The organism is Kineococcus lubricus, from assembly GCF_050871965.1.
Classification (GTDB): Bacteria; Actinomycetota; Actinomycetes; order Actinomycetales; family Kineococcaceae; genus Kineococcus.
This window is the reverse complement of sequence record NZ_JBJLSK010000015.1, coordinates 55908-113178: the sequence shown is the minus strand read 5'-3', so window position 1 is coordinate 113178 and position 57271 is coordinate 55908. Positions and strand designations below refer to the sequence as shown.

Sequence of the window (57271 nt, the reverse complement as noted above, 5' to 3'; positions counted from 1 at the left end):
TCGATCGCGCGGGCGGCCCGCTCGACGACGGCCCGGGCGTCGGCGTTCTCGTAGGGGTCGATGTCGCTGGAGTTCTCCGGCCACAGCACCAGGTCGGGCTGCTGGGCGGTGCCGGCGGCGACCTGCGCGGCCAGCCCCTCGGTGGCGCCGGCGTGGTTGTCCAGCACGGCGCGGCGCTCGGCGTTGAACTCCAGCCCCGCGGCGGGGGTGTTGCCCTGCACGGCGGCGACGTGGCGGGTGCCGTCCTCGGCCGCCGTCGGGCGCGGCACCAGGGCCCCGGACCAGGTGACGGCCGCGGCGGCCACGAGCAGCACCGCGGCCGGCCGCAGCCGCGGGACCGCGCGGGCGGCGCCGGCCGGGGCCGGCAGCCGCAGCAGGGCCAGGACGGCCGAGGCGGCCAGCGCACCGGCCAGGGCCACCCCGAACGTCACGGCCGGGGACCCGCCGAGGGCGGCCAGACCCAGGGTGGGGGCGTCGGCCTGGGAGAAGGCCAGCCGGCCCCACGGGAACCCCTCGAAGGGCACCCGGGCGCGGGCGGCCTCCAGCGCCACCCAGCCGGTCGCCACGGCCAGCGGCGCCAGCCGCCACCGGGCGCGCTGCAGCCGCGGCAGGCAGGCGCCCAGGACGGCGTAGAAGGCGCTGCACACGACGGTCAGCGCGCTCCACGGCAGCAGCCCCACGAACGTCCCGCTCCAGGACAGGTGGGGGAACATGAACGCGAAGCCGAACCCGAACCCGGCCAGGGCGCCGGTGCGGGCCCGCACCCCGTGGGTGGCCACGGCGAGCAGCGCCACGGCGGCGATCGCGGTGGGCCACCAGCCGGCGGGCGAGACGGCCCCGGGGAACGCGGCCCAGGCCGCCACCCCGCCCAGCACCGACAGCAGCAGGCTGACCGGCAGCGGCACGGGAGCGGGGTCGGCCGGGCGGGAGCGCATCACGTGAGGGTAACCGCCGGGACTCGCCCGCTGGTTCCCCGGCGGGCGTGCCGGGACCCAGTCGAGTTCGCGTACCCCTCGCGCCGTCGCGCACCCCGTCGGCCACGAGGTGCGTGCCGTTATCTAAGGGCACGCGAACCCGACCTCGTCCACTCCGACCGGGCGCGCGATCCAGGCGTCGTCGCAGGTGGCACGACTACACCGACGCAGGCGCGTCGTACTCGGTCGGTCTTCCTCCTCGTGGACTGCGAACTCGAAGCTACTCAGCCGTTGACGGCTGTCAACCGGCCGGTGACCTGCGCGAACGTGCATCGCCGCTGGTCATGGGCCGGTCACGGTCTGTGATCCAGCGGTGCGGACCGGCGTGTCGCCCGGCGTGTCGTCCCGGCGTGTCGCGCGAGCCCCACGCACCCCTCGCGTCGCGCCGGCCCCGCCGCCGGCTCACAGGTCGTCGTGCACCACGACGCCGTCGACCACGGTCCGCCGGCACACCGGCTCCGGGGCCCCCGGGGAGAGGTCCGGCAGCCCCGGCGTGCCCGAGCGGGCGTCGGTGCTCCACCCCGACAGCCGCCGGTCCGGGGCCTGCACCACCAGGTCCTGCACGTCCCACACGGCGTAGGTGGCCGGGGCTCCCGGTCGCAGCACCCCCGGGTGGCCCTGCCCGGCGAGGCGGTGACCACCGCGGGTGTGCGCCAGGAACGCCGCCCGCACCGAGACCGCCTGCTCGGGCCGGGCCGGGAACCCGGCGGCCCGCACCGCCGCCCACGGCGCGAACGGGGTCACCGGGGTGTCCGAGCCGAAGGCCATCGGGACCCCGGCGGCCGCGAACGCCGCCAGCGGGTGCGTGCCGGCGCTGCGCTCCCCCAGCCGCCGCGCGTACACCCCGCCCGGACCGCCCCAGGTGGCCTCGAACGCCGGCTGCACGCTGACCGCCGTCCCGTACCGCGCGAACGCCTCCACCACCGCCGCGTCGGCCACCACCGCGTGCTCCACGCGGTGACCGGCCGAGGCCAGCGCCGGGACGCCCAGGTCGGCCGCGACCTCCCCCAGCGCCTGCACCACCACGTCCAGGGCGGCGTCGCCGACGGCGTGGAAGGCGGCCTGCACCCCGGCCACCGTGCAGGCGTGCAGGTGGTCGCGCACCGCCGCCGCGTCCAGGTGCAGCGTCCCGCGCCGGCCCGGGGCGTCGGCGTAGTCGGCGCGCAGCGCCGCCGTGCGCGAACCCAGCGCACCGTCGACCGCGAGGTCGCCGCCCAGCCCGGCCAGCACCGCACCGCTGCCGGCCACGACCTCCCGCGCCCGCTGCGGGGTGCGCACCGCCTCGGCCAGGTACCCCACGACGTTCGGCAGCGGTTCGGCCGCCGCCAGCTCCTGCAGGGCCCGCAGGTCCTCCGGCGGCGCCAGCCGGCACCCGGACATCTCGTGCACCGTGCCGATGCCCACGGCGGCCGCGGCCCGCAGCGCCGCCCGCCGCGCCTCCTGCGCCGCCTGCGGGCTCAGCGCGGCCCACCGGGCGTCCAGGGCCGCGTGGAAGGCGGGTCCGCGCACCCAGCCGTCCTCGTCCCACCCCTGCAGTTCGCGCAGCCCGGCGGCCTGCGCCAGCGCCGAGCTGACCAGCGCGCTGTGGCCGTCGACGCGGGACAGCACCACCGGCGCCCCGCCCGCAGCGCGGTCCAGCTCGGCGCGCGTGGGCACCGCGGTCCCGGCGGCCCAGGTCGACTCGTCCCACCCGAACCCGGCCAGCAGCTGCCCGGGCACCGCCCGCGCCGCGACCGCCGCCAGCAGCCCGTCGCGGCCGGGGACGTCCCGCGCGTCCAGGCCGGTGCGCCGCAGGCCCGTCTCGGTCAGGTGGGTGTGGGCGTCGACGAACGCCGGGGTGATCAGCCGGCCCTCGAGCTCGACGACCTCGTCGCCGTCGCGGGTCCAGGCCGCGGCCGCCTCCTGCGGCCCCACCCACGCCACCGTCGCGCCCTCCACGAGCATCGCGGTGGCGAAGGGGTCGGCCGGTGAGTACACCGACCCGCCCCGGTACAGCCGGCGGGTGGGGGCCCCTGACGCGAAACGGTCCACGCCGGGCAGCGTAGGAGCCGCCCCGCGTGGACCGTCGGTCAGGGCCGGTGGTCCGCCCCCGGGTGGGGTCAGGCGCCGGCCGCGGCCGGGGCCGGGGTCTCGGTGCCGGCCTGGGCGCCCGGGCCGGGCATCTCGGTGACCGTCGCCGGGTCCGGCGCGGCCACGTCCACGTCGGTACCCCAGTCGAAGAAGTCCATCTGGACGTTCATCGTCGAGCCCTCGAGGCTGAGCGTCTGGCTCATCCGGACCGGGCGGTCCTGGTCGTCGACGTACAGCTCGAACGGGATCGGCCCCAGCTTCGCCGCGGCCTCCTGCGCCTCGGCGGTCCGCTGCTCGGCCGGGAGCTGCTCCAGCGCCTTCACCGGGTCGATGGTCCCGGCGTAGCCCTTGGCCTGGACGCCGCGGACGTCCTGCGCGGGCAGCTCGCGCACGTCGTCGGCCACGCCCTGCAGCTGCTCGAGCTGCTTGGACGGGTCCATCGCGGTGGTGTCCAGCCCGGTGGCGCCCATGGCGTCCAGCGGCATCTTCACCCACTGGCCCTCGGCGGTCAGCGGCGCGCCGCTGACGTACACGACGTCGTCGACGAAGCGCAGCGTGACCTTCGTCCCGCCCGCCTGGGCCGGCAGCGCCATCGTCATCTCGAAGGCACCGGCGGCGGAGTCGAAGGACCCGTCGGCGGTGATCTGCCCCACGGCCGCGGCCTCACCGGTGCCGGTGGTGGTCAGCGAGAACTTCGCGCTGCCGGCGTCCTTGGAGTTCTGCGCCGACGCCTTGACCGCCTCGAAGGCCGTCAGCTGGGTGGCCGGCGAGGACGTCGCCACACCCGCGGACGGTGCGGCGGCGTCGTCCCCGCCGCCGCACGCGCTGAGGCCGAGGGCGAGGGCGAGGGCCCCGCCGGCCGCCAGCGCGCCGATCCGGCGGCGGCGCCGGGAAGTCGGCCGGGTCATCGTGGTCATGGGAATTCCCCCCTGGTCGGGCTGTGCCGTGGACGTGCATCCGGGAACTACCCTCACAGCATGCGCCGCGACCGGCGATCGCGGGTCACCCGTCCGGAGCCTTCACCCGATCCGTCCGGATGACCCCCGCACCTGCGAGGATCCCCCGCATGCCGCCCCCTCCCGGTCGTCTGGTGCTGCTGGACTCGGCGTCGCTGTACTTCCGCGCCTTCCACGGCGTGCCGGAGTCGGTCACCGCCCCCGACGGCACCCCCGTCAACGCCGTCCGCGGGTTCCTGGACTCCGTGGCCTTCCTCGTCACCACCTACCGGCCCACCCGCCTGGTGGCCTGCTGGGACGACGACTGGCGGCCCGCCTTCCGGGTGCGGGCGCTGCCGACGTACAAGGCGCACCGGGTCGGCGCCGACGGCGGGGAGGACGCCCCGCCCGCGCTGGGCCCGCAGGTCGACGTCATCGTCGAGGTGCTGGCCGCCCTCGGGATCGCCCGCGTCGGCGCTCCCGGCTACGAGGCCGACGACGTCGTGGCGACGCTGGCCGCCCGCGAGGCGACCGGCGGCGGTGACCCCGTCGACGTCGTCACCGGCGACCGGGACCTGTTCCAGCTCGTCGACGACGCCACCGGCGTGCGCGTCCTGTACTGCGGCAAGGGCGTGCGCAAGGCCGAGACCGTCACCCAGGACTGGCTGCACGGGAAGTACGCGGTGGCCACCGGCGCGGCGTACGCCGACATGGCCGTGCTGCGCGGGGACCCCTCCGACGGGCTGCCCGGGGTCGCCGGCATCGGGGAGAAGACCGCCGCCGCCCTCATCACCCGCCACGGCGACCTGGCCGGGCTGCTGGCCGCCGCCCAGGACCCCGCCTCGAACCTGTCGCCGGGGCAGCGCCGCAAGCTGCTGGACGCGCGCGACTACCTGGCGGCCGCGCCCGTGGTCGTCCAGACCGCGCGGGACGTGCCGCTGCCGGCGGTCCACGACGCGCTGCCCGTCGCCCCGGCCGACCCCGACCGCCTCGCGCGGCTCGTGGACCGGTGGGGCCTGGCCTCCAGCGTCGAACGCGTCCTGACGGCCCTGGCCGGGGTACGGGCGGGCTGAGCGGGCCCAGCCGGTCCGGCCGCCCGCCTACCCCTCGGTGAGGGAGGTGTGCGCGACGACGCCGCGGCGGATGGCCTCCACGGCCTCGCGCGCGGCGCGGCGGACCCCGGGGTCGGTGGAGGCCGAGGCGATCTGGTCGAGCAGGTCCACCAGCTGCTTGCAGCGGCGCACGAAGTCGCCCGCGGCCAGGTCGGCCTCGCGCAGCACCTCGTCGAGCCGGTGCCCACCGGCCCACCGGTGCACCGCCCACGCCAGCCCCGGGTCCGGTTCCCGGGTCATCGGCACCTTGTGGTGGTCCTCCCGGTCGGTCAGGTCGCTCCACAGCCGGTGAGTCGCGGCGATCGCGGCCTCGGTGCGGCGCGGGACGCGGTCGGGGCGCCCACCCTCGTCGCGGCGGGACTCGTGCACCAGCGTGGAGACCGCCGCGGCCAGGTCCGCGGCCGGCAACCCGTCCCACGCCCCGTGCCGCAGGCACTGCGCCACCAGCAGGTCGGTCTCGGCGTTGATGCGCCGCAGGGTGCGCCCGGCGTCGGTGACGGCCTGCCCGTCGGCGGTGAGGTACCCCAGCTCGGCCAGCAGGTCGCAGACCCGGTCGAAGGTCCGGGCGATGGTGCCGGTGCGGCCCTCGATCTTGCGCTGCAGGCCCTGGGTGTCGCGGCGCAGCTTCTCCTCCCGCACCGCCCAGCGGGCGTGCTCCTCGCGCTCGGCGCACCCGTGGCAGGGGTGGGCGCGCAGCTGCTCGCGCAGCCGCGCCAGCTGCGCGTCCTCGGCCGCGCCGCTGGAGGCCCGGCGCCGGAACGGCACCTCCCCGCCGCCGACCTCGGCCAGCGCGTTGCGCAGCGAGGAGGCCAGGTCCCGGCGTTCCTGCGGGGACCGCCAGTTGAAGGCCTTCGGCACCCGCACCCGGGTGACCGCCTCCACGGGCCCGCTGAAGTCGTCCGCGTCGATGGTGCGCACCTGCCGGTCCTGGGACAGGATCCGCGGCGACGGCCCGGCGAACCCCTTGCCCGGCACCAGGTCCAGCACCACCCCGAAGGTCGCGCGCCGCCCCCCGGGCAGCCGCACCACGTCCCCGCGGGACAGGCCCTCGATGGTGCTGCGCGCCTCGGCGCGCCGGGTCGCGGCCCCGGCCCGGGACAGCTCCCGCTCGCGGTCGGTGATGGCCTGCCGCAGCGCGAAGTACTCCCGGAAGTCCCCCAGGTGGCACGACATCGCCTCGGCGTACCCGCCCAGGGCCTCGGTCTGCTTCTTGATCTGCTGGGCCTGCCCCACGACGGCCCGGTCGGCCTGGAACTGCGCGAACGACGTCTCCAGGATGTCGCGGGCGCGGTCGCGCCCGACCTGCTCGACGAGGTTCACGGCCATGTTGTAGGTGGGGCGGAAGCTGGAGCGCAGCGGCCAGGTGCGGCGCGAGGCGAGCCCGGCGACGGCCTCGGGGTCGGTCGTGCCCGACCACAGCACCACCGCGTGACCCTCCACGTCGATGCCGCGCCGGCCCGCGCGGCCGGTCAGCTGGGTGTACTCCCCCGGCGTGACGTCGACGTGGGTCTGCCCGTTCCACTTCACCAGCCGTTCCAGCACCACCGAACGGGCCGGCATGTTCACCCCCAGCGCCAGCGTCTCGGTCGCGAACACCGCCTTGACCAGCCCGCGGGCGAACAGGTGCTCGACGGTCTCCTTGAACACGGGCAGCATCCCGGCGTGGTGGGCGGCCAGGCCCCGCTCCAGGCCTTCCAGCCAGCTCCAGTACCCCAGGACCGCCAGGTCGGAGCTGGGGATCTCCGCGCAGCGCTCCTCGGCGACCGCGCGGATCTCCTTGCCCTCCTCCGGCGTCGTCAGCCGCAACCCCCACGCCACGCACTGCTCCACGGCCGCGTCGCACCCGGCCCGGGAGAAGATGAACGTGATCGCCGGCAGCAGCCCCGCCTGGTCGAGGGTGTCGAGGATCTGCGCGCGCGAGGCCGGGCGCGGCGCCGACGGCGGCCGGCCCCCGCGCTGGGCCGGTCCGCGGCGGCGACCCCGCCCGGCCCCGGCGAGCCGGTCGGTGCGGATCTGCTGGCGGGACATCGCCACGAGCTCGGGGTTGACGATCGCCCCCGGCACCAGGGACCCCTCGTCACCCTCCAGCGGGTCGCCGTCGGGGTCGGTGAACAGGTCGTACAGGCGCGTGCCCACGGCCAGGTGCTGCCACAGCGGGACCGGCCGGTGCTCGGAGACGACGACCTCGGTGTCCCCGCGGACGGTGTCCAGCCACGCCCCGAACTCCTCGGCGTTGCTGACCGTCGCCGACAGCGACACCACCAGCACGTCGGAGGGCAGGTGGATGATCACCTCCTCCCACACCGCCCCCCGGGAGCGGTCGGCCAGGTAGTGCACCTCGTCCATCACGACGTAGCCCAGGCCGTCCAGCAGCGGGGACCCCGCGTACAGCATGTTGCGCAGCACCTCGGTCGTCATGACCACGACCGGCGCTTCGCCGTTGACGGAGTTGTCCCCCGTCAGCAGGCCCACCGCGCCCGGTCCGTGCCGCTCGACGAGCTCGGCGTACTTCTGGTTCGACAGCGCCTTGATGGGCGTGGTGTAGAACGCCTTGCGGCGCGTCGTCAGCGCCAGGTGGGCGGCGAACTCCCCCACGACGGTCTTGCCCGCGCCGGTGGGGGCCGCGACCAGCACGCCACGGCCCGCTTCGAGGGCCTGGCACGCCTGCAGCTGGAAACCGTCGAGCTCGAAGCCGAGCGTGCTCGCGAACTGCGCGAGCTCGGTGCGCGACTCCTCTGTCCGGCGGCGCGCTGCCGCGTAGCGTTCCGCGGGGCTTGCCATGGGGGTGACAGTACGTCAGCGCGGCCCGCTGCGCGGTCTCGACCCGTCCCGTCCGCGACCCGGCAGGCCCCCGGTCAGGCCGCGAGCCGTCGCAGCGACGCCGCGGCGGCCACCAGATCGGTGTCCAGACCGGCGTCCAGACCGGCGTCCAGACCGGCGTCCGAACCGGTGTCCAGACCCGGCGACGGCTCACCGGAGCTCGTGAGCGTCAGCAGCGCGATCCACACGCTGCCCGGCAGCGGGACCGCCACCTGCTGCGACCGCAGGTGACCGGCACGGGCGTGCGAGTCCTGCACGACGGCGGCGTGCGGCCCCACCCGGGTCCGGCGCCCGCGGGCCAGCACCACCGTCGCGGAGAACTCGTCGGCCAGGGCCGGCGCCGTGCGGATCCACGTCAGGGTCAGCACCCGCGGCGCGAGCAGCGGCTCGTCCGCCGCCCGCACCCAGCTCGCCAGCACCCCGGCGCGGTCGTGGGCGCCCAGCGCCGCCTCGGCCAGCAGCCGCAGGCCGTCGCGGACCTCCTCGTCACCGTCGCGCCACGCCGGGGTCGCGGTGAACGCGGCCAGGACCTCCTCGTCGCGGCCGGTGTCGATCCGCAACGGCCGCCACCCCGCTGGAGCAGTGAGGGAGAAGCCGAACGGGGGACGTTGCGGGGCACCGGCCCCGACGGCGGTCTGCACGGGTGGTCCTCCTGCTTCAGTGGCCCGGACGGCGGCCGTCACCGGCCCGCTCCCACGCTAGGCGCGCCGGGCGCCGCCGCGCCGCGCCCGACCCACGAACGGAGGAACGAGCGATGGACGTGCAGACCGCGGACGCCCGCGTGCAGGAGCTGACCGCGCTGCTGCGCCAGGTCCGGCACGCCCGCGCCGAGGTCCCCACCCTCGCCCGCCCCCTGCGCGCGATCGGCCAGCGGGGCACCTGGACCGGCGCGGCGGCCGACCGGCTGCGGCACGACCACCTCGACCCACTGGACCGGCGGCTGCGCAGCGGCTTCGACCGGCTGGAGGCCGAGCTGCAGGAGGACCTGCAGCACGCCGTGCGGACCGCCACCGCCGCCCGGGACGCCGAGGCCTCAGCCGCGACCGAGGCCGCGACCGAGGCCGCACGCCGGGCGGCGGCCCCGTGAGCGGGCGCGTCGTCGAGATCAACGCCGAGTCCGTGCGGGGCCTGCGGACCGACGTCGCCGCCACCCGCGGCGGCCTCCAGGACCACCTGGCGCCCCTGCGCGGCCGGGCCGGCGCGCTCGGCGTCGGCACCCGCCCCTTCGACGACCTGCTGGGCGTCGCCGACGAGCTGACCACCGACGTCCTGCCCGTCCTGGAACACCACCTCGCCCTGGCGGAAGACCTCAACCGCCGCTCCTACGGCGGCCGGTTCGGCGACACGATCCCGCTGCTCGACCCCGCGGCGGCCCCCGGACCGGTGGCGGCCGCCCCGGTCCAGCCGGTCCTGAGCGAGGACGGGACCCTCAGCGTCTGGTCCGCCACCACGCCCCGGGAGGTCGCGCACGACGAGGCGGTGACCTCCTCCGCCCGCAGCCTCGGGCACGCGATCGCCGACTGGTTCGACGACACCGTCGAGGACGTCGGGGACGCCGTCGGCCGGGTCCGGGACCGGTGGGACGGCTGGACCGGCGACGTCGGCGACTGGCTCGACGAGCACGCCACCGGCGTCAAGACGTTCCTCGGCGAGCACGCCGACTCCCTGCGCAGCGCCGGTGACGTCATCAGCACCGCCGGCTGGATCACGACCGCCGCCGGTGGCGTGGTGGCCCTCGCCGGCGCCGTCGTCGGCGGGATCGGCGGCGGGATCGCCGGGGCCGCGGCCGGCGGTGTGGGCGCGATCCCCGGCGCGCTCGCCGGCGCCACCGTCGGGGCCGAGCCCGGGATGCTCCTGGCCGGCGCCGGGATGACGGTGGTCTCCCTCGGCGACCTGCTGCACGTCGCCGCCGACTGGGGCGACGGCACCACCACCGGTCAGCAGATGGTGTCCCGCGCCGCCGGTGGGGTCGTGCTCACCGCGCTGAGCCTGGGAACGTTCAAGATCGTCGGCAAGCTCGGGCCGACGGTCTTCCGGCACCTGCCGCCCGGCACGGCCACGGCGGTGGAGGGGTTCCTCGACCGGCTCACCGCCACGGGGTACGGCCAGCCGCGCCTGGCCCACGCCGACCGCCTCGCCGACGACGCCCGCCCGCCCGCCGCGGCCAACCCGGCGATCCCCGGGGCCGACGCGGAGCACTGGATGGGCGTCAACCCCGAGACGGGGAAGGCGTTCACCAGCGAGGAGGAGTGGGCGAAGCACTACACCTACGCCGACGGCACACCCCGCTACCCCCCGAACCGGGGTGCCGTCCCCGGGTCGCTGCGGACGTTCTACGACGCCGACCTGTTCACCGCCACCCACGGCAGGCACCTCGACCGCATCGGCGAGGAGACGGGGACGTTCCTGGGGGTGCCCCCGGGCACTCCGTGGCCCCAGCGGGCGATGGCGCCGGGGAACGTGGGAGACGCCCTCCACCGGTACGATCTGACCGACCGACCGCTGCCTGCCGGCATGAAGATCGAGGTGGCGACGATCGCCCCCGGTTTCGGCCAACCCGGTGGAGGCACGCAGGTGCAGTTCATCCAGGAGGTGAACGGTGAGTTCGCCTCCGTCTGGTCGATGGAGGACCTGGTCGACCTGGGTGTGCTCACGAGGGTGTCCAAGCAGTGACGGGATCCGGCAGAGGGGTGCGGGACGTGCGGTTCGACCCGGTCGTGGAGGAGTTCCTCACCGCCGCCGGCTGCCGGGTCACCGAACCCGGCGCCGGTTCGGTGGGCTGGACCAGGGGCGAGGTCGAGCACACCGTGCGGCGCGACCCGGCGGGGTTCGCGTTCTCCCGGCTCGAACGCCGCCAGCAGCTCAGCCGCGACGAGACCGCCACCTCGTGGGACCTCGCGCAACGCGTCGTCCTGGTCAAGGAGGGACGCAGCTGGCGTTCGCGCCAGGACCTGCCGGACCTCCCGCGGGACCTGGACGTGCGGGGGACGGGGGTCACCGTCACCGAGCACCCCCCGTTCGCCCGGCTGGAGGTGACCCGGGCCGACGGGACCAGGGACGTCGCGACCGGCCTGGTCCTCGCGCAGGCGCTGCGCCTGGCGCGGACCGTGGACCAGCCCCTGAGTGCCGTCGTCGACTCCCTGCGCGCCGTCGACGGGGGCCCGCTGTTCAGCCCGTGAGGGGGCGCCCGCGGTGGGGCGCCCGTCGAGCCGGCGCCGGGAGCGTTCGTCGTCGACAGCGGGTACCGGGTCGGCGAGCCCGACCCCGACTGCGTCGCCTGGGGTGACGGGCGGGTCCGGCACGTCGTCCGGCGCACCCCGGGAGAGCGCGACGTCGTGGGACCCGGCTGCTGATCGCGCTCACCGCGGGCGAACCGTGGCGGTCCGAGCAGCGCCTGCCCCGACTGAGCACCGCCCCCCTCACCCGCCGCCGGCACCGGTGCCCCGGCCTTCACCTGGGCGTCCGTGACGGCCGGGCTCAGGCCAGCACCCGCAACGCGCCGGGCACCACCTCGCACGTCACCGGCAGGTCCCCCAGCGGTTCGCCGTCGGCGTGCGGGCGCGGGCGCGGACCGTCCCCGACGTGCGTCAGCGCGACCGCCCGCGCCCGGTGCACGTGGACGGCGGGCACGTCCAGGTGCCGCCCGCGGCGGACCGTCGGCAGCAGCCGCAGCGCCCGCAGCGGGGGCAGGGCGTCGACGACGACGACGTCGAGCCAGCCGTCGCAGGGGTCGGCGTGCGGGGCCATGAGCATCCCGCCGCCGTAGCAGCGGGTGTTGGCGACGGCGACGAGCAGGCAGTCCCGCTCGAACGTCTCGCGCCGGTCCCCGAGGTCGAGGTCGACGCGCACGCCCACCCCGCGCACCACGGCCAGCTCCCGCAGCGCGGCCAGGGTGTAACGGGCCGGGCCGTGCGGCCACCGCCAGGAGTTGGCGCGCTCGTTGACGAGGGCGTCCACCCCCGAGGCCAGGATGCTGGCGTACCAGCCCGTGCCGGCGGCGTGGGTGACGCGCACCGCGTCGACGTCGCGGTACCGGCCCGCGTGCAGGGCCCGGGCGACGGACTCGGCCGCGCCCACCGGGTCACCCAGCGGCAGGTCCAGCCCGCGGGCGATGTCGTTGCCCGTCCCGGCCGGGACGATGCCCAGTGCGGTGCCGGTGCCCGCGACCGCCTCCACGCCGGCGTGGACGATGCCGTCACCGCCCACGACGACCAGGGCCTCGAAGTGGCCGGCGCGCTCGCGGGCCTCACGGGTGACCGCGGCCAGGTCGGGGCCGGACAGGTCGGTGACCTCGTGCCCCAGGGAGCGCAGGGTCTGCAGGACGCGGGTGCCCGCGGCGCGGCCGTCCCCGCGACCCGCCGTCGGGTTCACGAGGAGGCCGACCCGCCCCCGGTGGCTCACCGGGTCAGATGGTGCTGGCCTCGTCGTCGGACAGCTGCGCGTAGTCCGGCTCCGAGGAGTTCTTGCCGCGACGACGGTCGTTCGCGAGGCAGATGAGCGTGGCGATCGCGAAGAGCAGCAGGAGCGGGCAGGCCAGCAGCAGCATCGTCGTGATGTCCGACGTCGGCGTGACCAGGGCCGAGAACAAGAAGCTCATGAAGACGCTGATGCGCCACTGCTTCAAGATGGCCTTGCCCGACAGCAGGTGCGCGAAGTTCAGGCCGACCAGGACGACCGGCATGAGGAACCCCAGCCCGAACGCCATGATGATCCGCATCACGAACGACAGGTAGATGTCCGCGCCGATGAAGTTGGCCGCGTCCACCGGCGTGAAGTCGATGAGGAAGCGCATCGCGTTCGGCAGGACGAGGTACGCGATGGCGGCACCCGCGAGGAAGAGGGGCACGGCCGCGGCGATGAAGCCGATGGCGTAGCGACGTTCCTTCTTCGTCAGTCCCGGCGTGATGAACGCCCAGAGCTGGTAGATCCACGCGGGGCTGGAAGCGATCACACCGCACCAGATGGCCCCCTTGACCGCGAGGTCGAAGGCCTGGCCGACCTGGGTGAAGTTCAGCGCGACGTTGGAGTAGCCCTTGGCCGCCGCGAAGTCCAGCAAGGGCTGCTGGAGGTACTGGAAGACACCCTCGAACGAACCCCAGCCGGCCTTCCACCCGCGCCACAGGAACCAGCCGGCGATGCTGCCGATGAGCAGGAAGATCGCAGCCTTGAAGACTCGGTTGCGCAGCTCCTTGAGGTGCGCCATGAGGGGCATGCGCCCCTCCGGGTCCTTGGGCGCTCGTCGGCGAACGGTGGTCACGGCCATGGCTGCGGCGGTTCCTCAGTCGGTGCGGCGGCTCAGGAAGCGCGGGACTGGTGCTCGGCGTCCTTGCGCTCGGCGTCCTCGGCGGCCAGCTTGGCCTCGAGCGCCGTGGGCTGCGAGTCCTTGGCCGCGGTCGCGGGCGAAGCGGCGGCGGCGGGCTTCTTCTCGTCCTCCTTGCCGTCGTTCTTCATCTCCTTCACCTCGGACTTGAAGATGCGCATCGAACGGCCCAGACCCCGCGCCGCGTCAGGCAGTCGCTTGCTGCCGAACAGCGCGATGATCAGCACGACGAGGATGACGAGCACCCACGGGTGGTCGACGAGGTTGCGGAACATCAGTCCTCCAGGGTTGGACGTAGCGCGGCCATCGTACGTCTCCGACGCCCGCCTGTGGGACAAGCATGCGCGTCGAGTCGTCGTGATCGTGACCGATCACCGTCCGCCGGGCAGATCCCGGGCGAACTCCCAGGTGACTCCCCGGGAAGCACGAGAGCCGCCCGCGGGCGCCTGAGCGTCCGCCGAGCGGCTCCCCGAGAGGTGTGCGCGGTGAGTGTGCAGTGCGCCTCAGCGCACGGTGCGCAGGCCGCGGGCGGCCAGCGAGGCGAGGTCGTCGCAGGAGTCCAGCACCAGGGCGAAGTCCAGGACGTCGTCCCAGGCGATGGTGGAGCCGCTGTGGACCTCCATGGCCTCGGCCGGGATCGTCCAGCGCTCGACGGCGACACCGCCGGAGACCAGCAGCGCGACGACGTCCTCGCCGGCGGGCTTGCGGACCTCGTCCTTGCACTTGGGGCAGCCGAACGCGTAGAAGGAGCGCTCCTTGGCCGAGCACACCACGAGGCGGACCTGCTTGGGGGTGAGCTCGACGTCGCCGCAGCAGGGGCAGGAAGCCTTGATGGTGGTCATGTCGTGCACCTCTCGTCGTGGTGTGTGCGTCTCCGGCGGCGATCCCGCCGTCCGACAACCACTGCTTCGGCACGGACCGGCGATCCCTTGAACCCTCTTCCCGCAGCGACCTTGACACACCGCGCGCGGCTGTGCGTGACGTTCACCCGACCCGGTGACACCGGCCCGGTCCGCGCCCGCGACCGGACCCCTCAGGCGTAGCGTCCCAGCGCGGCCAGCGCCGCCTCGCGCACCTGCACCGCCAGCTCCGGCGGGTCCACCACCCGCGCCCCGGCCCCCAGCCGCAGCAGCAGCCGGCGCACCCAGTGCGTGTCCGCCGTCCGCAGCCGCACCCGCAGCGACGCCTCCTCCCACGCGTCCTCGGGGGCGTCCTGCACCGACTCCACCGGGTAGTAGTCCACGACCCACGCCGCCTGCGGCGCCAGGTCGATCGTCACCACCAGGTCGTCCGGGCTGGGCCGGAACAGGTCGGCGGCCACGTCCCGCGACCGCGCCCACGCCGGCGGCGTCCCGTCCACGTCCAGCACCTGCGCGCTCTCGATCCGGTCCACCCGGAACAACCGCACCCCCTCGGCGCGGTGGCACCACGCCTCCAGGTACCAGCGGCCCTCCACGTTGACCAGCCGCATCGGGTCCACGTCCCGCTCGGTGCGCTCGTCCCGGCTGGGCACCAGGTAGCTCAGGTGCAGCCGCCGGTGCGACCGCAGCGCCTCCCGGGCGTTCTCCAGCACCACCGCGCTGGAGGCGTCGCTGACGTCCACCGCCACCGCGTCCGCCGCCCCGGCGGCCTCCCCCGTGGCCTCCGACAGCTTCGCCATCGCCCCCTCCAGCGCCGCCCGGTCGTGCAGGCCCGGCACCTCGGCCAGCGTGCGCAACCCCACCAGCAGCGCCACCGCCTCGTCGACCGCCAGCCGCGACGGGCGCGCGATCGGGTCCGCGTTCGACAGGTACACGTGCCCGGACTCCCAGCGGGCGTCGATGAGGTCGTCGGGCAGGTGCCCCGGGGTGCCGCACACGAACAGCAGCTCCAGGTCGGCCACCAGCTCGTCCTCGGTGATGCCGAAGTGCTCGGCGGCCTCAGGCACCGGGATGCCCTGGTGGCGCAGCAGGTACGGCACCATCGCCAGCAACCGCGACAGCCGCTCGGTCGAGGCCGTGCTCACGCGCCCACCCCCGCCGCGCCCCGCAACCGGCGCAGGACCGCCTCGCGCAGGTCCTCCGGCTCCAGGACCACCACGTCGGCCCCGTACGCGGCCAGCTCGTCGGCGCTGGACTCCACGTCGCTGACGTCCACCACCACCACGTCCTCCCCCGGGCGCCCCTCGGCCTCCTGCACGCTGCGCGCCCGGCGCCGCACCGCCAGCCCCGCCCCCGAGCGGACCAGCAGCCGCGCCCGGCGGGTCTGCACCGCCCCCACCGTGCCCGCCACGACCTCGCGCGGGTCGATGCCCTCGGGGACCCGGTACGAACCCGGCCGCCCGATCCGCTTGACCGCCGAGGCCACCCGCGACAACCGGAACACCCGCGAGGCCCCCCGGTCCCGGTCGTGCCCCACCAGGTACCAGCGCCCGTGCCAGGACACGATCGCCCACGGCTCCACGTGCCGGACCGCCGGCTCACCCCCGGCGCGCCGGTACGTGAACGACACCGGCGTCCGGTCCCGCGTCGCGGCGTACAGCGGCTCGAACGCCGGCTCGGCCGTCCGCACCCGCGGCTCGACGCCCACCAGCGAGCTCTCGTCCGGCTCCACGCCCAGGCTGCGCAGCTTCACCAGCGCCCGCGTCGCCGGCCCCGCCAGGCTCGCCTGCTGCCACACCCGGCTGGCCAGCGACAGCACCGCCAGCTCCCCCGGCGTGAACCGGATCTCCGGCAGCGCGTACGCCTCCCGGTCGATCCGGTACCCCGCCTCGTCCTCGAACAGCGGGTCCTCACCACCGGTCTCCAGCGGGACCCCCAGCTCCCGCAGGTCCTCCTTGTCCCGCTCGAACATCCGCTCGAAGGCGACCGTGGTGGCGCAGTCGGCGTACTGGGGCACCGCCGCCCGGATCTGCTCCTTCGTCAGCCACCGGCGCGTGGCGGCCAGCGCGATGACGAGGTTCAGCAGTCGCTCGGTCCGGCGGGCACCGCGCGCAGCGGCGGCGGCCCCACCCGGCACACCGGCGGGGACGGGCGGCGTGGTCGTCATGGTGTGCTGGACGCTACCGGAATCGCGCGCCACCGCAGCCTGCGTACGCTCGGAGCGTGACGATCAAGTGGCGTTCTGCAACAGTCAACCGGCTCGGGGCGACCTGGGCCGGCTCCGTCGAGCTCTACGCCACCCTCACCCACGGCCCCGAGACCGGCACCGAGGTCAAAGCCCTCGCCCACCCCGACCTCGTCGGCACCCCCGCCCCCGGCGACCGCGTCCTGCTCAACGTCTCCGCCCTGGCCCGCGGCCTGGGCACCGGCGGCTACGCCCTGGTCGTGGCCCTGCCCGACCGCCTCCCCCAGGACCCGCCCCCCGGCCCCGGCCACCTCGTCAAGGCCCGCTACACCCCCCTGCAGACCATGGTCCTAGGCGCCGACGACCCCGAGTCCGGCCACCACGACACCCTCGCCGACGCCGACGACCTGCACGGCACCCCCGTCGTGGTCGCCGACCTGCACTCCGCGCTGCCCGCCGTCCTGGCCGGCGTGCGCGCCGACCGCCCCGACGCCCGCGTCGCCTACGTCATGACCGACGGCGGCGCCCTGCCCGCGGCGTTCTCCCGCGCCGTCGCCGGGCTGCGCGAGGCCGGCTGGCTGCACACCTGCATCACCACCGGCCAGGCCTTCGGCGGCGACCTGGAGACCGCCACCGTCCACACCGGCCTGCTCACCGCCGCCCTGGTCACCGGCGCCGACGTCGTCGTCGTCGCCCAGGGGCCGGGCAACCTCGGCACCGGCTCGCGCTGGGGCTTCTCCGGCGTCGCCGCCGGTGAGGCCCTCAACGCCGCCGCCGTCCTGCACGGGCGCCCCGTCGCCGCCCTGCGCGTCTCCGAGGCCGACCCCCGCCCCCGCCACCGCGGCGTGTCCCACCACACCCGCACCGCCGTCGGCCGCGTCGCCCTCGCCCCGGCCGACGTGCCCGTCCCCACCACCCCCGGCGCCTTCTACGACGACGTCCGCGCCCAGGCGCGCGGCCTGTGCGGGCGCCACCGCTACGTCGAGGTCGACGACACCGGCCTGGACGCGGCGCTCGCGGCCAGCCCGGTGCGGCTGTCCACGATGGGCCGGGGCCTGGACGCCGACCGCGCCAGCTTCCTGGTGGCCGCCGCCGCGGGCCGGCACGCCGCCGCCCTGCTGCCCTGAAACGCGAAACCCCCGCGATCGAGGACTCGTACGTCCTTGATCACGGGGGGGTGAGCAGGCGGTCAGCTCACTTCACGTCGACGAGGTCGACGACGAAGATCAGGGTCTCGCCGCCCTTGATGGCGCCGCCGGCGCCCCGGTCGCCGTACCCCAGGTGCGGGGGGATGACCAGCTTGCGCCGGCCGCCGACCTTCATGCCCAGCAGGCCCTGGTCCCAGCCCTGGATGACCATGCCGGCCCCCACGGGGAAGTCCAACGGGGTGCCGCGGTTCCAGGAGGAGTCGAACTCCTCGCCGGTGCTGAACGCGACGCCGACGTAGTGGGCGCTGACGGTCCGGCCGGCGGTCGCCTCGGTGCCGTCACCGACGATCTCGTCGACGATCACCAGCTCGGTGGGCGGTTCGCCCTCGGGGAAGTCGATCTCGGGCTTGGTGCGTTCGCTCATGGCCCTGACCCTATCGGCGCGCCGGCCCGGCACCCGGGCCAGCACCCCGCTCAGTACCGGCTCAGTACCCGTCGAGGATGTCGACGACGAACACGAGGGCACCGGCGGGCTGGCCGCTGGACGGCTGGTCGCCGTAGGCCTTCGCGGCCGGGATGACCAGCAGCACCCGGCTGCCGACGGTCTGGCCGATCAGGCCCTCGTCCCAGCCGACGATGAGCCCGCCGACGCCGATCTGCGTCTCGAACGGCTGCGCCGTCCACGACGACTCGAACACCTTGCCGTCGGCCAGGGTCGCCCCGACGTACTGCATCTTGACGTTCATGCCCGGCGTCAGCGCCGGCCCGGTGCCCTTGACGAGCGGCTGCACGACCGTGTCGGCCGGCGGGGTCGGGTTCGAGACGGTGAAACCGGTCGGCACGCCCTGGTCGTCGTAGGTGACGACCGGCAGGTCCGCCGGCGGGGTCACGGCCTCGCCCTCGGCCTTCGTGGGGACGACCTTCACGACGTCGGCGACGACGACGACGGTGGTGGTGGCGTCCACGCCCTCCTTGTCGAAGTTCGCGATGGCCTCCCCGAACCCGTCGTCGGGGGCGATCGCGATGACGAGGCGGTCCCCGACGTGGGCACCGACGAAGCCCCGGGCCAGGCCCATGGTGATGTTCCCCAGCTCGAAGCGCGCCGCGGTCGCGCCGTAGTTGCTGTCCAGCTCCTCACCGGTGGACCCGGCGTACAGCGTGTAGGCGAACGCGATGTCGTCGTCGGCGGTGATCTCGGGCCCGGTGCCGGCGGAGACGACCTTGCGGGAGGTCTCGGTGACCGCCAGCGGCGGCGTGAACGTCACGGTCGGCTTGACGGCCGGGTCGACCGGGCCGGTGACCTCCACGGCGAGCTGGTCGTCGGTGACGGCCGGGGTGACGGTGTTCGCCGACTGCGACGCGGCGGCCGTGGGGTCCACCGCGGGGGTGTCGGCCTCGGAGGCGCACGCGCCCAGCAGCAACGACACCACCAGGGCGGTGGAGGCGGACAGGACTGCGGTACGGCGGCGCACGGAGGTCCTCACTCATCGGTCGGGGCGAACCCGACCACCCTAACCGCGGACCCTGTGCGCCCGCCGACCATCCCTCACATGCTGTCGATGAGCCGTTCCACCCTGTCGTCGACGGCCTTGAACGGGTCCTTGCACAGCACCGTCCGCTGCGCCTGGTCGTTCAGCTTCAGGTGCACCCAGTCCACGGTGAAGTCGCGCCGCTTGTCCTGCGCGGCGCGCACGAAGTCGCCCCGCAGCTTGGCCCGCGTCGTCTGCGGCGGCACGCTGAGGGCCTCGAACACCTCGATGTCGGAGCAGACGCGCTCGGCCATGCCCCGCTCGGCGAGCAGGTAGTGCAGCCCCCGCCGGCGGTGGATGTCGTGGTACGCCAGGTCCAGGCGGGCGATGCGCGCCGACGTCAGCGGCAGGTCGTGCTTGGCCATGTACCGGTCCAGCAGCTTCTTCTTGATGACCCAGTCGACCTCCCGGTCGACCAGGGAGAAGTCCTGCGTCTCCACCGCCCGCAGCGCCCGCTCCCACAGGTCCAGGACCCGCTTCACGGTGGGCGTCTGCAACCCGCGGTGCTCGACGAACTCCTTGGCCTTCTCCAGGTACTCGCCCTGGATCTCCAGCGCGCTGGCCTCCCGGCCGTTGGCCAGGCGGACCGGTTTGCGGCCGGTGAGGTCGTGGGAGATCTCCCGGATCGCCCGGATCGGGTTCTCCATCGTCATCTCGCGCAGGACCACGCCCTCCTCGACCATCCGCAGGACGAGGTCGGTGGCCCCCAGCTTCAGCATCGTCGTCGTCTCGGACATGTTCGAGTCGCCCACGATGACGTGCAGGCGCCGGTACCGCTCGGCGTCGGCGTGCGGCTCGTCCCGGGTGTTGATGATGGGCCGGCTGCGGGTCGTCGCGCTGGACACGCCCTCCCAGATGTGGTCGGCGCGCTGGGACAGCGAGTACACCGCCCCCCGGGGGGTCTGCACGACCTTGCCGGCCCCCACGATCAGCTGCCGCGACACCAGGAACGGGATGAGCACGTCCGACAGCCGCCCGAACTCCCCGTGCCGGGACACCAGGTAGTTCTCGTGGCAGCCGTAGGAGTTGCCCGCCGAGTCGGTGTTGTTCTTGAACAGGAACACCTCCCCGGCGATGCCCTCGTCCTCCAGCCGGCGCTCGGCGTCGACCAGCAGCCCCTCGAGGGTGCGTTCACCGGCGCGGTCGTGCACGACGAGCTGACGCACGTCGTCGCACTCGGGCGAGGCGTACTCGGGGTGCGAGCCCACGTCCAGGTACAGACGGGCCCCGTTCTTGAGGAACACGTTGCTCGAACGGCCCCACGACACGACCTTGCGGAACAAGTACCGGGCCACCTCGTCCGGGGACAGCTTGCGCTGTCCCTCGAAGGCGCAGGTGACGCCGAACTCGGTTTCCAGCCCGAAGATCCGGCGATCCATTCCCCCACCTTAGGCACTCGGGCGCCGTGCGGCGCTGTGGAACGCGGCGATTCACTCCCCGGCGGGGACGGGACCGCCCAGCAGCGCCGACAGCGTCGGGGCGGTCAGGCGGCGGAACGTGCGCCGGTCGCGGGTGCGGTCCAGGACGGCGACCTCGAGGTGGTCGGCGGCGATGGGCCGCGGCCCGGACCCGGCGGCCTCGGCCGCGGCGTCCGAGCCCAGGGCCTCCACGGCCAGCGTCAGCGCCTCGCCCAGGGACAGCCCGGCGCGCCAGCGCTCGGCGAGCCGGGCCCCGATCTGCTCGGCCGAGCCGCCCATCGCGACGAACCCGTGCTCGTCGGCGACGGACCCGTCGTAGGTGAGGCGGTAGATCTGGTCGGTCTCGGGGGTCCGGCCGACCTCGGCGACCACGATCTCCACCTCGTACGGCTTGGACTCGGTGGTGAAGATGGCGCCGAGGGTCTGGGCGTAGGCGTTGGCCAGGCCGCGGGCGGTGACGTCGGAGCGGTCGTAGGAGTAGCCGCGCACGTCGGCGTACCGGACCCCGGCCACCCGCAGGTTCTCGAACTCGTTGTACTTGCCGACCGCGGCGAAGGCGACGCGGTCGTAGATCTCGGAGATCTTGTGCAGCGCCCGGGAGGCGTTCTCGGAGGCGAAGACGATCCCGTCGGCGAAGGCCACGACGACGACGGCGCGGCCGCGGGCGATGCCCTTGCGCGCGTAGTCGGCCTTGTCCTTCATCAACTGCTCGGGCGACACGTAGAACGGCACGCTCACGGCTCAGGCCTCTCCACCGGTGATGGCGGGGTTGCCCCCGGGGTTGCCCCGCCGGCCGGCCACGACGGCCTCCACGACGGGTTCGAGCTCGGCGTCGGGGACCTGGCGGAACCCGGCGGCGGTGACGACGCCCACGACGGGCCAGATCTTGCGCAGCAGGTCCGGGCCGCCGGTCGCGGAGTCGTCGTCGGCGGCGTCCCACAGCGCCTCGATCGCGACGCGGACGGTCTCGGCCTCGCTCATCGCGGGCCGGTACAGCTTCTTCAGCGCCCCGCGGGCGAAGATGGAGCCCGACCCCACGGTGTGGTGGTCCTTCTCCTCCGAGCGGCCGCCGGTGACGTCGTAGCCGACGATGCGGCCGCGGCCGGCGTCGAGGTCGTACCCGGCGAACAGCGGGACGACGGCCAGGCCCTGCATGGCCAGGCCCAGGTTGCCGCGGATCATCGTGGACAGGCGGTTGGCCTTGCCCTCGAAGGACATCAGAGTCCCCTCGAGCTTCTCGAAGTGCTCCAGCTCCACCTGGAACAGGCGGATCATCTCCACGGCCAGCCCGGCGACGCCGGCGATCCCGGCGCAGGAGTGCTCGTCGGTCTGGAACACCTTCTTGATGTCGCGCTGGGCGATCATCGGCCCCGCGGTGGCGCGGCGGTCACCGGCCATCACGACGCCGTCGGCGAACACCAGCGCCACGATCGTCGTGGCGTGCGGCGCCTCCCCGTGCCCCGGGCCACCGCCGGGCACCGTCCCCGAGGCCGGCACCGACCGCGCCGCGGGCAGCAGGTCCGGTGAGTACTCGCGCACGAAGTCGGTGAAGGACGAGGAACCGGGCCGCAGGAAAGCCGCCGGCAACCGTCCTGACTGATCGCTGGTGTGGTTCACCCCTGGGACCCTACCCGCCGGCCCGGACGGGCGCCGGGACCGGCGGGTGCGACACCGGCGGCGGCTACTGGCCGCCCTTCTGGACGAAGCCGCGCACGAACTCCTCGGAGTTGGACTCCAGCACCTCGTCGATCTCGTCGAGCAGCGCGTCGACGTCGGCGTCGGTCTCGGACGCCTTGGCCCCGGCCTGCCCCGGGACGGCCGGGGGCTCCTCGGCCTCGTCCTCGCGGCGGCTCGGGCGCTGCTGCTCCTGTCCAGGCATGGCTGGCTCCCCCTGACGTCTCGCGCACCGGGCCACGTGGGCCCGCTTCCGGGACGACACTAACCCCGCCGCCGGTGCCGCCGCCGGGTTTGCGGCCCGCCCCACCCCGTCCGCGCCCGCGCGGGGCCGCGCGGGGCCGGGCCGGCGGGTCAGCCGGTCAGGGCCGCGACGAGGTCCTCGGCGGTCCGGCAGCGGTCCAGCAGCGCCCCCACGTGCTCCTTCGTGCCGCGCAGCGGCTCCAGCGTCGGCACCCGCTGCAGCGCGCCGCGACCGGCGACGTCGAAGATCACCGAGTCCCAGCTGGCGGCCGCGACCCGTGAGCCGTACCGGGCCAGGCACTCCCCGCGGAAGTAGGCGCGGGTGTCGGTCGGGGGGTGCTCCACGGCGTGCCGGACCTGCTCGTCGGTCAGCAGCCGCTCCACCTGCCCGCGCTCGGCGAGCTTGAGGTACAGGCCCTTCTCGGGCCGCACGTCCGACCACTGCAGGTCCACCGCCTGCAGGCGGGCGTGGTCCCAGGCCAGGCCGTCGCGGGAGCGGTACCCCTCCAGCAGCCGCAGCTTCGCGACCCAGTCGACCTCCCGGGCCGCGGAGAACACGTCGGTCTCCAGCTTCGTCAGGACCTGCTCCCAGCGGGTCAGGACCTCGGCGGTGTCGGCGTCGACGTCGGCGCCGTAGCGGTCGGCGACGAACGCGCGGGCCGCCTCCAGGTAGGCCCACTGCACCTGCACCGCCGTCAGCCGGCGCCCGTCGCGCAACCGGACCAGCTGCCGCAGGCCCGGGTCGTGGGAGACCTCGTGCAGGGCCCGCACCGGCTCGGCCATCAGCAGGTCCCCGGCGGGGCTGCCCGGCAGGTACCCGGCCTCCAGCATCGACAGGACCAGGCTGGTGGTACCGACCTTCAGCAGCGTCGCGACCTCGCACATCGTGGCGTCGCCGACGATGACGTGCAGCCGCCGGTACTTCTCCACCGTGGCGTGCGGCTCGTCGCGGGTGTTGATGATGGGGCGCTTCATCGTCGTCTCCAGCCCCACCTCCACCTCGAAGAAGTCGGCGCGCTGGCTGACCTGGAAGCCCGCCTGCCGCGACTCCTGACCCAGCCCGACCCGCCCGGCGCCGGTGAACACCTGCCGGGACACGAAGAACGGGGTGAGGTGGCGCACCACGTCGCCGAAGGGCGTGGACCGGGCCATCAGGTAGTTCTCGTGGGTGCCGTACGAGGCGCCCTTGCCGTCGGTGTTGTTCTTGTAGATGGTCACCGGCGTCAGCCCCGGGGTGGCCGCGACCCGGCGCAGCGACTCCAGCAGGATCAGCTCCCCGGCCCGGTCCCACCGCACCGCGTCGCGGGGGGTCAGGACCTCCGGGGAGGAGTACTCCGGGTGGGCGTGGTCGACGTAGAAGCGGGCCCCGTTGGTGAGGATGACGTTCGCCATCGTCGGGTCCTCGGTCTCGGCGGTCACCACGTCCGAGGCGTTCGGCGCCGCCCGCCGCGACGAGCGCGTCCCGGACCCGCTCGCGGCCCGGCCCGGCTCGTCGGTCAGCTGCGAGGGGTGCGCCGCGGCCCGCTCCACCTCGAAGCCGCGCGCGTCGCGCAGCGGCGCCTCGTCCTCGTAGTCCCACCGCGGCCGCGACCCGGTGGCCGCCGAGGCGTACGCGTTGACGACCTGCGCCGACAGCAGCATCGGGTTCGCGCCCGGGTCACCGGGCACCGAGATGCCGTACTCCGTCTCGATCCCGACGACTCTGCGCACGCTCACGTCACGACCCTAGATCACCTCACTCGTTGCGCAGCGCGACCACCGGGTCCAGCCGCCCGGCCCGCCGCGCCGGGAACACCCCGAAGAAGATGCCCACCGCGGCCGACACCGCGAACGCCACCGCCGGGCTCCACCACTCGATCACCGCCGGCAGCGGCGAGAGCCGGTCGATCGCCAGCGACCCCGCGACCCCGATCGCGATCCCGATGGCGCCCCCGACGCTGGTCAGCAGCACCGCCTCGACGAGGAACTGCACCAGCACGTCCCGCTGCCGGGCCCCCAGCGCCTTGCGCAGCCCGATCTCCCGGGTCCGCTCCCGCACCGAGACGAGCATGATGTTCGACACGCCCACCCCGCCCACGACCAGGGAGATCCCCGCGATCGCGGCCAGCACCGCCGTCAGCAACCCCAGGATCTGCCCCACCACGCCCAGGATCTGCGTCTGCGTGACCGCCGAGAACGTCTGGTCGGGGTACTGCGCCTTCATGGCCCGCCACAGCCGCTCCGACAGGTCCGTCACCGACGACGCCGACGGCGCCTTCACCGCGAACGCGTCGACCCGGTCGATGGAGAACAACCGCTGCGCGGTCGTGATCGGCACGTGGATCTCGTTGTCCTGGGAGACCCCGAAGCTCTCCCCCTGCTCGGCCAGCACCCCGATGACGTCGAACCGCGTCCCGGCGATCGTGACCTGCCGTCCCAGCGGGTCGGTCCCCGGGAACAGCGCCTGCGCCGTCGCCGACCCCAGCACCGCCACCCGGCGGCGGGCGTCGACGTCGACGGAGGTGAAGTACTGCCCCTGCGCCACCGGCCGGTTCACGACCTGCGGCAGGTTCTGGTCCGCGCCCTGGATCGTCGTGAACTGCTCCCGCGTCCCGGCCCGCACCTGCGCCCCCGTGCCGATGCGCGCCGTCACCGCCCGGGCGTCCCCCACCACGTCGGCCAGGACGTCGGCGTCGTCGAGCTGCATCGTGGACGTCGACGGGCCGCTGGCGGCGAGGTTGTTCGTGTCGAACTGCCCCGGCACCACCAGGATCAGGTTCGACCCCAGCCCCTCGACCTGCTGCTCGATCTGCTGCCGCGCCCCGGACCCGATCGAGACGACCACGATGACCGCCGCGATGCCGATGATGATGCCCAGCATCGTCAGCAGGCTGCGCAGCCGGTTGCCCCGCAACGCGTCCAGCGCGACCCGGAACGCCTCCCAGCCCTTCACGAGGCCACCGCCGTGTCCAGCTCCACGAGCCCGTCGCGCACCCGCACCTGACGGCGCGCCCGCCCGGCGACCTCGTCGTCGTGGGTGACCAGCACCACCGCCACCCCCCGCTCGGAGTTCAGCTCCTCCAGGATGCGCATGACCTCCGCGCCGTTGCGCGAGTCCAGGTTCCCCGTCGGCTCGTCCGCCAGCAGGATCCGCGGCCGCCCCACCAGGGCCCGCGCGATCGCGACCCGCTGCTGCTCACCGCCGGACATCTGCGTCGGCCGGTGCGTCAGCCGGTGCCCCAGGTTCACCGACCGCAACGCCTCCGCCGCCAGTTCCCGGCGCTCACCGGCGCCCACCCCCCGGTACAGCAGCGGCAACGCCACGTTCTCCACCGCGCTCGAGCGCGGCAGCAGCTGGAAGGCCTGGAACACGAACCCGATCTCCCGGTTCCGCAGGTCCGCCAGCTCGGCGTCCGACAGCCCCGCCACGTCCCGGCCCCCCACCCGCAGGACCCCCGACGTCGGACGGTCCAGGCACCCCAGCAGGTGCATCAACGTCGACTTGCCCGAACCGCTCGGGCCCACGATCGCGGCGTACTCCCCCTCCGAGACCGTGAAGCTGACCCCCCGCAGCGCCTCCACCGTGGTGTCCCCGAACGAGTACGACCGCCGCACGTCCACCGCCTCGATCGCCGCCGGCGCACCCGGCCCCGGCACCGAACCCCGCGCCGCGTGCGAAGTGCGAGACGTCACGGGACCTGCTGCCCCTGCGACACGTCGGCCGCGCCCTCGACGACGATCCGCTCCCCACCGGTCAACCCGGCCGTGATCTCCACGTCCGCGTCCCCGCGGACCCCCACCGTCACGTCCTGCCGCTCGGCGCGCCCCGAGCGCACCACCCACACCGAGTCCGAGTCCGCCGACCCGTTCACCGAACCCGCCCGCACGATCGCCGACGCCGGGACCTCCACCACGTCCGTCGCGCTCTTGACCACCAGCGACACCGCCGCGCTCATCCCCGGCAACGGCGTCGCCGCCGCCTGCCCGTCCGCGCCCGTCCCGCCGTCGTAGCTCAACCGCACCGTATACGTCACCGCGCCACCGGCACCGGACTTCGCCGTCGGGTCCACGCTGGTGACCGTCCCCCGGTACCGGGCCCCCTCCACGGCGTCCACCGCCACGTCGGCCACCACACCCGGCTGCACCAGCAGCACGTCCGTCTCGTCCACGTCCGCGCTCAACGTCAACGTCGAGGCGTCGATCACCGACACCAGCGTCGCGCCCTGCCCGACCGCCGCGCCCTGCGCCAGCACCGGCGCCCCCGCGGCCGACGCGTCCTGCGCGCCCGCCGCCGGCAACGACACCCCGCTGCCGGCCAGCAGCTGCTCGGCGCCCGCCGGCAACCCCGACCCCCCGCCGCCCCCGCCGGACCCCAGCGACACCCGCCCCGAGATCGGCGCCACCACCGTCAGCGCGTCCACCGTCGCCCGCGCCGCCGCCACCGCCGCCCGCGTCTGCACCCGCTGCGCCGAGTTCAACGACTCCACCGCCGCGTCCAGGTTCCCCAGGCCCGAGTTCACCTGGTCCACCAGCGCCTGCGTCTGCGAGGCCAGCAACTGGTACTGCGTGCGCGACGACTGCACCGCCGCCAGCGCCGCCGCCCGCGCCGCCGGGTCCGCGATGGCCTGCGCCTGCGCCTCGGCCTCGGCGAACCGCGCCTGCGCGTCCCGCTGCGCCCTGCGCTGCTGCGCGGCCACCTGCGACGACGACTGCGCCGACGACTTCCCCGACCCCGACCGGGCCGCCTCCGCGTCCGCCGCCTCCGCCTGCTCCAGCGCCTGCACCGCCGAGGGGGAGTCGATCGTCATCAGCACCTGACCGGCCTGCACCTCCTGGCCGTCCCCCACCGCCAGCGTCGCCACCGTCCCGGCCGCCGGCGCCTTCAGCACCGCCGAGTTCCGCGGCTGCACCTGCCCCGCGGCGTCCACGACCTGCCGCACGTCCCCGCGCCCGACCGTGCCCAGCCCGATCCGGGCCGCGTCCTCGTCCCCGCCGCAGCCCGCCAGCACCAGCACCCCGGCCACCCCCGCGGCGGCGCACAGCAGCCACGACGGCCGGGACGGGGAACGGGGAACGCTCAACAGGGCGGGCACCCGGTCACCCTAGGGCCTGCCCCCGACCCGCGGATCCTCCCCAGGGCGGGCACCGGCACCCCGCTCCTCCCCCCTGCGTCGCACCCGGCCGCACCCGGCCTAGCCTCACCCCGGTGACCGAGATCGTCGCTCTCTACGACCCCACCAGCCCCACCGGGCACGTCACCGGCGCCGCCCCCCGCGACCGCGTCCGCGCCCTCAACCTCCCCCACGCCGCCACCGGCGTCCTGCTGCGCGACCAGCGCGGCCGCGTCCACGTCCACCGCCGCACCGACACCAAGGACCTCAACCCCGGCGCCCACGACTGCCTCGCCGGCGGCGTCGTCGCCGCCGGCGAGGACCCCCTCGACGCCGCCCACCGCGAACTGCGCGAGGAACTCGGCGTCGACGCCCCCCTCACCCCGGTCCTGGTCCGCTGGTACCGCGACGACACCACCCACTACCTCGCCCACCTCTACGAGGCCCGCTGGGACGGCACCCCCCTGACCCTGCAGCCCAGCGAGGTCGCCACCGGCTGGTGGGAGGACCCCACCACCCTGCGCGCCCGGCTCGCCGACCCCACCTGGCCCTTCGTGCCCGACACCCGCGCACTGCTGGCCCACTGGCCCGAATGGTGGAAGGATCCGCACCGCTCGTGACCGAACCGTGACCCGCCACGGGTCCGACCGCCCAGGAGACCCGTGACCAGCACCACGCCCAGCCCGCGCCTGCCCTGGGTCGACACCGCCCGCGGCGCCGCCATCGTCCTGGTCGTCACCCACCACGCCGTCCTGTTCACCACCGCCGAAGGACTGGGCCACCCCGCCTGGACCGCCCTCAACGAGACCCTCCGCCTGCTGCGGATGCCGCTGTTCTTCTTCCTCTCCGGCCTGCTCGCCGTCCGCGCCGTGCACCGCCCCTGGCCCGACCTGCTGCGCCGCCGCACCACCAACGACCTGTGGGTCTACCTGCTGTGGGCCAGCGCCGCCTTCGCCGCCTTCACCCTCGTCGTCCCCTACGCCCGCGACGACGTGCCCGGCGGCCCCCGCGGCTGGCTGGACCAGACCCTCCTGCTGCCCGACAACGGCGCCTGGTACCTGCTCGCCCTCGCCCTCTACCTGCCCCTGGGCCGCCTCACCCGCACCGTCCCCACCGTCGTCCTGCTGCCCGCCGCCGCCGCCCTCGCCGCCGCCCTCGGCCCCGGCCAGCTCGTCCGGTACAGCTTCGTGTGGAGCGACCTGCTCACCCTCTTCGTCTTCTTCGCCGCCGGACTGCGACTGCGCGAGGGCGCCCTGCGCCTGTCCACCCGCGTCCCCGGCCCCGCCGCCGTCACCGCCCTGGCCGCCGTCGTCGGCGCCCTCGCCCTCGCCGTCACCGCCCTGAGCCTCACCCAGGTCCCCGGCGTCCGCCTCCTCGTCGGCGCCGGCGCCGTCGTCGCCGGCTGCGCCGTCGCCGTCCGCCTGGCCCCCACCCGCCTCGGCCACGGCCTGGCCCACGTCGGCAGCCGCACCCTGCCCGTCTACGTCACCCACGAGATCGTCCTGGGCGTCCTCGTCCTCGCGCTGGCCCCCGCCGCCGGCACCGGCCTGCGCGGCCCGCTGTCCCTGCTCGCCCCCGCCGTCCTGGTCGCCGCGGCGCTCGCGGTGTGCCTGCCGCTGCGCGGCCCGCTGACCCGCGTGCCGTGGCTGCTGCACGCACCGTGGGCCGCACCCCGCCAGCGCGAGGTGCGGCCCACGGTCGGAGTCGCGACGGTCCCGGAGACCCGGGACCGGGTGCAGGGGGTCTAGAGGTACTGACCGGTGTTGGCGACCGTGTCGATCGACCGGCCCGCCTCGGTGCCCTTCTTGCCCTGCATGAGGGTGCGGATGAACACGATCCGCTCCCCCTTCTTGCCCGAGATGCGGGCCCAGTCGTCCGGGTTCGTCGTGTTGGGCAGGTCCTCGTTCTCCTTGAACTCGTCTACGCACGCGCTCATGAGGTGATCCACCCGCAGACCCCGCTGCTGCGACGTCAGCAGGTCCTTGATGGCCATCTTCTTGGCCCGGTCCACGATGTTCTGGATCATCGCCCCGGAGTTGAAGTCCTTGTAGTACAGGACCTCCTTGTCCCCGCCGGCGTAGGTGACCTCCAGGAACTCGTTCTCCGGGGTCTCGGTGTACATCCGCTCCACCGTGGCCTGGATCATCGCGTCGACCGTCGTCTGCGGGTTGCCGCCGTTGACGGCCAGGTCGTCGGCGTGCAGCGGCAGGTCCGTCGTCAGGTACTTGCTGAAGATCTGCCCGGCGCTCTCGGCGTCCGGCCGCTCGATCTTGATCTTGACGTCGAGGCGGCCCGGCCGCAGGATCGCCGGGTCGATCATGTCCTCGCGGTTCGAGGCGCCGATGACGATGACGTTCTCCAGCCGCTCCACGCCGTCGAGCTCGGACAGCAGCTGCGGCACGATCGTGGTCTCCACGTCCGAGGACACCCCCGACCCGCGGGTGCGGAACAGCGACTCCATCTCGTCGAAGAACACGACCACCGGCGTCCCGCCGCTGGCCTTCTCCCGGGCCCGCGCGAAGATCAGCCGGATGTGCCGCTCGGTCTCCCCGACGTACTTGTTCAGCAGCTCCGGGCCCTTGATGTTCAGGAAGTAGCTCTTGGCCTGCGTCTCCCCGCGCAGCTGGGCGGCCTTCTTCGCCAGCGAGTTCGCGACCGCCTTGGCGATGAGCGTCTTGCCGCACCCGGGCGGGCCGTACAGCAGGATCCCCTTGGGCGGACGCAGCCCGTGCTCGCGGAACAGGTCGGCGTGCAGGAACGGCAGCTCCACCGCGTCCCGGATGGCCTCGATCTGCGGCCCCAGACCACCGATGTCCTCGTAGTCGATGTCCGGCACCTCCTCCAGCACCAGCTCCTCGACCTCGGCCTTCGGGATCCGCTCGAAGGCGAACCCCGACCGCGTGTCGATCGTCAGGGAGTCGCCCACCCGCAGCGGCCCGTCCATCAGGGGCCCGGCCAGCCGCACGACCCGTTCCTCGTCGGCCCGCGCCAGCACCAGGGCCCGCCCGTCGGGCAGGACCTCCTTGACCGACGCCAGCTCCCCGGTGCGCTCGTAGTCGAACGCGGCCACGACGTTCATGGCCTCGTTGACCATGAGGTCCTGCCCCGGGCGCAGGGCCGCGAGGTCGACGGCGGGGCTGACGGCCACGCGCATGCGCCGGCCGGCGGACACGATGTCGGCCGTGCCCTCGTCGTCACCGGGCTGCAGGAACGTGGCGAACTGGGCCGGGGGCTGCCCCAGCCGGTCCACCTCCGCCTTGAGCGCGACGATCTGGTCACGAGCCTCGCGCAGGGTGCTGGCCAGCCGATCGTTCTGGGCGCTGACCTGGGCGAGTCGGGTGCGGGCCGCCCCGAGCTGTTCCTCGAGGGCGGTGAGGTGGCGGGGATCCCGCTCACCACCACCGCCGAAGCGGCGTGTGGGCTCCGTCATGGCGCATCTCCCGTCTGGGTGGTGCATTCGACATTAACCCGACGCGCGGAGATCGCGAGGCGGTTCCGTGTCGGCGCGCCGCCGGTTCAGGCGCCGTGCTTGACGCGGTACATGTCCCGGTCGGCGTGCCGGACCAGCTGCGCGAACGTCGCCCCGTGCGCGGGGTGCACCGCGATCCCGACGCTGGCGCCCACCGAACCGACGCCGGCGCTCAACGGGACCGGCGCCAGGACCGCGCCGGCCAGCGCCTGCCCGACCCGCCCGGCCTGCGCGGCCGCCGACGCCGGCTCCAGGCCGGTCAGGGCCACCACGAACTCGTCCCCACCGAGGCGGGCCACCAGGTCGGTCTCGCGCACCGACCGCCGCAGCCGCTGCGCGACCACCGTCAGCAGCTCGTCCCCGGCCGCGTGGCCGAACCGGTCGTTCACCGACTTGAACCCGTCGAGGTCGCAGAACAGCAGCGCCACGGCCGTCCCCTCCCGCTGCGCCCGGACCAGCTCGCCCTCCACGAACCGCTCCACGCCCCGGCGGTTGGCCAGGCCCGTCAGGGCGTCGGTGTGCGCGAGCTCCTCGATGCGGCGCAGGTAGCTGCGCGAGCGGGACCGCTCCCGCTCGGCCTCCTGCTGGGCGCGCACCCGGTCGCTCACGTCGAGCTGGACCCCGATGTACTGCACCAGCCGGCCCGTCTCGTCGAACACCGGCGCCAGGTGGATCTCGTTCCACCACCGCAGCCGCCGCGGGCCGCGGTAGTTCACCAGCACCCCGCGCCACTCCCGGCCCGCCGCGATCGCCGACCGGATCTCGTTGACGACCGCCGGGTCGGTGTCCGGCCCCTGCAGCAGGCGGCAGTTGCGCCCCAGCACCTCGGCCGCGCTGCGCCCCGACAGCTGCTCGAACGCCGCGTTCACGTACACCAGCGGGGCGTCCGGGCGCGTCATGTCCGCGATCGCCACCCCGCTCGTCGTCGCCGCCAGCGCCCGCGGCAGCAGCCGGTCCAGGTCCAGGTCCGAGCCCTGGCGCGAACCCCCGCGCGAATCCCGGCGCGCCACCGCACCCGGCGCCGGACCCGACGACGCCACCGCGGCCGGCCCCGCCACCGGCGCGGCGACCCGCGGAGCCACCCGCGACAGCAGCGACTGCATCGCCGCCACGACCACGTCCCGGTCGTACGTCAGGGCGTACTCGAACTCCCGTTCCCGGTCCGCGCCCTCGTCGCCCAGGTCTCGGGCCAGCAGCGCCGCGGCGAAGTGCGGCGCCAGCACCACCACGTCCCACTCCCCGCGCACCGGGTCACCGGCGGCCAGCGTGGCCCCGCGCACCCCCGGCATCGGCGACTCCGGCAGCCCCTCGCCGACCGCCGCCACGAACCCCACGCTGTCGGCCAGGTCGCGGTACCGCGACCGGGTCGCGACCGTGAAGTGCCGGGCCTCCTGGAACGTCGAGGCGACCACGCAGGTCTCACCCAGCCGCCGCGCCTCCCGCTCCAGCTGCTTGCTGACCTCGATCAGCAGCGCCTTCGGCGACCGGCGCAGCACCGTCCCCGGCGGCAGCGCCGCGAACGGCGACGTCAGCCCGGGGTCCACCACCGGGGCCGCCGCGGCCAGGACCAGCTCGCCGGTGGCCGCCGCGGGCGGCGGCGGCGCGGCCGGACGGCCGAAGAACCACCCCTGCCCCAGCTGCGCGCCCAGCGCCCGCGCCGTCCGCAGGTGCGCCTCGTCCTCGATGCCCTCGGCCAGCACCACCGCACCCGAGCTCTGCGCGTACGCGTTGACCGCGTTCATGATCTGCGCCACGGCCGCGCCCGGGCGCCCCTGCACCAGCCGCAGGTCCAGCTTGACCACGTCGGGCCGCAGCAGCGGCATGAACGCCAGCGACATGGCGTCCGCGCCCACGTCGTCCAGCGCGATGCCCCAGCCGATCTCCCGGATCCGCGCCACGGTCCGCAGCAGCTCCGCCGGCCGCGTCGCCAGCGCCCGCTCGGTGATCTCCACGACCACCCGCAGCCGGCCCGGCGCCCCCTCGGCCAGCGCCAGCAACCGGCTCAGCGGCGCCGAGTCCAGCACCTCCGGCTCCACGTTCACGAACAGCGTCAGCGGCGACACCACGGCGTGCTCGACCGCACCGGCGAACGCCGCCGCCCGGCACGCCTGGTCCAGCTCGGCCAGGCAGCCGGCCGCCCGTGCCGCCGCGAACAGGTCGTCGGGGCGCTGCAGCGGGCCCTGCGGGCCGCGCACCAGCGCCTCGTACGCCACCACCGCACCGGAGTCCAGGTCCACGATCGGCTGGAACACGCTGTGGAGCCCACCGTCGAGGAGGACCTGCTCGATGCCCAGGGCAGCACTCGTCACCGTCACCACCGGGTCCTCGGCACACCGCACCTCGATGTCCAGTCCGTTCACCCGTCCGGCCCAGTCCGGCCCGGCACCGACCCGGCGCCGGCCCGGCGCCGGCCCGGCACCGACCCTCCATCGACCCTGCACCGCCGACCGCGCCCGGCATCGGCCAGACTGACCCGGCCAGCACGCACGACCACGGGAGGACCCCAGTGAACGCCACCCCCTCGGCCACCTCCCGCAGCACCGCGGACCTGGCCGCCCGCGCCGCCGAGCTGGACGCGGCCGACCCGCTGGCCGCCTACCGCGAGGAGTTCCAGCTCGAGGCGGCCCCCGGCGTGAGCGCCTACCTGGACGGCAACTCCCTGGGCCGGCCGCTGAAGGCCACCTCCACCGCGGTCGAGCGGTTCATCACCCAGGAGTGGGGCGGGCGCCTCATCCAGGGCTGGACCCACGACGGGCAGGGCGGTGACGGCGGCCGGACGGGCGGCTGGATGGACTGGCCCACCGACCTCGGCGACCTGCTGGGCCGCGTCGCCCTCGGCGCCGGGGCCGGGCAGACCGTGGTGGCCGACTCCACCACCGTCCTGTTCTACAAGCTGGCCCGCGCCGCCGTGGCCGCCGGACGGGCCGCCGGCCACGACGAGGTCCGCGACGAGATCGTCGCCGACACCGACAACTTCCCCACCGACCGCTTCGTCCTGGAGGGCATCGCCGCCGAGACCGGCGCCCGGCTGCGCTGGATCGAGACCGACCCCGCCGCCGGGATCACCCCCGAGCAGGTCACCGCCGCCGTCGGGCCGCGCACCGCCCTGGCCACCTTCAGCCACGTCGCCTACCGCTCCGGGCACCTGGCCGACGCCGCCGCGATCACCGCCGCCGTCCACGACGCCGGGGCGCTGGTCCTGTGGGACCTGTCGCACTCGGTGGGGTCGGTCCCGCTGGCCCTGGACGAGTGGGGGGCGGACCTGGCGGTCGGCTGCACCTACAAGTACCTCAACGGCGGCCCCGGCGCGCCCGCGTTCGCCTACCTCGCCCACCGCCACCAGGGGGTCCTGCGCCAGCCGATCCAGGGCTGGATGGGGCACGCCGACCCCTTCGCCATGGGGCGGGGCTACCAGCCCGACCCCGGCGTGCGGCAACTCGTCTCCGGCACCCCGCCCATCGTGTCCATGGTCCCCGTGCGCGCCGGGCTCGAACAGCTCCAGCGCGCCGGCATCGACGCCGTCCGCCGCAAGTCCGTGCTGCTCACCGGGTACGCCCTGGACCTGGCCGACGAACTGCTCACCCCCCACGGCGTGCAGATCGCCACCCCCCGCGACCCCGCCGACCGCGGCGGCCACCTGACCGTGCGCACCGGCAGCAGCGGGGTCGACTTCCGGGAGGCGACCACCCGGCTGTGGGGGGCCGGTGTCGTGCCGGACTTCCGCGCCCCCGACGGCATCCGGATCGGCCTGGCCCCGTTGTCCACCAGCTTCGGCGAGGTCCTCGACGGGATGCTCGCCCTGCAGCAGATCGTGAGGAACCCGTGAGCGAGAACACCCGCGAGGCCAACACCCGCGAGGCCAACACCCGCGAGGTCGAAGCCGGCCTCGTCACCGACTTCACCCGCGACATGTCCTACGGCGCCTACCTGCACCTCGACGAGGTCCTGTCCGCCCAGCACCCCCTGTCCGTCCCCGAGCACCACGACGAGATGCTGTTCATCGTCCAGCACCAGACCAGCGAGCTGTGGCTCAAGCTCGTCCTGCACGAACTGCGCTCGGCCGTCACCGCCATCGCCGCCGACGACCTGAAGACCGCGCTGAAGAACATCGCCCGCGTCAAGCACATCCAGCGCACCCTCACCGAGCAGTGGTCGGTGCTGGCCACCCTCACCCCCACCGAGTACGCCCAGTTCCGCGGCTTCCTGGCCAACTCCTCCGGCTTCCAGTCCCACCAGTACCGCGCCGTCGAGTTCGTCCTGGGCAACAAGAACGCCAAGATGCTCGACGTCTTCGCCCACGACGCCCCCCGCCACGCCGAACTGGCCGACCTGCTGCACGCCCCCAGCCTGTACGACCAGTTCCTGCGGTTCCTGGCCCGCCGCGGCCACGACGTCCCCACCGAACTCCTCCACCGCGACGTCACCACCGCCCACGTCCACACCCCCTCCCTCGTCCCCGTCTTCCGCCGCATCTACGAGAACGCCGGCGAGTTCTGGACCGAGTACGAGGCCTGCGAGGAACTCGTCGACCTGGAGGAGAACTTCCAGCTCTGGCGGTTCCGGCACCTCAAGACCGTCGAACGCACCATCGGGTTCAAACGCGGCACCGGCGGCTCCACCGGCGTCGACTTCCTCGCCCGCGCCCTGGACCTCACCTTCTTCCCCGAGCTGTACGCCGTCCGCACGGAGATCGGCTCGTGAACCTGCTCGCCCTGGCCGCCCCCGGCGTCCTGACCGGCTCCCGCACCGCCCGGGAGACCTTCGACGCCGCCCTGGCCGCCCACCGCCTCACCGGCCGCCTCGTCCTGACCACCTCCCACGAGCACCTGCGCTCCGAAGCGGCCGCCGCCGACGGGGAGTTCCTGCTCGTCACCGGCGACGACACCCCCGTCGACGACCTCCTCGCCGGCATCGACGCCACCGTCGTGCGCGTCGACCTCGACGCCCGCGACGCCGACCGCTCCACCCGCGTCCGCCGCCACGTCCGCTGGCGCGGCACCGCCGGACTGCGCTTCGCCGTCGACGACTGGTTCCACGAACGCACCACCCCCGCCCGCCGCGTCCCCTACGGCCCGCACCCCGACCAGTACGCCCACCTGCGCACCCCCGACCCCGCCGACCACGGCCCCGGCCCGTTCCCCGTCGCCGTCCTCGTCCACGGCGGCTACTGGCGCTCGCGGTGGGAGAACGACCTCATGCACGCCGCCGCCGCCGACCTCACCGCCCGCGGTTTCGCGACCTGGAACCTGGAGTACCGCCGCCCCGACCTGCACGGCTGGGACGCCACCACCGCCGACGTCGACACCGGGTTCGGCGTCCTGCACTCCGTCGAGGCGCCCCTGGACCTGACCCGCGTCGTGACCCTGGGGCACTCCGCCGGCGGGCAGCTGGTCACCCGGCTGGCCGCCGACCGCGCCTCCAGCGAACTGCGGCCCACGCTGACCGTCTCCCTGGCCGGCTGCCTGGACCTGCACTCCATCCACGCGCGCGGCCTGTCCGAGCACGCCGTCGCCGCCGCCCTCGGCGGCCCGCCCCACCTGATCCCCGAGGTCTACGCCGCCGCCTCCCCGATGGCCCGGCTGCCGATCGGCCTGCCGCTGGCCGTGGTCTGCTGCCGCGGCGACGACCCCGACCTGCTCGACGCCTCCCGCCGCTTCGCCGACGCCGCGCTCGCCGCCGGTGACGACGTGCGGGTCGTGGAGGACGACGGCGACCACTTCTCCGTCATCGACCCCGCCGCACCGGTGTGGGCCCGGGTCGTCGACCTGCTCGAGCGGGTGCGGGCGGCGCCGGCCGCGGACCCGCTGGTGGACGTGCAGCCCTGACGGGCTGCCCCTACCCTCGACCCGGCACCACCAGCACGCGCACCGGGCAACGTCGGGGAGAGTCGGGGGAGAACGGTCGATGTCGTGGGTCTCGCGGCTCGACGGGTTCCAGCGGCGGCACCCCGCCGTCAGCTACCCGCTCGCGGTCGTCTACAAGTTCTTCGAGGACCAGGGCGCCTACCTCGCCGCCATCGTCACCTACTACGGCCTGCTGAGCATCGTCCCGCTCCTGCTGCTGCTGTCCACGATCCTCGGGTACGTCCTGGCCGGTGACCCCGGCGCGCAGGAGGCCATCGTGAACTCCGCGGTCGCCACGATCCCGGTCATCGGCGAGGAGGTCGGCGACCCCGGCCGGCTCGGCGGGGGCGGCGCGGGCCTGGCCATCGGCATCGCCGGTGCGCTCTACGGCGGGCTCGGGGTCGGCCTGGCCCTGCAGAACGCCGCGAACGTGGCCTGGGGCATCCCCCGCAACGAACGGCCCAACCCCTTCAAGTCCCGGCTGCGCAGCCTGCTGCTGATGGTGACCGCGGGGTTGTTCGTCGTCGGCACGACGGTGCTGAACATCGTCCTGGGCGACGTGATCCGCGGCGACAGCGCGGTGCAGGACTGGGCCAGCACCGTCGGGTACACCGTCCTGGCCGGCATCGGGTTCACCATGGCGTTCTGGCTCGCCGCCGCCCACCGGCCCCCGCTGCGCACGATCCTGCCCGGCGCCCTGACGATGGCCGTCCTGTGGCAGTTCCTGCAGCACTTCGGCGGGAACCTCGTCGGTCTGGTCAGCGAACGGGCCAGCGTGTCCAACCAGGTGTTCACCGCGGTCCTGGGCCTCATCGCGTTCCTGTTCGTCACCTCCTGCTGCGTGGTGCTGTGCGTGGAGGCCGACGTCGTCCGCAGCCGCCGGCTCTACCCGCGCGCCCTGCTGACCCCGTTCACCGACGCCGTGGAACTCACCGAGGGCGACGAACGCGCCTACACCCGCATCGCGCAGGCGCAGCGGCACAAGGGGTTCGAGCGCGTCCACGTCGAGTTCGACGAGTCACCCCTGGAGGCCCGCCGCGCGGCCGAGTCGGGTGGCCAGGAACGAGCAGACCGTGATCTGGAGCGGGTGGTAGAGGATGACCGGTAGCGCCACCAGCCCCACCACGTGCGGGTCGAACAGCACCGTCGCCATCGGCAGCCCCGTCGCCAGCGACTTGTTCGACCCGCAGAACAGCGTCGTCACGCGGTCCGCGCGCCCGGCCCCCCACCACGTCGGGACCCACCACGTCAGGGCCAGCACCGCCGCCAGGAGCACCGCGGCGCACGCCAGCACCACCGCGACCTCCCCGGCTCCCACCTGCTGCCACACCCCCTGCCGCACACCGCGGCTGAACGCGGCGTAGACCACCGCCACGATCACCGCGCGGTCCAGCAGCGTCAGCGGGCGCCGGTGCGCCCGCACCCAGCCGCCCACCCACCGGCCCGCGGCCAGCCCCAGCAGGAACGGCACCAGCAGCTGCACCACGATCCGGCCCACCGCCCCGGCGTCCGGGCCGCCGCCGGTCGAGCCCAGCACCAGCGCCGCCAGCAGCGGCGTCAGCCCGATCCCGGCCAGGTTCGACACCGTCGCGCTGACCACCGCGCCCGGCACGTTCCCGTGCGCCACCGCCGTGAACACCACGCACGACTGCACCGTGGAGGGCAGCACCGCCAGGAACAGCACTCCCGCGACCAGGCCGTCGTCGAGGAAACCGCCCACGACCGCGGCCAGCAGCAACCCCAGCGCGGGGAACAGCAGGAACGTCGTGGCCGCGACCGACCCCTGCAACCGCCAGTTCCGCAACCCCGCGACCGCCTCCGCCGGCGCCATCCGCGCCCCGTAGACGAAGAACAGGACCCCGACCCCGACCGTCGTCCCCCAGGACAGGCCCGTGGCGACCGCACCTCCGGCCGGCAGCGCCGCGGCCACCGCGACCGCCAGCAGGATCGCCACGACGAAGGGCTCGACGCGACGCAGGACGGGGACCCGGGACCAGCGCAGCACGGCCGCGACCCTACTGCCCCCCTCCCACCCCCTCCGCCCTCCGCGATCAAGGACAGCCGTCCGCCGATCAAGGACTCAGCCACGGCGATCGCGGTCTGGTCCCCGACGGGCGTGCGGGTGTCCTTGATCGCCGAGGGGGTGTCCTTGATCGCCGAGGGGGGCGAGGGGGAGGCGGTGGTGGCACAGTGACCGGCATGGTCCAGTCCGCTGCCCTCGTCGACGTGCCGCGCCTGCAGCGCGAACTGGCCGGGGACCGCCCACCGGTCCTCCTGGACGTCCGGTGGAGCCTGGGCGGGCCCGCCGGAGCCACCGAGTACGCGCAGGGGCACCTGCCCGGCGCCGTGTTCGTCGACCTCGAGACCCAGCTGTCGCGGCCCCGGCGCCCCGGCGAGGGCCGGCACCCGCTGCCGGACCCCGAGGTGCTGCAGGAGGCCCTGCGCGCCGCCGGCGTCCACGAGGACACCCCCGTCGTCGTCCACGACGCCGCGGACTCCACCAGCGCCGCCCGCGCCTGGTGGGTCCTGCGCTGGGCCGGGCTCGGCGACGTCCGCGTCCTGGACGGCGGCCTGGCCGCCTGGACCGCGCACGGCGGTCCCCTCACCACCGACGTCTCCCGGCCCGTCCCCGGGGACGTCGTCGTCCGCCCCGGCGCGCTGCCCGTCCTGGACGCCGGCGCCCTGCCCGCCCTGACCCGCACCGGCGTGCTCCTGGACGTCCGCGCCCCCGAGCGGTACCGCGGGGAGGCCGAACCGGTCGACCCGGTCGCCGGGCACGTCCCCGGCGCCCGGAACCTGCCGACCACCCAGCACGTCACCGCGGCCGGGACCTTCGACCGGCCCGAGCAGCTGCGGGCGCGGTTCGACGCCGCCGGGGTGCGGCCGGGCGTGGAGGTGGGGGTCTACTGCGGCAGCGGGGTCACCGCGGCGCACACGCTGCTGGCCCTGGAGGTGGCCGGGCTGTCCGGGACGCTCTACCCCGGCTCCTGGTCGGAGTGGATCACCGACCTCACCCGCCCGGTCGCCACCGGACCGGACCCGGACGACGCCCCGGACGACGACGCCCCCCGAGCGTGAGAACGATCCCAGACACGCCCGCGGGCAGCCTCCCCGGCTCCCGGCCCGCCGTGTAGCGTCGACGCCGTGGTCGACGCTGACAGCACCCAGAAGACGAAGATCATCCACGTCGGGCTCGGCGGGTGGGGAGGGGACTGGGAACGCAACGCCATCCCACCGGTCACCGAGGTCGAACGCGTCGCCGTCGTCGACGCCCACGAACCGACCCTGCGCAAGGCCCAGGCCGCCCTCGGCCTGCCCGACGAGGTGTGCTTCACCTCCCTGACCGCGGCCGCCGCCGCCGTCCCCGCCGACGGCGTCGTCATCACCGCCCCCATGGACTTCCACGTGCCCGTCGCGCTCGAAGCCCTCGACGCCGGCCTGCACGCCCTCGTCGAGAAACCCTTCGCCGGCACCGTCGCCGAAGCCCGCACCGCCGTCGAGCGCGCCGAGGAGCTCGGCCTCGTCCTGCAGGTCAGCCAGAACTACCGGTTCTACCCCGGCGCGCAGAAGGCCCGGCAGCTCATCGCCGACGGCGCCGTCGGCGACCTGTCCGTCGTCCACGTCGACTTCCGCCGCTGGGACCACGACGAACCCGCCGACGGCGGCTACCGGCACTACCAGTTCCCGCACCCGCTCATCTACGACATGGCCATCCACCACTTCGACCTGCTGCGCATGACGACCGGCCGCGAAGCCGTCAGCGTCTACGCCAAGGTCACCGACCCCCCGTGGAGCCGCTACACCGAGGAGGCCTCCGCCGTCCTCGTCATCGAGCTCGACGGCGGCCTCGTCGCCAGCTACCGCGGCAGCTGGGTCTCCCGCGCCCCCCAGACCCACTGGGACGGGGAGTGGACCTTCGAGGGCGCCGACGGGTACCTCACCCTCACCGGCCGCGGGAACTCCGGCCCCGCCGACGACGAGGTCCGCCTCGGCCTGGGCGGCGCACCGGCCGAACCCGTCGCCCTGGTCACCCCCGACCTGTGGGGCCGCTCCGCCGGGCTGCGCCAGTTCGCCCGCGCCGTCCGCGGCGGCCCCGCCCCCGACGTCACCGGACGCTCCAACCTCGGCAGCGTGGCCCTCATGGAAGCCGCCGCGAGGTCCGCCGCCTCCGGCCGCGTCGAACCCGTCGAACGGATCGGAGGGACCACCGCGTGACCCGCGTCCTGGTGTGGAACGAAGGCGTCCACGAAGCGAACAACCACCCCGCGAACATCGGCGAGTACTACCCCGACGGCATGCACGGCGCCATCGCCGCCGGCCTGCGCCGCCTGCTGCCCGACGCGCAGGTGTCCACCGCGACCCTCGCCGACCCCGAGCACGGCCTGACCGCCGACGTCCTGGACCGCACCGACGTCCTGACCTGGTGGGGCCACGCCGCCCACGACCAGGTCGACGACGCCGTCGTCGACCGCGTCGAGCAGCACGTCCTGGGCGGCATGGGCCTGCTCGTCCTGCACTCGGGGCACTTCTCGAAGATCTTCCGCCGCCTCCTGGGCACCACCTGCTCCCTGGCCTGGCGCAACGAGGGCGAGCAGGAACTCGTGTGGACGGTCAAACCGTCCCACCCCATCGCCCACGGCGTCCCGCACCCCCTGGTCATCCCCCGCCAGGAGATGTACGGGGAGCTGTTCGACATCCCCGACCCCGACGACCTGATCTTCATCAGCTCCTTCGCCGGCGGCGAGGTGTTCCGCTCCGGCGTCACCTTCACCCGCGGCCGCGGCCGCATCTTCTACTTCTCCCCCGGCGACCAGGAGTACCCCGTCTACCAGCAGCCCGAGATCCAGCAGGTCCTGGCCAACGGCGTCCGCTGGGCCGACCCCGGCCCCGCCCCCCGCACCGTCCCCGACGTCACCAACCCGCCCCGCCAGTGGCTCCTGTGAGCTGAGACCCGGCGGGGCGGGCGGCGATCAGTCGTCCGACCCCGCCGGGTCCTCCACCGACGACTCCACCGACGCGTGCGCAGACGCCTCCGCCGAGGCCTGCGCACCCCGCGCCGCCTCCCGCGCGGCCCGGCGGACCTTGCGGTCCGAGATCGGCCGGTCCCCGTACTCGGTGCCCTCCACGACCTCCACCAGCTCCGCGCCCTCACCGTCCACCGGGTACGCCCCCGGCGCCGGACGGCGCTTGCGCAGCGGCGGGCGCACCCCGTCCGCCAGCCGCCGCGAGGTGATGAGGAACCCCGTGTGCCCGATCATCCGGTGCTGCGGGCGCACCGCCAGCCCCTCCAGGTGCCAGCCGCGCACCATCGACTCCCACGCCTCCGGCTCGGTCCACCGACCCGAGTCCCGCATCGCCTCGGCCACCCGCGACAACTGCGTCGCCGTCGCCACGTAGCAGATCAGCACCCCACCGGGCGCCAGGTGGTCGGCCACCGCGTCCAGGCACTCCCACGGCGCCAGCATGTCCAGCACCGCACGGTCGGCCAGCACACCCGTCGTCGGCAACGTCTCCACCAGGTCACCCACGCGCAGCGTCCACGCCGGGTGCGGCCCGGCGAAGAACGTCTCCACGTTCCCCCGGGCCACCGCCGCGAAGTCCTCCCGCCGCTCGAAGGAGTGCACCCGCCCGCCGTCCCCGACCGCCCGCAGCAGCGACATCGTCAACGCCCCGGAACCCACACCGGCCTCGATGACCACCGCCCCCGGGAACACGTCGGCCATCTGCACGATCTGCCCGGCGTCCTTCGGGTACACCACCGCCGCCCCGCGCGGCATCGACAGCACGAAGTCCGTCAGCAGCGGACGCATCACCAGGTACTCGACCATCGCCGTGTTCACGATCGTCGTCCCGTCCGGCCGACCGATCAGGTCGTCGTGCAGGAACTTGCCGCGGTGGGTGTGGAACTCGGCCCCCGCCGTCAGGGTGATCGTGTGCATCCGGCCCCGCGGGTCGGTCAGCTGCACCCGCTCACCCTCGCGCAGCGGGCCCCGGCGCGTGGCCGCACCCGTCGGGGGGTGCACCACCGCGGGGTCGACGGTCGTCGGGTGGGCAGGGTCGATCACGGAGAGTCCTCTTCCAGTCGTCCGGGGAACGGTCAGCGTCAACGGGCCGTCACGGCGGCGATCACGTCACCGGTGTGCAGCAGCCCGCGCACACGACCAGCAGTGTCCACCACGACGTGCTCCCCCGGACGCACCTGCACCGCCTCCAGCAGCGCCTCACCCGTCAGGTCCTCCGGCAACCACGACCGCGGCGGCAACGCCCGCGCCGTCGCCCCCGCCCCCAGCGACGTCCGCCGCTCCACCGGCACCTGCCGCAACGCCGCCGTGTCCACCACCGCCACCGGCACCCCGTCGTCGGTCACCAGCACCACCTCCAGGTCCCGCGCCGACCCCTGCGTCACCCCCGCGTCGATCGCCGCCCGCGCCGACCGCACGACCTCCTCCACCGTCGACCGCGCGTTCACCCCGATCGCCGGCCGCCGCAGCACCCGCGCCGACAACGCTGGCACCCGCCGCTGCACCGCCGCGAACCGCAACGCCTCCGACGCCCCCTGCCACAGCAGCGCCCCCACCAGCGCCGCCCACACCACGTCCGTCAGCGACGACCCCCAGCCCAGCAGCCGCGGCACCAGCAACCCGCCCAGGAGCACCACGACCGCCAGCACCCGCCCGACCCAGCCGGCCACCACCGTCCCGGCCACCCGGTCCCCGCGCACCTTCCAGACCACCGCCTCCAGCGCGTGACCACCGTCCAGCGGCAACCCCGGCAGCAGGTTGAACACCGCCAGCAGCGCGTTCGACAGCATCAGCGCACCCAGCAGCAACCCCACGACCCCACCGCCACCGGGCTGCCCGGAGACCGCCTCCCGCAGCCACCAGGCCACCACCGCGATGACCCCGTTCACCACCGGGCCCACCACCGCGATCAGCAGGCTGCCGCCCGGCGTCGTCCGCCCCTCGTGGGAGGTGAACCCACCCCACACGTTCAGCACGATCCCCGTGACCCGCTGCCCCGTGGCCCTCGCCGCCAGCGCGTGCGCCACCTCGTGCAGCAGCACCGACACCAGCAGCAGCACCGCGTACCCGAACGCCACCACGTACGACGACGGACCCGGCACCCGCAGCTGCACCACCGGCGCGAACACCCACACGATCAGCGCCGCGAACAGGAACCACGACGGCGACAGCACCAGCGGCACCCCGAACGGGCGCCCCAGCCGGATACCGCCCCTCACGACACCACGCCGACGGGCACACCGACGGACCTGCGCACGCACCCGCGGACGACCCGGCGGGGAACTGGGGGGACCACCACGAACATCCACCGATCCTAGGTCGCCCCACCACCCGCTCCGACCCCGGGCGCCCCCGCCCCGCGCCGTACGATGGACCGGTGACCGACGGTGCGCCACGGGCCGAGGCACCCCCGCCCCCCAGCCGCCGCACGCTGTCGCCCTCCCGCGCTGCCGACTTCATGCAGTGCCCCCTGCTCTACCGCTACCGCACCATCGACCGGCTCCCCGAGACCCCCAGCGCCGCCGCCGTCCGCGGCACCCTCGTCCACGCCGTCCTCGAGCACCTCTTCGACCTGCCCGCCGACCAGCGCACCCTCGACCGCGCCTGCGCCATGGTCGAACCCCAGTGGGACGCGCTGCGCGACCGCGAACCCGCCGTCCGCACCCTCTTCCCCGACCCCGCCGACCCCGCCGACCCCGACCCCGGCCGGGCGCTCGCCACCTGGCTCACCAGCGCCCGCGCCCTGCTGCGCACCTTCTTCGAGCTCGAGGACCCCACCCGCCTCGAACCGGCCGCCCGCGAGATGCCCGTCGAGCTCGACCTCACCGACGACCTGCGCCTGCGCGGCATCGTCGACCGCCTCGACCTCACCCCCGGCGGAGCCATGCGCGTCGTCGACTACAAGACCGGCCGCGCCCCCTCGCAGACCTCCGAGGCCAAGGCCCTGTTCCAGATGCGCTTCTACGCGCTCCTGCTGTGGCGCACCCGCGGCCAGGTCCCCCGGCTCCTGCAGCTCGTCTACCTCGGCTCCGGCGAGATCCTGCGCCACACCCCCGACGAGCAGGACCTCCTCGCCACCGAACGCAAGATCCGCGCCCTGGCCGACGCCATCGAACGCAACCGCGCCACCGGCGACTGGCGCCCCCGCCCCGGCCGCGGCTGCACCTGGTGCCACCACAAGGCCCTGTGCCCCGCCTACGGCGGCACACCCCCGCCGCTGCCCACCGCGACCCCCGCACCGGGCCCCTAGCTCACCCCGCGGCCACCGCGTCCAGCACCAGCCCACCCGCGATCCACCCCAGCACCACCGGGTCCACCTGCGCCAGCGACGCCACCCGGCTGCGCCCCGGAGCCGCCGGGATCGGCACCATGTGCGGGCACGCCAGCACCCGCGCCCCCGCCGCCTCCCCCGACGCCACCCCCGTCGGGGAGTCCTCGATCACCACGCACTCCCCCGGCGACACCCCCAGCAGCCGCGCCGCCAGCAGGTACGGGTCCGGAGCCGGCTTCCCCCGCTCCACCTCGTCGCCCGCCACCACCACCGCGAACGCCCCCGGCACCATCGCCGCGACCGTGTCCGCCAGGCTGCGGTACGACATCGTCACCAGCGCGCACGGCACCCCCGCCGCCCCCAGCGCCCGCAACAGCTCCAACGCCCCCGGCCGCCACACCACCGCCGCACCGACCTGCGCCACCACCGCCTCGACCAGCTCCGCCACCACCGCGTCCGGGTCCAGCCGCACCCCCACCGACCGCTCCACGTGCTCGGCCAGCACCCGACCCGACTCCGGCAACGCGCTGCCCACCAGCCCCAGCGCCTGCTCGTGCGACCACGACGCCCCGTACCGCCCCAGCAGCGCCGTCTCCGCCGCGATCCAGTGCGGCTCGGTGTCCACCAACGTCCCGTCCATGTCCCACAACACCGCGGCGGGGAGCTGGACGGGAGCCTCACGGGGTGCTTCGGAAGGATTCATCAGCCCCGGAGTCTAGGGTTGGGGGGTGCCTGACCAGCCCGCCGACCCCACGCCGGACGACACCGTCCTGCGCAACCCCGTCGTCATCGCCGCCTTCGAGGGGTGGAACGACGCCGGAGAGTCCGCCAGCCAGGCCGTCGCCCACCTGCACCAGGTCTGGGACGCCACCGACCTCACCGAGTTCGACCCCGAGCTCTACCACGACTTCCAGGTCAACCGGCCCACCGTCCACTTCGACGACGACGGCCGCCGCCGCCTCACCTGGCCCACCACCCGCATCTCCACCGCCCACCTGCCCGACGCCCCCCGCGACGTCATCCTCGTCCGCGGCATCGAACCCTCCATGCGCTGGCGCACCTACGCCCAGGAGGTCGTCGACGTCGCCACCACCCACGGCGCCTCCCTCGTCCTCACCCTCGGCGCCCTCCTCGCCGACGTCCCCCACACCCGCCCCCTGCCCGTCACCTCCAGCAGCGAGGACCCCGACCTCGTCGAGAAGCTCGACATCGAACCCTCCCGCTACGAAGGCCCCACCGGCATCGTCGGCGTCGTCCAGGACGCCGTCACCGCCGCCGGCATCCCCTCCGTCTCCCTGTGGGCCGCCATCCCCCACTACGTCGGCCAGCCCCCCTCCCCCAAGGGCACCCTCGCCCTCCTGCGCCGCATCGAGGAACTCCTCGACCTCTCCATCCCCCTCGCCGACCTCCCCGAGGACGCCCGCGCCTGGGAACGCGGCGTCGACGAGCTCGCCGAGGAGGACACCGAGATCGCCGAGTACGTCCAGCAGCTCGAAGAGGCCAAGGACACCGCCGACCTCCCCGAAGCCTCCGGCGAAGCCATCGCCCGCGAGTTCGAGCGCTACCTGCGCCGCCGGGACGACCCACCCCGCCGCGGCTGACCCCGCGGGCGACCGGAGCGCCCACCGCGCTCCGCGCGAGAACCCCCGCACGGACGGCCCCGCCCAGTACGGTCGACCCCGACCACCCGCACCACCACGCGAGGGAGACGCCGTGACCTGGCGACTGGAAACACCCCGCGTCCTCGTCGTCGACCTCGACGGGTCCAAGGGCAGCGCCGTCCGCGCCCAGACCGGCTCGATGGTCGCCTACGAGGGCGACGTGCAGTTCAAGAACGCCGGCACCGGCGGCGGAGGCGGCCTGCGCGCCGCCCTCAAGCAACGCGTCACCGGCGAATCCCTGTCCCTCATGGAGATCACCGGCCGCGGCACCGTCCACCTCGCCGTCGACGCCGGCTACGTCCTCCTCCTCGACCTCGCCGGCGACACCCTCAGAGCCGAGTCCGAGAGCCTCCTCTGCCTCGACGCCGGCCTCAGGAACGACGTCGCCTTCACCGGCCTCCAGGGCGCCTCCAGCGGACAGGGCCTGTTCACCACCACCGTCACCGGCCACGGCCAGATCGCCCTGATCTCCCTCGGCGGCCCGCCCATCGCCCTCAGCGTCACCCCCCAGACCCCCCTCGTCGTCGACCCCGACGCCTACATCGGCGCCGTCGGCCAGCTCAACCAGTCCTTCGTCACCGACGTCTCCTGGCGCAACCTCATCGGCGAGAGCTCCGGGGAAGCCTTCTCCCTCCGCTTCGAGGGCCACGGGACCGTCTACATCCAGCCCGAGGAGCGGTGATGACGTTCACCAAGGTCACCTCCAAGGTCGTCCTCGCCGACGTCCGCCCCGGCGCCGAGGTCCTCGCCCGCCGCGGCGCCATGCTCGCCACCACCGGCCGCATCACCTTCTCCCCCGTCTCCGGCGGACCCGGCGGCGGCGCCTACGGCGGCGGCATCGCCTCGGCGCTCGCCCGCGGCCTGCAGGGCGAGGCCGTCCCCCTGATGGTCGCCGAGGGCCAGGGCACCGTGCACTACGGGTTCCGCGGCCACCACGTCACGATCGTCGACCTCGACGGGTCCCAGCCGATGTCCGTCGAAGCCGACCGGCTGCTCGCGCACGACGCGAGCATGTCCAGCTCCGTCGTCTTCCTCGGCCAGCAGGGCGGGCTGCGCGGCGCCGTCCGCGGAGCCGTCACCGGCCAGGGCCTGTTCACCACCCAGCTGTCCGGCCGCGGGTCCGTCGCCGTCCTGTCCCACGGCGGGACGTTCGCGCTGCGGGTCGGCGCGGGCCGGCAGGTCGTCGTCGACCCGCAAGCCTACGTCGCGCACGTCGGGAACCTCAGCCTCGACGTCGCGACCGCCCTGTCCTGGCGCGACGCCGTCGGACGCGGCTCCGGGGAAGGCGTCCAGCTCAAGGTGTCCGGCGAGGGCACCGTCTACGTCCAGGCGAGCGAGGAGAAGCTGTGACCGTGCGACCGCTGGACCCGCAGACCCTGCCGGACCACGACAACCTCCCCGACAACCCGTACGCCTACTGCGTGCGGCTCGACGGGCCCCTGTTCATGCAGACCGGCCGCATGATCGCCTACTACCCCCTCGGGGGCGGCACCATCCGGTTCGAGCCCCTGACGGCGACGTCGATGACCGCGATGGTCGCCGCGAAGTTCTCCTCCCCGCTGTACAGCCACGACTGGGTCGTCGCCAACGGCCAGGGCCACGTGATCCTCGGCGACCGCGGCTACGACATCAACTCCTACGACCTCGAGGACGGGAACCTCACCGTCCGCGCCGCGAACCTGCTCGCCTTCGACGCCGGGCTGGAACTCAAGGAATCCATCATCCCCGGGTTCCTCACCCTCCTCGGGACCGGCAAGTTCCTCGCCAGTTCCTCCGGGCCGGTCATCTTCGTCGAACCCCCCGTCCGCGTCGACCCCGAAGCGCTCGTCGGGTGGGCCGACTGCCCCGCCCCCTCGCAGCACTTCGACGCCGGCTGGATGGGGCACTTCCTCGGCGCCGCGCGCGGTGCCCTGTTCGGCACCCGCTCCGGGGAGGAACGCCAGTACGACTTCACCGGCGCCGGGACGGTCCTGCTCCAGAGCTCCGAACGGATGATGGAGGACCCGCACGTCGTGCGCCGGCTCGAAGGCGAGGTGCAGCAGCTCGGGCCGAACCAGCTGCACCACCTGGCCGGGGTCATCCAGACCCAGCTCCAGCAGCACCAGCAGTAGCCGCGCGCGGGGGTGCCGGGCGGGACCGCCCGGCACCCCCGCCCGTCAGCCCAGTTCCACCCCGAGCAGCGCCGACACCAGGTCGCGCACCAGCCCCGGCGCGCTCGCGTCGTCCCCGGACCCGGCGTTCGCCGCGGCCACCCACGCGTCGACCGCGGCGACCGCCCCGGGCGCGTCGAGGTCGTCGGCCAGCCGCGCCCGCACGCCGTCCAGCACCGGACCGGCCGCCGGCCCCGCCGACCGCGACACCGCCGACGTCCACGCCGCCCAGCGCTCGCGGGCCGTGGCCAGGACCTCGTCCGTCCACTCCCACTCGCTGCGCCAGTGGTGGGCCACGATCGCCAGCCGGATCGCGCCCGCCTCGACCCCGGCGGCCAGCAGCTTCGAGACGAGCACCAGGTTCCCCTTGGACTTGCTCATCTTCTCGCCGTCGAAGGCGACCATCCCCGAGTGCGCGTACGCCCGCGCGAACGGCCGCTGCCCCGGGCGCACCAGGTGCGCGTGGGAGGCACCCATCTCGTGGTGCGGGAACACCAGGTCCGACCCGCCGGCCTGGACGTCGATCGGCATCCCCAGGTGCTCCAGCGCGATCGCCGAGCACTCCACGTGCCAGCCGGGACGGCCCCGACCCAGCTCACCCGCCTCCCAGGCCGGTTCCCCCGGGCGTTCCACCCGCCACAGCAACGGGTCCAGCGGGTCCCGCTTGCCCGGCCGCTGCGGGTCACCACCACGCTCGGCGGACAGTTCCAGCATCGTCGGCCGGTCGTAGCCCGACACCGCCCCGAAGGCCGGGTCCGACCCGACGGGGAAGTACACGTCGCCGTCGGGGCCGCCGTCCACGCCCGGGACCCGGTACGCCGCACCGGCGGCCAGCAGGTCGCGCACCGCGGCCGCGACCAGGTCCACCACCTCCACGACCCCGAGGTACTCCTGCGGCGGGACGACCGACAACGCCGCCATGTCCCCGCGGAACAGCTCGATCTGGGACTCGGCCAGGTCGCGCCAGTCCACGCCGGTCGCCGTCGCGCGCTCCAGCAGCGGGTCGTCGACGTCGGTGACGTTCTGCACGTAGCGGACGTCGAGGCCGGCGTCCCGCCAGGCCCGGCCCAGCAGGTCGAAGGAGACGTAGGTGTTCGCGTGCCCCAGGTGCGTCGCGTCGTACGGCGTGATGCCGCACACGTACAGCGTCGCCGTCCCCTCCTGCGGGCCGACGGGGACGAGCCCCCCGGTCGCGGTGTCGTGCAGGTGCACGCGGGGACCCCGACCGGGCAGGGTCGGGACGACGGGGGCGGGCCAGGAACGCACGAACCCGAACCTACCTGCCCGCTCCAGCGGCCCGGACACCGGTCAGAAGGGCGGCCAGGGGATCGTCCGGTGCCCCCGCGGCCGCGGCAGGCGGTCCACCGACAGCAACCGCTCGACGCGCTCGAGGGTCGCCACGACCTCCTCCACGCTCAGCAGGTCGCCCAGCAGCTCGCCCAGGCGCCCACCCAGGTCGGCCACCAGGGCCCCCAGCACCTCGCGCTCGTCGGGCCGCAACGGCGACCCGCCGAAACCCCACAGCACCGTCCGCAGCTTCGGCTCCTCGTGGAACGTCAGCCCGTGGTCCACGCCGTGCACCGCGCCCGACCACCCGGGCAGCACGTGCCCGCCCTTGCGGTCGGCGTTGTTCAGCACCACGTCCAGGAGCGCGACCCGCCGCAACCGCAGGTCGTCGGCGTGCACCAGCGCCACCGGGCGCCCCGCGCCGTCCTCGGCCTCCAGCACCGTGTGCCAGCCGTCCTCGACGCGCCGCAGCGGCACGATGTCGATCAGCCCCGCCCCGGGCGCCGGCAGGACGACCTCGTCGGCGTCCGCCGGGTCGGCCCCGTCCTGCTGCAACCACAACTGCACCGAGCCCGGCCCCAGCGGCCCGTCGCGCAGCACCGTCGGCGGCACCACGTGCCACCCCGTGACCGCCGACACCGCGTACGCGGCGACCTCCCGGCGGGCCAGCGTCTCGTCCGGGAAGTCCCACAGCGGCCGTTCCCCGGAGACGGGCTTGTACACGCACGCGAGCTCGCCCTCGCCGGTCGACACCGTCGCGTAGAGCGTCGCGTTCGAGGCGTCCGCCAGCCGGCCGAGGATCCGCAGCTCCCCCGTCGCCAGGCGCACCAGCGCCTCCTGCTCGCCGACGCCGGCGAACGTGCCGTTCAGCGCCGGTACCCGTTCGCCCGGGGGCAGACGTGACCGGCCGGGTCCAGCGGCCCGGCGCAGAACGGGCACGGCGGCCGGCCCGCCGCGACGAGGGCCAGCGCCCGCGCCGCGAACGCACGCGCCACCGTGCCGTCCAGCGACACCCGCAGCACGTTCCGGTCGCCGCCGAGGTTCAGGCCCGGGTCCAGCTCGCCCTCCAGCTCCGGGTCGGTGTCCGCCTCCGACACCTCGAAGCACTCGATGACGACGACCTGCCGCTCGGAGTCCCAGGCCAGGCTCATCGTGCCGACCCGGAACTCCTCCTCGATGGGCACGTCCAGCGGTGCGGTGTCCTCGCTGCCGGCGGCCACCACCGCCGGCACCGGGGCCGCGCCACCGGACCGGCGGACGATCTCGTCGAGGAGTTCCCCCACCCGCTCACCCAGCGCGGCCACCTGCGTCTTCTCCAGGGCCACCGACGTCAGCCGGCCGGCGCCGCGCGCCTGCAGGAAGAACGTCCGCTGCCCGGGTTCGCCGACGGTGCCCGCCACGAAGCGTTCCGGCGGGTCGTACTCGTAGACGGGCATGGTCCCGACCCTACGCCGCGCCGGTGCTGCCGCCGACGACCGCGTCGCTGCTGATCGCCTTCCGGCGGGACCCGCGCTTCCTCCGCTGCGGGGCGAACCCCGCGAGGTCCCCGCCGGAGTCGTTCACCCGCAGCACGAAGGGCCGCAGCGGGGCGTACCGGACGACCGAGACCGAGCAGGGGTCGGCCGAGATGCGCTGGAACAGGTCCAGGTGCATCCCCAGCGCATCGGCCAGGACGGCCTTGATCACGTCCCCGTGCGTCACCGCCACCCACACCGCGTCGTCACCGTGCTCGGCCTGGACCCGGGCGTCGTGCTCGCGCACCGCCTCCACCGCGCGGTGCTGCATCGTCGCCAGCGACTCCCCGTCCGGCCCGGGGAACACCGCCGCCGACGGGTGCGACTGCACCGTGCGCCACAGCGGCTCCTTCGCGAGGTCCTTCAGCGCGCGGCCCGTCCAGTCGCCGTACCGGCACTCCCCCAGCCGCTCGTCGGTCCGCAGCGGCGGCCGCGGACCCGTGGGCCCGTCCACCGCGCACAGCGCGTCCGCCGTCTCCTGGCAGCGTTCCAGCGGCGAGACCACGACGTCGGCCACCGGCACCGGCGACAGCCGCTGGGCCAGCGCCTCCGCCTGCGCACGGCCCGCGTCGTCGAGGTGGACCCCGGGGGTCCACCCGGCGAGGACGGCGGCGGTGTTGGCCGTGCTGCGGCCGTGGCGGACGAGCAGGAGGGTCGGCACGGCCCCCACCCTAAGGGCGTCTTGATCAACGCGGTTGGTGAGTTGACGGTGGAACGTATTCGCGTTGGCTCCGGTAACTGAACTTCCCTTGTTATTGTGGCCCGCCGCCGTCCGGGGCACGATGGCCCCCGTGATCAACCCGGTGGTGGCCCAGTGATCGTCGACGTCGCGACGTACCGCGACGGCTCGCGCCGGGACGTCACCGACCTCACCGGAGCGCTGCGGCGCTGCGCCGACCCCGCCGCGACCGGCACCGCCCCCGCGCAGGAGTTCCTCTGGCTCGGGCTCAAGGACCCCACCGCCGAGGAGTTCAGCGGCATCGCGCAGGCGCTCGGGCTGCACCGCCTCGCCGTCGACGACGCCGTCACCGGTCACCAGCGCCCCAAGATCGAGACCTACGGGCACACCGTGTTCGTCGTCCTCAAGGTGCTCGAGTACTTCGACGACACCTCCCGCGTCGAGACCGGCGAGCTCATGGTCTTCGTCGGCGACCGGTTCGTCGTCACGGTCCGCCGCGGGGAGGCCGGAGCGCTGACCGGGGTCCGGCAGGCCGTCGAGGCCGACCCGCGCCGCCTCGAACGGGGACCGCGCGGGGTGCTGCACGCCGTCATGGAGCACGTCGTCGCCGGCTACACCGCCATCGACGCCGAGCTCGAGCAGGACGTCGAGGAGATGGAGGAACGGGTCTTCTCCCCCGACCGCAGCTCCGACGCCGAACGCATCTACTCCCTCAAGCGCGAGGTGCTGGAGGTCCGGCGGGGCGCGTTCCCGCTGGTCGCACCCCTGACCCGGCTCGTCGGCGCCGACGGCACCGAGGAGGTGCACCCCCTGGACGACCAGGCCCGGTTCGTCCTGCGCGATGTCCTGGACAACCTCGTCCGCACCGTCGAGCACGTCGAGAGCTACGACCGGCTGCTCACCGACATCCTCAACGCCCACCTCGCGCAGGTCTCCGTGCGGCAGAACGACGACGCGCGCAAGATCTCGGCGTGGGCGGCGATCGCGGCCGTCCCCACGCTCGTCGCGGGGATCTACGGCATGAACTTCGAGCACATGCCCGAGCTGTCCTGGCGGTTCGGGTACCCGCTGTGCCTGCTGCTCATGGCCGGGATCTGCGTCGGCCTGCACCGGCAGTTCAAGCGGTCGGGCTGGCTGTGAGCCCGACCGCTGCCCCCGTCAGCCGAACGAGGCCTCGTTGAACGGGGCGAGGACCCCGGCGAGCACCAGGCCGTAGACGACGACGGCCAGCACGACCCGGTAGACGACGAACACGGTGTAGCTGTGCGTCGTGATGAACCGCATGAGCCACGCGATGACGGCGTAGCCGACCCCGAACGCCACGACGGTGGCCACCGCGGTCGGCCCCCAGGCGATCGCGGCACCGCTGCTGACCTCGTCGTAGAGCTGGTAGAAGCCGGACAGGACGACCGCGGGGATCGCCAGCAGGAAGGAGTACCGGGCCGCGGCCTCCCGGGTGTAACCCAGCAGCAGCCCCATCGTGATGGTGCCGCCGGAGCGGGACACGCCGGGGATGAGCGCCAGGGCCTGCGCGAACCCGAACAGCACGCCGTGCTTCCAGGTCAGCTGGTCCAGCGTGCGCTCCTTGCGGCCGAAGCGGTCGGCCGCCCCCAGGATCAGCGCGAACACCCACAGCGAGGTGGCGATGACCACGAACCCGCGCAAGGTCGTCTCGATGGAGTCCTTGAACAGCAGGCCCAGCAGGCCGATCGGGATCGTCCCGAGGATGACCAGCCAGCCCATCCGCGCGTCCGGGTCGTCGCGCGGGACGGCCCCGGTCAGCGACCGGAACCAGCGGCCGACGATGCGCGCGATGTCCTTGCGGAAGTACAGGACGACCGCGGCCTCGGTGCCGAGCTGGCAGATCGCGGTGAACGCGGCCCCGGGGTCCTGGGCCCCGACGAGGGTGCCCACGATCGCGAGGTGGCCGCTGGAGGAGATGGGCAGGAACTCCGTCAGGCCCTGCACCAGACCGAGGAACGCGCCCTCGAGGACACCCATGCTCACGCCGGGGCACCCCCGTCCGACGGGTAGGGGGCAGTACCGGGGAGGGCTCGGGTCAGCACGTGCCGCACGTTAGCGGGTGGCGGACCGCACTCCGCCCCGCCCGCGCGCGGCCTCACCCGCGGCGCACCGAACCCACACACGGCGGGCCCGGCCGCTGCCGGGGCGCGCGGCTCAGAGCCGGGTGGCGGCGTCCTGGCCCGTCACCCCGTCGTCGCCGGCGTCGTCCCCGTCATCCCCCTCGTCGTCCTCGTCCTCGTCGTCGTCTTCCTCGTCGTCGTCGTCCTCGTCGTCGTCTTCCTCGTCGTCGTCGCGCTCGTCCTCGACGTCGTCGTAGAGGACGAACGGCGTGACCTCGTCGTAGGCGTCGTAGATCGCCTCCTCGTAGACCTCGAAGGCGTCGGCGACGCGCTGGTAGGCGTCGGCCACGGCCGGGTCGGTCTCACCCCGACGGTTGGCGGCAGCGGCGAGGTGGTCCTCCAGCGCGGCCACGAGACGGGCCAGGGCTGCGCGCGGGTCGGGAGTCATGGTCCGACCGTACCGAAGATCGCCCCGACTCCCCCACCGGGTTCGCCGACCTCGTGCCCGGACGCGGGGCCGGGTGCATCATGGGGGCGATGGCTGCGCACACGAACAGGGTGACCGGTGGTCCCGTGGGCCCGGGCACGTCCGACGAGTACGAGTACCGCGTCCTCACGCTGTCGCGGGAGACCTCGCGCTCCCAGGCCCGTCAGCTGCTCACCGAGCACGCCGAGTACGGCCGGTGGGAGCTGGCGCGGGTGCGCCTGTACATGGGGGGCAGCCGCAAGGTGTGGTTGCGGCGGAAGATCATCCGGGTCGCACGGACCGCCTGAGCGTCCTACGGTCGCAGGTCGTGGACATCTTCCGGACCAAGAGCGTCGAGGACGCGATCGCGACCACCGACGAACCGGGGCACCGGCTGCGCAAGACGCTCGGGGCCCGGGACCTGACCGTGTTCGGCGTCGGCGTCATCATCGGGACGGGCATCTTCGTCCTGACCGGTGAGGCGGCCGGGACCCGCGCCGGGCCGGGCGTGGCGATCTCCTTCGTCATCTCGGGGATCGTCTGCGCCCTGGCCGCGCTGTGCTACGCCGAGTTCGCCTCCACCGTGCCGGTCGCGGGGTCGGCGTACACGTTCTCCTACGCCAGCCTCGGTGAGGTGGTCGCCTGGATCATCGGCTGGGACCTGATCCTGGAGCTCGCGCTGGGCGCCTCGACGGTCGCGGTGGGCTGGTCCAGCTACGCGGCGGACCTGCTGGGGTCGACGCTGGGGCTGGAGGTGCCGGCCTGGCTCTACTCCGACTCCCCCTCGCCGACCCAGCCGAACCTCATCGCGGCGGCCGTCATCCTCGTCCTGACGGCCGTGCTGTGCGTCGGGACGAAGGCGTCGGCGCGGGTCAACGCCGTCGTCGTCGCGCTCAAGCTCCTGGTCGTCGGGATCGTCATCGTCGCCGGGCTGTTCTTCGTGAAGGCGGCCAACTGGTCCCCGTTCGTCCCGCCCACGGGGTCGCCGAGCGCGTCGAGCACCCCGGCCGACCCGGCGCTGTGGCAGGACCTGGGGGTGCCGTTCGGGACGTTCGGGGTCGGCGGGGTGCTCACGGCCGCCGCGCTGGTCTTCTTCGCCTTCATCGGGTTCGACATCGTCGCCACGGCCGCGGAGGAGACGAAGAACCCGCAGCGGGACGTGCCCCGCGGCATCTTCGGGTCGCTGGCGATCTGCACGGTGCTGTACGTGGCGGTGTCGCTGGTGGTGACGGGGATGGTCCGCTACGACGAGATCTCGGTGGAGGCGCCGCTCGCGAACGCCTTCCGGGCCGTGGGCGCGGACGTGGTGGCCACGCTCATCAGCGTGGGGACGGTCGCCGGGCTGCTGACGGTCATGATGATCCTCATGCTGGGCCAGAACCGGGTGCTGTTCGCGATGGCCCGGGACCGGCTGGTGCCGTCGTGGTTCGCGAAGGTCGACGACCGCACGGGCGTCCCGGTCCGCATCACGGCGGTGACCGGGGTCGTCGTCGCGGTGGTCGCGGCCGTCACGCCCATCTCCGACCTGGCCGAGATGGTGAACATCGGGACGCTGTTCGCGTTCGTGCTGGTCTCGGTGGGGGTCGTGGTGCTGCGCCGGACCCGGCCGGACCTGCCGCGGGCGTTCCGGATGCCGTGGGTGCCGGTGCTGCCGGTCGTCTCGGCGGTGGCGTCGTTCGTCCTCATGGGCTTCCTGCCGGCCCAGAGCTGGGTGCGGCTGGGGATCTGGATGGCGCTGGGGCTCGTGGTCTACCTGGCCTACGGCTACCGGCACTCGCGCCTGGCGCGCCGCGCGGACTGACCGCTCCCCCACCGGGGCCCGGGAATGGATCCCGGTGCTGTACGCTTCAAGCAAGTACATGCAAACGCATGGACTTTGCGAGGAGGACGTCATGCAGTTCGGGATCTTCACCGTCGGCGACGTGACGACCGACCCCACCACGGGCCGGACGCCGACCGAGGGCGAGCGCATCAAGGCGATGATGACCATCGCCGAGCACGCCGAGCAGGTCGGGCTCGACGTCTTCGCCACCGGTGAGCACCACAACCGGCCGTTCGTGCCCAGCTCGCCGACGACGATGCTCGGCTACCTCGCCGGCCGCACCAGCAAGCTGGTGCTGTCGACGTCGACGACGCTGATCACCACGAACGACCCGGTGAAGATCGCCGAGGACTTCGCGATGCTCCAGCACCTGTCCGACGGCCGCGCCGACCTCATGCTCGGCCGCGGGAACACCGCCCCGGTGTACCCCTGGTTCGGGCAGGACATCTCCAAGAGCGTCGAGCTGACCATCGAGAACTACTCGCTGCTGCGGCGCCTGTGGGACGAGGACGTCGTGGACTGGGAGGGTGAGTTCCGCGCCCCGCTGAAGGGCTTCACGTCCACGCCCCGCCCGCTCGACGGGGTGGCCCCGTTCGTGTGGCACGGCTCGATCCGGACCCCGCAGG

The 57271-nt window shown here is 74.4% G+C and carries 55 protein-coding genes and 1 pseudogene (2 of these 56 only partly in view); 23 read left to right on the top strand and 33 right to left on the bottom strand.

All coding sequences use genetic code 11. The features are described from left to right. The 3 genes from lnt to ACRYRX_RS13300 form a co-directional block, all read right to left on the bottom strand. A protein-coding gene (lnt, locus tag ACRYRX_RS13310) for an apolipoprotein N-acyltransferase (protein WP_432512467.1) crosses the window boundary here: on the bottom strand, nt 1-935 show its 5' portion. The gene continues 727 nt to the left of window position 1, outside the view; only the first 935 of its 1662 coding nucleotides appear in the window; the start codon lies at nt 933-935; its stop codon lies beyond the left edge, outside the window. 441 nt (nt 936-1376) lie between these two features. Further along, nucleotides 1377-3005 (bottom strand): amidohydrolase, encoded by a 1629-nt coding sequence (locus ACRYRX_RS13305; protein WP_432512466.1) that lies wholly within the window; start codon nt 3003-3005, stop codon nt 1377-1379. Between the two features lie 68 nt (nt 3006-3073). Then, on the bottom strand, nt 3074-3961 hold the full coding sequence (locus tag ACRYRX_RS13300; RefSeq protein WP_432512464.1) for a DUF6612 family protein: 888 nt from the start codon (nt 3959-3961) through the stop codon (nt 3074-3076). A 149-nt stretch (nt 3962-4110) separates the two neighbouring features. Here ACRYRX_RS13300 and ACRYRX_RS13295 point away from each other — a divergent pair, with 149 nt between their 5' ends. Beyond that, nucleotides 4111-5052 carry a 5'-3' exonuclease gene (locus ACRYRX_RS13295; RefSeq protein ID WP_432512462.1) on the top strand — a complete coding sequence of 314 codons (942 nt, stop codon included), beginning with the start codon at nt 4111-4113 and terminating at the stop codon, nt 5050-5052. A gap of 27 nt (nt 5053-5079) precedes the next feature. Here the strand turns inward: ACRYRX_RS13295 and ACRYRX_RS13290 are convergent, their stop codons facing one another. Beyond that, complete coding sequence (locus ACRYRX_RS13290) at nt 5080-7872, bottom strand: DEAD/DEAH box helicase (protein WP_432512461.1); 2793 nt, start codon at nt 7870-7872, stop codon at nt 5080-5082. Between the two features lie 74 nt (nt 7873-7946). Beyond that, complete coding sequence (locus ACRYRX_RS13285) at nt 7947-8552, bottom strand: hypothetical protein (RefSeq protein ID WP_432512460.1); 606 nt, start codon at nt 8550-8552, stop codon at nt 7947-7949. A gap of 113 nt (nt 8553-8665) precedes the next feature. Between ACRYRX_RS13285 and ACRYRX_RS13280 the strand changes: the two genes are divergently transcribed. The 3 genes from ACRYRX_RS13280 to ACRYRX_RS13270 are packed head-to-tail and all read left to right on the top strand — an operon-like array spanning nt 8666 to nt 11090. Beyond that, the gene (locus ACRYRX_RS13280; protein ID WP_432512458.1) at nt 8666-8998 is read left to right on the top strand and encodes a hypothetical protein; all 333 of its coding nucleotides are present in this window, start codon (nt 8666-8668) and stop codon (nt 8996-8998) included. Then, the gene (locus ACRYRX_RS13275; RefSeq protein WP_432512457.1) at nt 8995-10584 is read left to right on the top strand and encodes a TNT domain-containing protein; all 1590 of its coding nucleotides are present in this window, start codon (nt 8995-8997) and stop codon (nt 10582-10584) included. Before ACRYRX_RS13280 ends, ACRYRX_RS13275 begins: the two co-directional genes overlap by 4 nt. 26 nt (nt 10585-10610) lie before the next feature. Then, the gene (locus ACRYRX_RS13270; RefSeq protein ID WP_432512455.1) at nt 10611-11090 is read left to right on the top strand and encodes a hypothetical protein; all 480 of its coding nucleotides are present in this window, start codon (nt 10611-10613) and stop codon (nt 11088-11090) included. Nucleotides 11091-11388: 298 nt separating this feature from the next. Here ACRYRX_RS13270 and ACRYRX_RS13265 read toward each other — a convergent pair whose 3' ends face one another. From ACRYRX_RS13265 to ACRYRX_RS13240, 6 genes are all read right to left on the bottom strand, one after another. Continuing rightward, nucleotides 11389-12312 carry a diacylglycerol/lipid kinase family protein gene (locus ACRYRX_RS13265; protein ID WP_432512453.1) on the bottom strand — a complete coding sequence of 308 codons (924 nt, stop codon included), beginning with the start codon at nt 12310-12312 and terminating at the stop codon, nt 11389-11391. A 4-nt stretch (nt 12313-12316) separates the two neighbouring features. Next, on the bottom strand, nt 12317-13123 hold the full coding sequence (gene tatC / locus ACRYRX_RS13260; RefSeq protein WP_432512452.1) for a twin-arginine translocase subunit TatC: 807 nt from the start codon (nt 13121-13123) through the stop codon (nt 12317-12319). Nucleotides 13124-13206: 83 nt separating this feature from the next. Continuing rightward, nucleotides 13207-13506 carry a Sec-independent protein translocase subunit TatA gene (tatA, locus tag ACRYRX_RS13255; RefSeq protein WP_432512450.1) on the bottom strand — a complete coding sequence of 100 codons (300 nt, stop codon included), beginning with the start codon at nt 13504-13506 and terminating at the stop codon, nt 13207-13209. A 228-nt stretch (nt 13507-13734) separates the two neighbouring features. Continuing rightward, entirely contained in the window at nt 13735-14073 is a 339-nt protein-coding gene (locus ACRYRX_RS13250; RefSeq protein WP_432512449.1) for a hypothetical protein, read from the bottom strand. Between the two features lie 191 nt (nt 14074-14264). Continuing rightward, nucleotides 14265-15236 carry a helix-turn-helix transcriptional regulator gene (locus tag ACRYRX_RS13245; RefSeq protein WP_432512448.1) on the bottom strand — a complete coding sequence of 324 codons (972 nt, stop codon included), beginning with the start codon at nt 15234-15236 and terminating at the stop codon, nt 14265-14267. Further along, nucleotides 15233-16258 (bottom strand): helix-turn-helix transcriptional regulator, encoded by a 1026-nt coding sequence (locus ACRYRX_RS13240; RefSeq protein ID WP_432512447.1) that lies wholly within the window; start codon nt 16256-16258, stop codon nt 15233-15235. The genes ACRYRX_RS13245 and ACRYRX_RS13240 overlap by 4 nt, the downstream gene beginning before the upstream one ends. 56 nt (nt 16259-16314) lie before the next feature. Here ACRYRX_RS13240 and ACRYRX_RS13235 point away from each other — a divergent pair, with 56 nt between their 5' ends. After that, the gene (locus ACRYRX_RS13235; protein WP_432512445.1) at nt 16315-17403 is read left to right on the top strand and encodes a DUF3866 family protein; all 1089 of its coding nucleotides are present in this window, start codon (nt 16315-16317) and stop codon (nt 17401-17403) included. Nucleotides 17404-17470: 67 nt separating this feature from the next. On the opposite strand, the gene ACRYRX_RS13230 is transcribed toward ACRYRX_RS13235, so the two are convergent. The 10 genes from ACRYRX_RS13230 to ACRYRX_RS13185 form a co-directional block, all read right to left on the bottom strand. Beyond that, nucleotides 17471-17848 carry an FKBP-type peptidyl-prolyl cis-trans isomerase gene (locus ACRYRX_RS13230; protein ID WP_432512443.1) on the bottom strand — a complete coding sequence of 126 codons (378 nt, stop codon included), beginning with the start codon at nt 17846-17848 and terminating at the stop codon, nt 17471-17473. Nucleotides 17849-17909: 61 nt separating this feature from the next. After that, nucleotides 17910-18896 carry an FKBP-type peptidyl-prolyl cis-trans isomerase gene (locus tag ACRYRX_RS13225; protein WP_432512442.1) on the bottom strand — a complete coding sequence of 329 codons (987 nt, stop codon included), beginning with the start codon at nt 18894-18896 and terminating at the stop codon, nt 17910-17912. A 74-nt stretch (nt 18897-18970) separates the two neighbouring features. Next, nucleotides 18971-20332, bottom strand: a complete 1362-nt coding sequence (pafA, locus tag ACRYRX_RS13220) for a Pup--protein ligase (protein ID WP_432512440.1) — start codon at nt 20330-20332, stop codon at nt 18971-18973. Between the two features lie 51 nt (nt 20333-20383). After that, nucleotides 20384-21109 carry a proteasome subunit alpha gene (prcA, locus tag ACRYRX_RS13215; RefSeq protein WP_432512439.1) on the bottom strand — a complete coding sequence of 242 codons (726 nt, stop codon included), beginning with the start codon at nt 21107-21109 and terminating at the stop codon, nt 20384-20386. Between the two features lie 3 nt (nt 21110-21112). Then, entirely contained in the window at nt 21113-21988 is an 876-nt protein-coding gene (prcB, locus tag ACRYRX_RS13210) for a proteasome subunit beta (RefSeq protein WP_432512438.1), read from the bottom strand. Nucleotides 21989-22052: 64 nt separating this feature from the next. Next, nucleotides 22053-22250: a ubiquitin-like protein Pup gene (locus ACRYRX_RS13205; protein WP_432512436.1), complete on the bottom strand. Its 198-nt coding sequence runs from the start codon at nt 22248-22250 to the stop codon at nt 22053-22055. Nucleotides 22251-22399: 149 nt separating this feature from the next. Further along, nucleotides 22400-24004 carry a depupylase/deamidase Dop gene (gene dop, locus ACRYRX_RS13200; RefSeq protein ID WP_432512434.1) on the bottom strand — a complete coding sequence of 535 codons (1605 nt, stop codon included), beginning with the start codon at nt 24002-24004 and terminating at the stop codon, nt 22400-22402. Nucleotides 24005-24023: 19 nt separating this feature from the next. Beyond that, on the bottom strand, nt 24024-25220 hold the full coding sequence (locus ACRYRX_RS13195; protein WP_432512433.1) for an ABC transporter permease: 1197 nt from the start codon (nt 25218-25220) through the stop codon (nt 24024-24026). Further along, a complete protein-coding gene (locus tag ACRYRX_RS13190) occupies nt 25217-25960 on the bottom strand; it encodes an ABC transporter ATP-binding protein (RefSeq protein WP_432512431.1) in 744 nt (247 codons plus the stop codon). Before ACRYRX_RS13190 ends, ACRYRX_RS13195 begins: the two co-directional genes overlap by 4 nt. Beyond that, the gene (locus tag ACRYRX_RS13185; protein WP_432512430.1) at nt 25957-27360 is read right to left on the bottom strand and encodes an efflux RND transporter periplasmic adaptor subunit; all 1404 of its coding nucleotides are present in this window, start codon (nt 27358-27360) and stop codon (nt 25957-25959) included. Before ACRYRX_RS13185 ends, ACRYRX_RS13190 begins: the two co-directional genes overlap by 4 nt. A gap of 113 nt (nt 27361-27473) precedes the next feature. On the opposite strand from ACRYRX_RS13185, the gene ACRYRX_RS13180 reads away from it, so the two are divergent. Both ACRYRX_RS13180 and ACRYRX_RS13175 read left to right on the top strand, forming a co-directional pair. Continuing rightward, the gene (locus tag ACRYRX_RS13180; protein WP_432512428.1) at nt 27474-27998 is read left to right on the top strand and encodes an NUDIX hydrolase; all 525 of its coding nucleotides are present in this window, start codon (nt 27474-27476) and stop codon (nt 27996-27998) included. Between the two features lie 42 nt (nt 27999-28040). Beyond that, the gene (locus ACRYRX_RS13175; protein WP_432512427.1) at nt 28041-29126 is read left to right on the top strand and encodes an acyltransferase family protein; all 1086 of its coding nucleotides are present in this window, start codon (nt 28041-28043) and stop codon (nt 29124-29126) included. Here the strand turns inward: ACRYRX_RS13175 and arc are convergent. Next, nucleotides 29123-30763 (bottom strand): annotated as a pseudogene (gene arc, locus ACRYRX_RS13170) (proteasome ATPase); the annotation flags it as partial. The gene ACRYRX_RS13175 and the pseudogene arc sit on opposite strands and share 4 nt — an antisense overlap. Nucleotides 30764-30894: 131 nt before the next feature. Further along, on the bottom strand, nt 30895-33156 hold the full coding sequence (locus tag ACRYRX_RS13165; protein ID WP_432512425.1) for a diguanylate cyclase domain-containing protein: 2262 nt from the start codon (nt 33154-33156) through the stop codon (nt 30895-30897). A 197-nt stretch (nt 33157-33353) separates the two neighbouring features. Here ACRYRX_RS13165 and ACRYRX_RS13160 point away from each other — a divergent pair, with 197 nt between their 5' ends. From ACRYRX_RS13160 to ACRYRX_RS13145, 4 genes are all read left to right on the top strand, one after another. Next, nucleotides 33354-34673, top strand: a complete 1320-nt coding sequence (locus tag ACRYRX_RS13160; protein ID WP_432512424.1) for a kynureninase — start codon at nt 33354-33356, stop codon at nt 34671-34673. Continuing rightward, on the top strand, nt 34670-35548 hold the full coding sequence (gene kynA / locus ACRYRX_RS13155) for a tryptophan 2,3-dioxygenase (RefSeq protein WP_432512422.1): 879 nt from the start codon (nt 34670-34672) through the stop codon (nt 35546-35548). Before ACRYRX_RS13160 ends, kynA begins: the two co-directional genes overlap by 4 nt. Continuing rightward, nucleotides 35545-36672 (top strand): alpha/beta hydrolase, encoded by a 1128-nt coding sequence (locus ACRYRX_RS13150; RefSeq protein ID WP_432512420.1) that lies wholly within the window; start codon nt 35545-35547, stop codon nt 36670-36672. The genes kynA and ACRYRX_RS13150 overlap by 4 nt, the downstream gene beginning before the upstream one ends. A 79-nt stretch (nt 36673-36751) precedes the next feature. After that, nucleotides 36752-37798 (top strand): YihY/virulence factor BrkB family protein, encoded by a 1047-nt coding sequence (locus tag ACRYRX_RS13145; RefSeq protein WP_432512418.1) that lies wholly within the window; start codon nt 36752-36754, stop codon nt 37796-37798. Here the strand turns inward: ACRYRX_RS13145 and ACRYRX_RS13140 are convergent. Continuing rightward, the gene (locus ACRYRX_RS13140) at nt 37709-38695 is read right to left on the bottom strand and encodes a bile acid:sodium symporter family protein (RefSeq protein WP_432512417.1); all 987 of its coding nucleotides are present in this window, start codon (nt 38693-38695) and stop codon (nt 37709-37711) included. The two genes, ACRYRX_RS13145 and ACRYRX_RS13140, sit on opposite strands and share 90 nt — an antisense overlap. A gap of 194 nt (nt 38696-38889) precedes the next feature. Between ACRYRX_RS13140 and ACRYRX_RS13135 the strand changes: the two genes are divergently transcribed. From ACRYRX_RS13135 to ACRYRX_RS13125, 3 genes are all read left to right on the top strand, one after another. Next, nucleotides 38890-39768: a sulfurtransferase gene (locus ACRYRX_RS13135; protein ID WP_432512415.1), complete on the top strand. Its 879-nt coding sequence runs from the start codon at nt 38890-38892 to the stop codon at nt 39766-39768. A gap of 66 nt (nt 39769-39834) precedes the next feature. Next, a complete protein-coding gene (locus ACRYRX_RS13130) occupies nt 39835-40905 on the top strand; it encodes a Gfo/Idh/MocA family protein (RefSeq protein WP_432512413.1) in 1071 nt (356 codons plus the stop codon). Then, on the top strand, nt 40902-41633 hold the full coding sequence (locus tag ACRYRX_RS13125) for a ThuA domain-containing protein (RefSeq protein WP_432512412.1): 732 nt from the start codon (nt 40902-40904) through the stop codon (nt 41631-41633). The genes ACRYRX_RS13130 and ACRYRX_RS13125 overlap by 4 nt, the downstream gene beginning before the upstream one ends. Nucleotides 41634-41660: 27 nt before the next feature. On the opposite strand, the gene ACRYRX_RS13120 is transcribed toward ACRYRX_RS13125, so the two are convergent. Then, entirely contained in the window at nt 41661-42755 is a 1095-nt protein-coding gene (locus tag ACRYRX_RS13120) for a tRNA (adenine-N1)-methyltransferase (RefSeq protein WP_432512410.1), read from the bottom strand. 38 nt (nt 42756-42793) lie between these two features. After that, on the bottom strand, nt 42794-43930 hold the full coding sequence (locus tag ACRYRX_RS13115; protein WP_432512408.1) for a site-2 protease family protein: 1137 nt from the start codon (nt 43928-43930) through the stop codon (nt 42794-42796). A 158-nt stretch (nt 43931-44088) separates the two neighbouring features. Between ACRYRX_RS13115 and ACRYRX_RS13110 the strand changes: the two genes are divergently transcribed. Next, entirely contained in the window at nt 44089-44961 is an 873-nt protein-coding gene (locus ACRYRX_RS13110) for a RecB family exonuclease (protein WP_432512406.1), read from the top strand. Nucleotide 44962: 1 nt separating this feature from the next. Here ACRYRX_RS13110 and ACRYRX_RS13105 read toward each other — a convergent pair whose 3' ends face one another. Then, nucleotides 44963-45685 carry an HAD family hydrolase gene (locus tag ACRYRX_RS13105; protein ID WP_432512404.1) on the bottom strand — a complete coding sequence of 241 codons (723 nt, stop codon included), beginning with the start codon at nt 45683-45685 and terminating at the stop codon, nt 44963-44965. A 25-nt stretch (nt 45686-45710) separates the two neighbouring features. Between ACRYRX_RS13105 and ACRYRX_RS13100 the strand changes: the two genes are divergently transcribed. The 4 genes from ACRYRX_RS13100 to ACRYRX_RS13085 all read left to right on the top strand — a co-directional run bounded on the left by ACRYRX_RS13100 (nt 45711) and on the right by ACRYRX_RS13085 (nt 48754). Then, the gene (locus ACRYRX_RS13100; protein WP_432512402.1) at nt 45711-46583 is read left to right on the top strand and encodes a PAC2 family protein; all 873 of its coding nucleotides are present in this window, start codon (nt 45711-45713) and stop codon (nt 46581-46583) included. Between the two features lie 112 nt (nt 46584-46695). After that, entirely contained in the window at nt 46696-47325 is a 630-nt protein-coding gene (locus tag ACRYRX_RS13095) for an AIM24 family protein (RefSeq protein ID WP_432512400.1), read from the top strand. After that, complete coding sequence (locus ACRYRX_RS13090) at nt 47325-47993, top strand: AIM24 family protein (RefSeq protein WP_432512398.1); 669 nt, start codon at nt 47325-47327, stop codon at nt 47991-47993. The genes ACRYRX_RS13095 and ACRYRX_RS13090 overlap by 1 nt, the downstream gene beginning before the upstream one ends. Continuing rightward, nucleotides 47990-48754 carry an AIM24 family protein gene (locus ACRYRX_RS13085; protein ID WP_432512396.1) on the top strand — a complete coding sequence of 255 codons (765 nt, stop codon included), beginning with the start codon at nt 47990-47992 and terminating at the stop codon, nt 48752-48754. The genes ACRYRX_RS13090 and ACRYRX_RS13085 overlap by 4 nt, the downstream gene beginning before the upstream one ends. A 45-nt stretch (nt 48755-48799) precedes the next feature. Here ACRYRX_RS13085 and mshC read toward each other — a convergent pair whose 3' ends face one another. The 4 genes from mshC to ACRYRX_RS13065 are packed head-to-tail and all read right to left on the bottom strand — an operon-like array spanning nt 48800 to nt 52255. Beyond that, a complete protein-coding gene (gene mshC, locus ACRYRX_RS13080) occupies nt 48800-50059 on the bottom strand; it encodes a cysteine--1-D-myo-inosityl 2-amino-2-deoxy-alpha-D-glucopyranoside ligase (RefSeq protein WP_432512395.1) in 1260 nt (419 codons plus the stop codon). Between the two features lie 42 nt (nt 50060-50101). Next, entirely contained in the window at nt 50102-50908 is an 807-nt protein-coding gene (locus ACRYRX_RS13075) for an SCO1664 family protein (protein WP_432512394.1), read from the bottom strand. Between the two features lie 38 nt (nt 50909-50946). Beyond that, the gene (locus ACRYRX_RS13070) at nt 50947-51516 is read right to left on the bottom strand and encodes a DUF3090 domain-containing protein (protein WP_432512392.1); all 570 of its coding nucleotides are present in this window, start codon (nt 51514-51516) and stop codon (nt 50947-50949) included. Nucleotides 51517-51526: 10 nt separating this feature from the next. Continuing rightward, nucleotides 51527-52255 (bottom strand): histidine phosphatase family protein, encoded by a 729-nt coding sequence (locus ACRYRX_RS13065; protein WP_432512391.1) that lies wholly within the window; start codon nt 52253-52255, stop codon nt 51527-51529. A 153-nt stretch (nt 52256-52408) separates the two neighbouring features. Here ACRYRX_RS13065 and corA point away from each other — a divergent pair, with 153 nt between their 5' ends. Beyond that, complete coding sequence (gene corA, locus ACRYRX_RS13060) at nt 52409-53413, top strand: magnesium/cobalt transporter CorA (protein WP_432512389.1); 1005 nt, start codon at nt 52409-52411, stop codon at nt 53411-53413. An 18-nt stretch (nt 53414-53431) separates the two neighbouring features. Here the strand turns inward: corA and ACRYRX_RS13055 are convergent, their stop codons facing one another. Further along, a complete protein-coding gene (locus tag ACRYRX_RS13055) occupies nt 53432-54274 on the bottom strand; it encodes an undecaprenyl-diphosphate phosphatase (RefSeq protein WP_432512520.1) in 843 nt (280 codons plus the stop codon). A 177-nt stretch (nt 54275-54451) separates the two neighbouring features. After that, the gene (locus tag ACRYRX_RS13050; protein ID WP_432512388.1) at nt 54452-54805 is read right to left on the bottom strand and encodes a primosomal protein; all 354 of its coding nucleotides are present in this window, start codon (nt 54803-54805) and stop codon (nt 54452-54454) included. A gap of 89 nt (nt 54806-54894) precedes the next feature. On the opposite strand from ACRYRX_RS13050, the gene ACRYRX_RS13045 reads away from it, so the two are divergent. From ACRYRX_RS13045 to ACRYRX_RS13035, 3 genes are all read left to right on the top strand, one after another. Then, entirely contained in the window at nt 54895-55131 is a 237-nt protein-coding gene (locus ACRYRX_RS13045) for a DUF5703 family protein (RefSeq protein ID WP_432512386.1), read from the top strand. A gap of 20 nt (nt 55132-55151) precedes the next feature. Then, nucleotides 55152-56624: an amino acid permease gene (locus tag ACRYRX_RS13040; protein WP_432512384.1), complete on the top strand. Its 1473-nt coding sequence runs from the start codon at nt 55152-55154 to the stop codon at nt 56622-56624. Nucleotides 56625-56715: 91 nt separating this feature from the next. Beyond that, nucleotides 56716-57271, top strand: partial view of an LLM class flavin-dependent oxidoreductase gene (locus tag ACRYRX_RS13035; protein ID WP_432512383.1) — the 5' portion only. It continues 542 nt past the right edge of the window; the window shows 556 of its 1098 coding nt (coding positions 1-556); the start codon lies at nt 56716-56718; its stop codon lies off the right edge, out of view.

What these genes read in the sequence shown, in the direction of transcription:
- ACRYRX_RS13300 (WP_432512464.1), bottom strand. Translation starts at nt 3,961, where the DNA reads ATGACCACGATGACCCGGCCGACTTCCCGGCGCCGCCGCCGGATCGGC.
- ACRYRX_RS13295 (WP_432512462.1), top strand. Translation starts at nt 4,111, where the DNA reads ATGCCGCCCCCTCCCGGTCGTCTGGTGCTGCTGGACTCGGCGTCGCTG.
- ACRYRX_RS13290 (WP_432512461.1), bottom strand. Translation starts at nt 7,872, where the DNA reads ATGGCAAGCCCCGCGGAACGCTACGCGGCAGCGCGCCGCCGGACAGAG.
- ACRYRX_RS13280 (WP_432512458.1), top strand. Translation starts at nt 8,666, where the DNA reads ATGGACGTGCAGACCGCGGACGCCCGCGTGCAGGAGCTGACCGCGCTG.
- tatC (WP_432512452.1), bottom strand. Translation starts at nt 13,123, where the DNA reads ATGCCCCTCATGGCGCACCTCAAGGAGCTGCGCAACCGAGTCTTCAAG.
- tatA (WP_432512450.1), bottom strand. Translation starts at nt 13,506, where the DNA reads ATGTTCCGCAACCTCGTCGACCACCCGTGGGTGCTCGTCATCCTCGTC.
- ACRYRX_RS13250 (WP_432512449.1), bottom strand. Translation starts at nt 14,073, where the DNA reads ATGACCACCATCAAGGCTTCCTGCCCCTGCTGCGGCGACGTCGAGCTC.
- ACRYRX_RS13240 (WP_432512447.1), bottom strand. Translation starts at nt 16,258, where the DNA reads ATGACGACCACGCCGCCCGTCCCCGCCGGTGTGCCGGGTGGGGCCGCC.
- ACRYRX_RS13230 (WP_432512443.1), bottom strand. Translation starts at nt 17,848, where the DNA reads ATGAGCGAACGCACCAAGCCCGAGATCGACTTCCCCGAGGGCGAACCG.
- pafA (WP_432512440.1), bottom strand. Translation starts at nt 20,332, where the DNA reads ATGGATCGCCGGATCTTCGGGCTGGAAACCGAGTTCGGCGTCACCTGC.
- ACRYRX_RS13205 (WP_432512436.1), bottom strand. Translation starts at nt 22,250, where the DNA reads ATGCCTGGACAGGAGCAGCAGCGCCCGAGCCGCCGCGAGGACGAGGCC.
- ACRYRX_RS13145 (WP_432512418.1), top strand. Translation starts at nt 36,752, where the DNA reads ATGTCGTGGGTCTCGCGGCTCGACGGGTTCCAGCGGCGGCACCCCGCC.
- ACRYRX_RS13135 (WP_432512415.1), top strand. Translation starts at nt 38,890, where the DNA reads ATGGTCCAGTCCGCTGCCCTCGTCGACGTGCCGCGCCTGCAGCGCGAA.
- ACRYRX_RS13105 (WP_432512404.1), bottom strand. Translation starts at nt 45,685, where the DNA reads ATGAATCCTTCCGAAGCACCCCGTGAGGCTCCCGTCCAGCTCCCCGCC.
- ACRYRX_RS13090 (WP_432512398.1), top strand. Translation starts at nt 47,325, where the DNA reads ATGACGTTCACCAAGGTCACCTCCAAGGTCGTCCTCGCCGACGTCCGC.
- ACRYRX_RS13070 (WP_432512392.1), bottom strand. Translation starts at nt 51,516, where the DNA reads ATGCCCGTCTACGAGTACGACCCGCCGGAACGCTTCGTGGCGGGCACC.
- ACRYRX_RS13055 (WP_432512520.1), bottom strand. Translation starts at nt 54,274, where the DNA reads ATGGGTGTCCTCGAGGGCGCGTTCCTCGGTCTGGTGCAGGGCCTGACG.
- ACRYRX_RS13050 (WP_432512388.1), bottom strand. Translation starts at nt 54,805, where the DNA reads ATGACTCCCGACCCGCGCGCAGCCCTGGCCCGTCTCGTGGCCGCGCTG.
- ACRYRX_RS13045 (WP_432512386.1), top strand. Translation starts at nt 54,895, where the DNA reads ATGGCTGCGCACACGAACAGGGTGACCGGTGGTCCCGTGGGCCCGGGC.